This is a genomic window from Pseudogemmobacter sonorensis (genome assembly GCF_042762395.1).
GTDB lineage: Bacteria > Pseudomonadota > Alphaproteobacteria > Rhodobacterales > Rhodobacteraceae > Pseudogemmobacter > Pseudogemmobacter sonorensis.
Map to the genome: position 1 here is coordinate 109361 of NZ_JBEFZE010000006.1, position 55709 is coordinate 165069.

At 68.0% G+C, this 55709-nt stretch carries 52 protein-coding genes and 2 pseudogenes (1 of these 54 cut by a window edge); 33 read left to right on the forward strand and 21 right to left on the reverse strand.

Annotated features, from left to right (window positions below; genetic code table 11):
- Positions 1–338: the 5' portion of an ABC transporter substrate-binding protein gene (locus ABNX41_RS06915; RefSeq protein ID WP_438668988.1), read on the reverse strand. The gene continues 670 nt to the left of window position 1, outside the view; only the first 338 of its 1008 coding nucleotides appear in the window; it begins with the start codon at positions 336–338; its stop codon lies beyond the left edge, outside the window.
- Positions 339–950: 612 nt separating this feature from the next.
- On the opposite strand from ABNX41_RS06915, the gene ABNX41_RS06920 reads away from it, so the two are divergent.
- On the forward strand, positions 951–1991 hold the full coding sequence (locus tag ABNX41_RS06920) for a homocysteine S-methyltransferase family protein (RefSeq protein WP_438668989.1): 1041 nt from the start codon (positions 951–953) through the stop codon (positions 1989–1991).
- Positions 1988–4708 carry a methionine synthase gene (metH, locus tag ABNX41_RS06925; RefSeq protein ID WP_438668990.1) on the forward strand — a complete coding sequence of 907 codons (2721 nt, stop codon included), beginning with the start codon at positions 1988–1990 and terminating at the stop codon, positions 4706–4708. Before ABNX41_RS06920 ends, metH begins: the two co-directional genes overlap by 4 nt.
- A 90-nt stretch (positions 4709–4798) precedes the next feature.
- On the opposite strand, the gene ABNX41_RS06930 is transcribed toward metH, so the two are convergent.
- Entirely contained in the window at positions 4799–5269 is a 471-nt protein-coding gene (locus tag ABNX41_RS06930) for a CAP domain-containing protein (RefSeq protein ID WP_438668991.1), read from the reverse strand.
- 192 nt (positions 5270–5461) lie between these two features.
- Between ABNX41_RS06930 and ABNX41_RS06935 the strand changes: the two genes are divergently transcribed.
- Positions 5462–6061, forward strand: a complete 600-nt coding sequence (locus tag ABNX41_RS06935; protein ID WP_438668992.1) for a LolA family protein — start codon at positions 5462–5464, stop codon at positions 6059–6061.
- Between the two features lie 74 nt (positions 6062–6135).
- Here the strand turns inward: ABNX41_RS06935 and ABNX41_RS06940 are convergent, their stop codons facing one another.
- Positions 6136–6723 carry a transglycosylase SLT domain-containing protein gene (locus tag ABNX41_RS06940; protein WP_438668993.1) on the reverse strand — a complete coding sequence of 196 codons (588 nt, stop codon included), beginning with the start codon at positions 6721–6723 and terminating at the stop codon, positions 6136–6138.
- A gap of 217 nt (positions 6724–6940) precedes the next feature.
- On the opposite strand from ABNX41_RS06940, the gene hspQ reads away from it, so the two are divergent.
- From hspQ to ABNX41_RS06965, 5 genes are all read left to right on the forward strand, one after another.
- Positions 6941–7267 (forward strand): heat shock protein HspQ, encoded by a 327-nt coding sequence (gene hspQ, locus ABNX41_RS06945; protein ID WP_438669077.1) that lies wholly within the window; start codon positions 6941–6943, stop codon positions 7265–7267.
- 91 nt (positions 7268–7358) lie between these two features.
- Entirely contained in the window at positions 7359–7709 is a 351-nt protein-coding gene (locus ABNX41_RS06950) for an STAS domain-containing protein (protein WP_438668994.1), read from the forward strand.
- A gap of 18 nt (positions 7710–7727) precedes the next feature.
- Complete coding sequence (locus ABNX41_RS06955; protein ID WP_438668995.1) at positions 7728–8144, forward strand: ATP-binding protein; 417 nt, start codon at positions 7728–7730, stop codon at positions 8142–8144.
- Between the two features lie 525 nt (positions 8145–8669).
- On the forward strand, positions 8670–9122 hold the full coding sequence (locus ABNX41_RS06960; protein WP_438668996.1) for a GAF domain-containing protein: 453 nt from the start codon (positions 8670–8672) through the stop codon (positions 9120–9122).
- A gap of 154 nt (positions 9123–9276) precedes the next feature.
- Entirely contained in the window at positions 9277–9930 is a 654-nt protein-coding gene (locus tag ABNX41_RS06965; protein WP_438669078.1) for an RluA family pseudouridine synthase, read from the forward strand.
- Positions 9931–10006: 76 nt separating this feature from the next.
- On the opposite strand, the pseudogene ABNX41_RS06970 reads toward ABNX41_RS06965, so the two are convergent.
- The 3 genes and pseudogenes from ABNX41_RS06970 to ABNX41_RS06980 form a co-directional block, all read right to left on the reverse strand.
- Positions 10007–10546, reverse strand: a pseudogene (locus ABNX41_RS06970) (NADPH-dependent FMN reductase).
- 21 nt (positions 10547–10567) lie between these two features.
- Positions 10568–11275, reverse strand: a complete 708-nt coding sequence (locus ABNX41_RS06975) for an LrgB family protein (RefSeq protein WP_438668997.1) — start codon at positions 11273–11275, stop codon at positions 10568–10570.
- Positions 11272–11649, reverse strand: a complete 378-nt coding sequence (locus ABNX41_RS06980; RefSeq protein ID WP_438668998.1) for a CidA/LrgA family protein — start codon at positions 11647–11649, stop codon at positions 11272–11274. Before ABNX41_RS06980 ends, ABNX41_RS06975 begins: the two co-directional genes overlap by 4 nt.
- 232 nt (positions 11650–11881) lie before the next feature.
- Between ABNX41_RS06980 and ABNX41_RS06985 the strand changes: the two genes are divergently transcribed.
- The gene (locus tag ABNX41_RS06985; RefSeq protein ID WP_438668999.1) at positions 11882–15337 is read left to right on the forward strand and encodes a chromosome segregation SMC family protein; all 3456 of its coding nucleotides are present in this window, start codon (positions 11882–11884) and stop codon (positions 15335–15337) included.
- Positions 15334–15684: a hypothetical protein gene (locus ABNX41_RS06990; protein WP_438669000.1), complete on the forward strand. Its 351-nt coding sequence runs from the start codon at positions 15334–15336 to the stop codon at positions 15682–15684. Before ABNX41_RS06985 ends, ABNX41_RS06990 begins: the two co-directional genes overlap by 4 nt.
- A 9-nt stretch (positions 15685–15693) precedes the next feature.
- Here ABNX41_RS06990 and ABNX41_RS06995 read toward each other — a convergent pair whose 3' ends face one another.
- Both ABNX41_RS06995 and ABNX41_RS07000 read right to left on the reverse strand, forming a co-directional pair.
- The gene (locus ABNX41_RS06995) at positions 15694–16254 is read right to left on the reverse strand and encodes a hypothetical protein (protein WP_438669001.1); all 561 of its coding nucleotides are present in this window, start codon (positions 16252–16254) and stop codon (positions 15694–15696) included.
- A complete protein-coding gene (locus tag ABNX41_RS07000) occupies positions 16251–17147 on the reverse strand; it encodes a glycosyltransferase family 2 protein (protein WP_438669002.1) in 897 nt (298 codons plus the stop codon). Before ABNX41_RS07000 ends, ABNX41_RS06995 begins: the two co-directional genes overlap by 4 nt.
- 227 nt (positions 17148–17374) lie before the next feature.
- Here ABNX41_RS07000 and ABNX41_RS07005 point away from each other — a divergent pair, with 227 nt between their 5' ends.
- Complete coding sequence (locus ABNX41_RS07005) at positions 17375–17728, forward strand: hypothetical protein (protein WP_438669003.1); 354 nt, start codon at positions 17375–17377, stop codon at positions 17726–17728.
- Positions 17729–17758: 30 nt separating this feature from the next.
- Here ABNX41_RS07005 and ABNX41_RS07010 read toward each other — a convergent pair whose 3' ends face one another.
- Complete coding sequence (locus tag ABNX41_RS07010) at positions 17759–18940, reverse strand: MalY/PatB family protein (protein WP_438669004.1); 1182 nt, start codon at positions 18938–18940, stop codon at positions 17759–17761.
- A 205-nt stretch (positions 18941–19145) separates the two neighbouring features.
- Between ABNX41_RS07010 and def (ABNX41_RS07015) the strand changes: the two genes are divergently transcribed.
- The 4 genes from def (ABNX41_RS07015) (at position 19146) to fmt (ending at position 21839) form a co-directional block, all read left to right on the forward strand.
- Positions 19146–19661, forward strand: a complete 516-nt coding sequence (def, locus tag ABNX41_RS07015; RefSeq protein ID WP_438669005.1) for a peptide deformylase — start codon at positions 19146–19148, stop codon at positions 19659–19661.
- Positions 19662–19948: 287 nt separating this feature from the next.
- On the forward strand, positions 19949–20449 hold the full coding sequence (def, locus tag ABNX41_RS07020) for a peptide deformylase (protein ID WP_438669006.1): 501 nt from the start codon (positions 19949–19951) through the stop codon (positions 20447–20449).
- Positions 20446–20949 (forward strand): peptide deformylase, encoded by a 504-nt coding sequence (def, locus tag ABNX41_RS07025; RefSeq protein WP_438669007.1) that lies wholly within the window; start codon positions 20446–20448, stop codon positions 20947–20949. The genes def (ABNX41_RS07020) and def (ABNX41_RS07025) overlap by 4 nt, the downstream gene beginning before the upstream one ends.
- On the forward strand, positions 20946–21839 hold the full coding sequence (fmt, locus tag ABNX41_RS07030) for a methionyl-tRNA formyltransferase (RefSeq protein ID WP_438669008.1): 894 nt from the start codon (positions 20946–20948) through the stop codon (positions 21837–21839). The genes def (ABNX41_RS07025) and fmt overlap by 4 nt, the downstream gene beginning before the upstream one ends.
- A 112-nt stretch (positions 21840–21951) precedes the next feature.
- Here fmt and ABNX41_RS07035 read toward each other — a convergent pair whose 3' ends face one another.
- The 4 genes from ABNX41_RS07035 to miaB form a co-directional block, all read right to left on the reverse strand.
- Entirely contained in the window at positions 21952–22959 is a 1008-nt protein-coding gene (locus tag ABNX41_RS07035) for a PhoH family protein (RefSeq protein ID WP_438669009.1), read from the reverse strand.
- Between the two features lie 249 nt (positions 22960–23208).
- Positions 23209–23583, reverse strand: a complete 375-nt coding sequence (locus ABNX41_RS07040; protein ID WP_438669010.1) for a hypothetical protein — start codon at positions 23581–23583, stop codon at positions 23209–23211.
- An 11-nt stretch (positions 23584–23594) separates the two neighbouring features.
- Positions 23595–24059, reverse strand: a complete 465-nt coding sequence (locus ABNX41_RS07045; RefSeq protein ID WP_438669011.1) for an OmpA family protein — start codon at positions 24057–24059, stop codon at positions 23595–23597.
- 282 nt (positions 24060–24341) lie between these two features.
- Positions 24342–25742: a tRNA (N6-isopentenyl adenosine(37)-C2)-methylthiotransferase MiaB gene (gene miaB, locus ABNX41_RS07050; protein WP_438669012.1), complete on the reverse strand. Its 1401-nt coding sequence runs from the start codon at positions 25740–25742 to the stop codon at positions 24342–24344.
- Between the two features lie 197 nt (positions 25743–25939).
- Here miaB and ABNX41_RS07055 point away from each other — a divergent pair, with 197 nt between their 5' ends.
- Positions 25940–26809, forward strand: coding sequence for a glycosyltransferase family protein (locus tag ABNX41_RS07055; protein WP_438669013.1), 870 nt, complete (start codon positions 25940–25942; stop codon positions 26807–26809).
- Positions 26810–26851: 42 nt separating this feature from the next.
- On the opposite strand, the gene ABNX41_RS07060 is transcribed toward ABNX41_RS07055, so the two are convergent.
- A complete protein-coding gene (locus tag ABNX41_RS07060) occupies positions 26852–27418 on the reverse strand; it encodes a gamma-glutamylcyclotransferase (protein ID WP_438669014.1) in 567 nt (188 codons plus the stop codon).
- A 62-nt stretch (positions 27419–27480) separates the two neighbouring features.
- Here ABNX41_RS07060 and ABNX41_RS07065 point away from each other — a divergent pair, with 62 nt between their 5' ends.
- On the forward strand, positions 27481–28524 hold the full coding sequence (locus tag ABNX41_RS07065) for a DUF2125 domain-containing protein (protein ID WP_438669015.1): 1044 nt from the start codon (positions 27481–27483) through the stop codon (positions 28522–28524).
- Positions 28525–28648: 124 nt separating this feature from the next.
- Here the strand turns inward: ABNX41_RS07065 and ABNX41_RS07070 are convergent, their stop codons facing one another.
- From ABNX41_RS07070 to ade, 5 genes are all read right to left on the reverse strand, one after another.
- Positions 28649–30124, reverse strand: coding sequence for an extensin-like domain-containing protein (locus ABNX41_RS07070; RefSeq protein ID WP_438669016.1), 1476 nt, complete (start codon positions 30122–30124; stop codon positions 28649–28651).
- A gap of 80 nt (positions 30125–30204) precedes the next feature.
- Positions 30205–31149 (reverse strand): prephenate/arogenate dehydrogenase family protein, encoded by a 945-nt coding sequence (locus ABNX41_RS07075; protein WP_438669017.1) that lies wholly within the window; start codon positions 31147–31149, stop codon positions 30205–30207.
- On the reverse strand, positions 31146–32231 hold the full coding sequence (hisC, locus tag ABNX41_RS07080; protein ID WP_438669018.1) for a histidinol-phosphate transaminase: 1086 nt from the start codon (positions 32229–32231) through the stop codon (positions 31146–31148). The genes ABNX41_RS07075 and hisC overlap by 4 nt, the downstream gene beginning before the upstream one ends.
- A 127-nt stretch (positions 32232–32358) precedes the next feature.
- Positions 32359–32721: an arsenate reductase (glutaredoxin) gene (arsC, locus tag ABNX41_RS07085; RefSeq protein WP_438669019.1), complete on the reverse strand. Its 363-nt coding sequence runs from the start codon at positions 32719–32721 to the stop codon at positions 32359–32361.
- Complete coding sequence (ade, locus tag ABNX41_RS07090; protein ID WP_438669020.1) at positions 32718–34415, reverse strand: adenine deaminase; 1698 nt, start codon at positions 34413–34415, stop codon at positions 32718–32720. Before ade ends, arsC begins: the two co-directional genes overlap by 4 nt.
- 163 nt (positions 34416–34578) lie before the next feature.
- Here ade and ABNX41_RS07095 point away from each other — a divergent pair, with 163 nt between their 5' ends.
- The 13 genes and pseudogenes from ABNX41_RS07095 to lpdA all read left to right on the forward strand — a co-directional run bounded on the left by ABNX41_RS07095 (position 34579) and on the right by lpdA (position 50836).
- Complete coding sequence (locus ABNX41_RS07095) at positions 34579–35502, forward strand: DMT family transporter (RefSeq protein WP_438669021.1); 924 nt, start codon at positions 34579–34581, stop codon at positions 35500–35502.
- A 176-nt stretch (positions 35503–35678) separates the two neighbouring features.
- On the forward strand, positions 35679–36647 hold the full coding sequence (deoC, locus tag ABNX41_RS07100; RefSeq protein WP_438669079.1) for a deoxyribose-phosphate aldolase: 969 nt from the start codon (positions 35679–35681) through the stop codon (positions 36645–36647).
- A 49-nt stretch (positions 36648–36696) separates the two neighbouring features.
- Complete coding sequence (locus tag ABNX41_RS07105; RefSeq protein ID WP_438669022.1) at positions 36697–39051, forward strand: aldehyde dehydrogenase family protein; 2355 nt, start codon at positions 36697–36699, stop codon at positions 39049–39051.
- Positions 39052–39089: 38 nt separating this feature from the next.
- Positions 39090–40283: a hypothetical protein gene (locus ABNX41_RS07110; protein WP_438669023.1), complete on the forward strand. Its 1194-nt coding sequence runs from the start codon at positions 39090–39092 to the stop codon at positions 40281–40283.
- A 240-nt stretch (positions 40284–40523) separates the two neighbouring features.
- A complete protein-coding gene (gene sucC / locus ABNX41_RS07115; RefSeq protein WP_438669024.1) occupies positions 40524–41717 on the forward strand; it encodes an ADP-forming succinate--CoA ligase subunit beta in 1194 nt (397 codons plus the stop codon).
- A 67-nt stretch (positions 41718–41784) separates the two neighbouring features.
- Positions 41785–42321 (forward strand): hypothetical protein, encoded by a 537-nt coding sequence (locus ABNX41_RS07120; protein WP_438669025.1) that lies wholly within the window; start codon positions 41785–41787, stop codon positions 42319–42321.
- Between the two features lie 69 nt (positions 42322–42390).
- Complete coding sequence (locus ABNX41_RS07125) at positions 42391–42573, forward strand: hypothetical protein (protein WP_438669026.1); 183 nt, start codon at positions 42391–42393, stop codon at positions 42571–42573.
- 84 nt (positions 42574–42657) lie between these two features.
- The gene (sucD, locus tag ABNX41_RS07130; protein ID WP_438669027.1) at positions 42658–43542 is read left to right on the forward strand and encodes a succinate--CoA ligase subunit alpha; all 885 of its coding nucleotides are present in this window, start codon (positions 42658–42660) and stop codon (positions 43540–43542) included.
- 152 nt (positions 43543–43694) lie between these two features.
- Positions 43695–44297: a hypothetical protein gene (locus ABNX41_RS07135; protein ID WP_438669028.1), complete on the forward strand. Its 603-nt coding sequence runs from the start codon at positions 43695–43697 to the stop codon at positions 44295–44297.
- A gap of 36 nt (positions 44298–44333) precedes the next feature.
- Positions 44334–47300, forward strand: a complete 2967-nt coding sequence (locus ABNX41_RS07140; protein ID WP_438669029.1) for a 2-oxoglutarate dehydrogenase E1 component — start codon at positions 44334–44336, stop codon at positions 47298–47300.
- An 82-nt stretch (positions 47301–47382) separates the two neighbouring features.
- Positions 47383–48609 (forward strand): annotated as a pseudogene (gene odhB / locus ABNX41_RS07145) (2-oxoglutarate dehydrogenase complex dihydrolipoyllysine-residue succinyltransferase); the annotation flags it as partial.
- A gap of 16 nt (positions 48610–48625) precedes the next feature.
- Positions 48626–49171: a L,D-transpeptidase family protein gene (locus ABNX41_RS07150; protein ID WP_438669030.1), complete on the forward strand. Its 546-nt coding sequence runs from the start codon at positions 48626–48628 to the stop codon at positions 49169–49171.
- Between the two features lie 276 nt (positions 49172–49447).
- On the forward strand, positions 49448–50836 hold the full coding sequence (lpdA, locus tag ABNX41_RS07155) for a dihydrolipoyl dehydrogenase (RefSeq protein ID WP_438669031.1): 1389 nt from the start codon (positions 49448–49450) through the stop codon (positions 50834–50836).
- Between the two features lie 116 nt (positions 50837–50952).
- On the opposite strand, the gene ABNX41_RS07160 is transcribed toward lpdA, so the two are convergent.
- Complete coding sequence (locus ABNX41_RS07160) at positions 50953–51996, reverse strand: glycosyltransferase family 2 protein (protein WP_438669032.1); 1044 nt, start codon at positions 51994–51996, stop codon at positions 50953–50955.
- Between the two features lie 206 nt (positions 51997–52202).
- On the opposite strand from ABNX41_RS07160, the gene modA reads away from it, so the two are divergent.
- From modA to modC, 3 genes are read left to right on the forward strand one after another with little or no spacing between them, the layout of a single operon-like run.
- Complete coding sequence (modA, locus tag ABNX41_RS07165; RefSeq protein WP_438669033.1) at positions 52203–52964, forward strand: molybdate ABC transporter substrate-binding protein; 762 nt, start codon at positions 52203–52205, stop codon at positions 52962–52964.
- A 19-nt stretch (positions 52965–52983) separates the two neighbouring features.
- Positions 52984–53682, forward strand: coding sequence for a molybdate ABC transporter permease subunit (modB, locus tag ABNX41_RS07170; RefSeq protein ID WP_438669034.1), 699 nt, complete (start codon positions 52984–52986; stop codon positions 53680–53682).
- A complete protein-coding gene (gene modC / locus ABNX41_RS07175) occupies positions 53679–54800 on the forward strand; it encodes a molybdenum ABC transporter ATP-binding protein (protein WP_438669035.1) in 1122 nt (373 codons plus the stop codon). Before modB ends, modC begins: the two co-directional genes overlap by 4 nt.
- On the opposite strand, the gene purU is transcribed toward modC, so the two are convergent.
- Positions 54776–55660, reverse strand: coding sequence for a formyltetrahydrofolate deformylase (gene purU, locus ABNX41_RS07180; RefSeq protein WP_438669036.1), 885 nt, complete (start codon positions 55658–55660; stop codon positions 54776–54778). The genes modC and purU overlap by 25 nt on opposite strands.
- Between the last annotated feature and the right edge of the window lie 49 nt (positions 55661–55709).

Sequence of the window (55709 nt, forward strand, 5' to 3'; positions counted from 1 at the left end):
ACCATCGCGAAGGGGGGCTTGTCGTAGATCATCATCACCGCGGTCACCGGCGCGCCGGGGTTCTGATCGAGGAATTTCATCAGGCTGTTGATATCGGCGAAGCCGACGGGGAAGGCGCCGGTCGCGACTTTCGGGATGGCTTCGAGCGAGCTGGTGCCCTCGCTGATCTCGACCGTCAGGCCCTCGGCGGCGAAATAGCCCTTGTCGATGGCGACGAAATAGGGCGCGGCGGGCCCTTCGAATTTCCAGTCGAGCGCGAAGGGCATCGCGGTTTCGGCCTGGGCGGCGCCTGCGATCAGCAGCGCCGAGGCAAAGCTGGCGAATGCGTAGCGAAACATTTTTGGTTCTCCCCGGGTGGATTCTTTGCGTTTCCGGCCAATTCTGGCCGGGCGGCGGCGCGACTGCATCCCTCGGGCCGCGATATGGGCCAGGTCCTGGCGGATGCGCTTAAAAAGACGGCTATATCCCCGAAGGACGCCTGTTTTTCATGCGGGTGGCCGATATTTTTTGCCGGGGCGCGAAAGGGCCGGGATCATCTGGCCGGTTCCTGTCGGCGGGTGACGGGTTTTGTCATTGGACCCGGACCGAGACCGGGGCCATGATGGGCGCATGAAAGATCAAGGCAATATATTGAAATAATTCATTTAACAGGAAGGCTCCGGGGGCTCCGGGGGCTCCGGTCGTTCGCCCGGCCGGTTGGGCGCCTTCGCTTCGCATCCGATGCATGTCTCCCGCACCGGCTGCGAGTATCCCCGATCCGGCCCGTTCTCTCCGGGTCGGGGATCCCATTTCCGCGCCGCATCCAGAAGATATTCGAAATAGTTCATTATCTTTACGAATAACATGAATTTCACACTGGCTTCCGTCTCGGCTATACTGGGTTATCCGCCCGTGCCCGCCTTGGGGCACCGGCCCCCACCTCGGACCCCACATCCTGGAAGCCGGAAGCCATGCAAAGCCTGACCCTGCCGCGCGCGCCCGCGTTCAGTGCCCTCGAAGCCCTTGCCCGTGAGCGGATCCTGATCCTCGACGGTGCGATGGGAACGCAGATCCAGGGCCTCGGCCTTGGCGAAGAGGATTACACCGGCCATGGCTCGGGCCATGCCTGTCGCCATCATTCCGACCATCCGCAGAAGGGCAACAACGACCTTCTGATCCTGACCCAGCCCGAGGCCATCGAGGAAATCCATTTCCGCTATGCCATGGCGGGCGCCGATATCGTCGAGACCAACACCTTCTCGGCCACCACCATCGCCCAGGCCGATTACGGCATGGAGGCGGCGGTGCATGATCTGAACGCCGAGGGCGCGCGCATCGTGCGCCGCGCGCTGGACCGTGCCACCGCGATCGACGGGCGGCCGCGTTTCGTCGCGGGGGCCGTGGGGCCGACCAACCGCACCGCCTCGATCAGCCCGGATGTGAACGATCCGGGCTACCGCGCCGTCAGCTTCGACGATCTGCGGCTGGCCTATGGCCAGCAGGTCCGCGGCCTCATCGAGGGCGGCGCCGACCTTGTCCTGATCGAGACCATTTTCGACACGCTGAACGCCAAGGCGGCGATCTTCGCCTGTTTCGAGGCTTTCGCCGAGATCGGCCGACGGCTGCCGGTGATGATCTCGGGCACGATTACCGATGCCTCGGGGCGCACGCTTTCGGGCCAGACGCCGACCGCGTTCTGGCATTCGGTGCGCCATGCCCGGCCTTTCACCGTCGGGCTGAACTGTGCCCTTGGCGCCGAGGCGATGCGTCCCCATATCGCCGAGCTTGCGGGCGTGGCGGGCACCTTCATCTGCGCCTATCCCAATGCGGGCCTGCCCAATGCCTTCGGCCAGTATGACGAGGGCCCCGATGACACCGCCCGCCAGGTGGCGGGTTTCGCCGCCGAGGGGTTGGTGAATGTGGTCGGCGGCTGCTGCGGCACGACGCCCGACCACATCCGCGCCATTGCCGAGGCCGTCACCCCCTTTCGCCCGCGTGAGGTCCGCGCATGAGCCGTTACCTGCGTCTTTCTGGTCTTGAGCCCTTCATCCTGACCCCCGACATTCCCTTCGTGAATGTGGGCGAGCGCACCAATGTCACCGGCTCGGCCCGGTTCAGGAAGCTGATCACCAACCGCGATTATGCCGCCGCGCTCGAGGTCGCCCGCGACCAGGTCGAGAACGGCGCCCAGATCATCGACATCAACATGGACGAGGGCCTGATCGATTCGAAGGCCGCCATGGTCGAGTTCCTCAACCTGGTGGCGGCCGAGCCCGATATCGCCCGCGTGCCGGTGATGATCGATTCCTCGAAATGGGAGGTGATCGAGGCCGGGCTGAAATGCGTCCAGGGCAAGCCCGTGGTCAATTCCATCAGCCTCAAGGAAGGCGAAGAGGCCTTCCGCCATCATGCCGGGCTTTGCCTGGCTTATGGCGCGGCGGTGGTCGTGATGGCCTTCGACGAAACCGGTCAGGCCGACAGCTACCAGCGCAAGATCGAGATCTGCCGACGCGCCTACGACATACTCGTGCAGGAGCTGGATTTCCCGCCCGAGGACATCATCTTCGACCCCAATATCTTCGCCGTCGCGACCGGGATCGAGGAACACAACAACTATGGCGTCGATTTCATCGAGGCCACGCGCTGGATCCGCCAGAACCTTCCCCATGCCCATGTCTCGGGCGGGGTGTCGAACCTGTCGTTTTCCTTCCGGGGCAACGAGCCGGTGCGCGAGGCGATGCATGCCGTCTTCCTCTACCACGCCATCCAGGCCGGTATGGACATGGGCATCGTCAATGCCGGGCAGCTTGCGGTCTACGACCAGATCGAGCCGGAACTGCGCGAGGCCTGCGAGGATGTCGTCCTCAACCGCCGCCCGGACGCGACCGAGCGGATGCTCGACGTGGCCGAACGCTTTCGCGGCGGCGCGCGCGAGGAAAAGGCCCGCGATCTGGGATGGCGCGAATGGCCGGTGGAAAAGCGGCTGGAACATGCGCTGGTAAACGGGATCACCGAATTCATCGAGGCCGATACCGACGAGGCCCGCCTGGCCGCCGCCCGCCCGCTGCATGTGATCGAGGGCCCGCTGATGGCGGGGATGAACGTGGTGGGCGACCTCTTTGGCGCGGGCAAGATGTTCCTGCCGCAGGTGGTGAAATCGGCGCGGGTCATGAAACAGGCCGTCGCCGTCCTGCTGCCGCATATGGAGGCCGAAAAGCTGGCCGCCGGCGGCTCGGGCGGGCGCGAAAGTGCGGGCAAGGTGCTGATGGCGACCGTGAAGGGCGACGTCCACGACATCGGCAAGAACATCGTCGGCGTTGTGCTGGCCTGCAACAATTACGAGATCATCGACCTGGGCGTCATGGTGCCGCCGCAGAAGATCCTTGAGGTGGCGCGGGCCGAGAAGGTCGATGTGATCGGGCTTTCGGGGCTGATCACGCCCTCGCTCGACGAGATGGTCCATATGGCCGCCGAAATGGAGCGCGAGGGGTTCGACATTCCGCTCTTGATCGGCGGGGCGACGACCTCGAAGGTGCATACGGCGGTGAAGATCCACCCCCGCTATGCCCGCAGCCAGGCGGTCTATGTGACGGATGCCAGCCGGGCGGTCGGCGTCGTCGGCCAGCTTCTCTCGCCCAGTCAGAAGCTGCCCTATATCGAGCAGATCCGCGCCGAATACCGCGAGGTGGCCGAGCGGCACGAGCGCGCCGAGCTGGCCAAGCGTCGCCTGCCCCTGGCCGAGGCGCGGGCCAATGCCTTCCGCGCGGGATGGCAGGACCACACGCCGCCCGAGCCGCAATTCCTCGGCGCGCGCCAGATCGCGGATTGGGATCTGGCCGAGATCGCGGAATATATCGACTGGACCCCCTTCTTCCAGACATGGGAGCTGAAGGGCGTCTATCCGAAGATCCTGGAGGACGAAAAGCAGGGCGAGGCCGCACGCCAGCTTTTCGCCGACGCGCAGGAGATGCTGGGCCGAATCATCGCCGAGGGCTGGTTCCGCCCCCGCGCCGTGGTCGGCTTCTGGCCCGCCAATGCCGTGGGCGACGACATCGTCCTGTTCGAGGGCGAGGATCGGGCCCATCCGATGGCCACGCTCCACACGCTCCGCCAGCAGACCACCAAGCGCGAGGGGCGGCCCAATGTGGCCCTGGCCGATTTCGTGGCGCCGCATGGGGTGGCGCGCGACTGGGTCGGCGCCTTCGTGGTGACCGCAGGCCCCGAAGAGAACGAGATCGCCGCCCGCTATGAGCGCGCGAACGACGATTACGGCGCGATCATGGTCAAGGCCCTCGCCGACCGCTATGCCGAGGCCATGGCCGAGATGCTGCACGAGCGGGTGCGCAAGGAGCTCTGGGGCTATGCGCCGGATGAGGCTTTCGCGCCCCGCGACCTGATCGGCGAACCCTATCGCGGCATTCGTCCCGCGCCGGGCTATCCGGCCCAGCCCGACCATACCGAAAAGCTGACGCTCTTCCGCCTGCTGGATGCCGAGGCCACGACCGGCGTCACCCTGACCGAAAGCATGGCGATGTGGCCGGGCTCCTCGGTCTCGGGGATCTATATCGGCCATCCGCAGGCCTATTACTTCGGCGTGGCGCGGGTGGAGCGCGATCAGGTCGAGGATTACGCGCGAAGGAAAGGCATCTCTCTGGACGAGGCCGAACGCTGGCTGGCGCCGATCCTGAACTATACCCCGCGCGGCGAGACGGTGGTGGCGGCGGAATAGGCCGCCTTGCCGTCCTCTGCCGGGGTGCGTGGCGTGGCGGGGCCCTGCTATCTGGGGCCGCAGTCTTTCCCCGGGGGCTTGCTTTGGGGCCTACCTCGGGGCCGCGCCGACGAAGACGTAATAGGTCCGGGTGCCGTCGGTCGCGATCGCGATCCCGGCCTCGGTGATCTGCGGGTTGAGCAGATTGGCCCAGTGGCCCGCGCTTTCCCGCCAGAGCCGCATCGCGGGCGCGGCGCCGCCCTGGCTGCTGGAGGCGATATTCTCGACCGCCGTGCGCAGCCGGTAGCCCACGCCGCGCAGCCGCCCGCGCAGGTCCGATCCGTTCTTGCCCGAATGGGTCAGCCTGCCCATGTCGGCCAGGTCGCAGGCCTGACCCTGCGCGGCCTGGGTCAGCGACTGGCTGGGCGCCAGCCGGGGCAGACTGCGCGCCGCCCGCTCGGCGTTGGCCCAGCTCAGGATTTCCCGCGTGTGGGCGGCCGCCCCCGGCGGCAGGGTGCAGGCCAGGGCGGGAAGGGTCATCAGCATCAGCCCCAACCCGGCCATTCCAGCTTTTCCGAACATGCGCGCGCCTTTCCATTGCTTCGGGCCGGTTTCTAACGGCCCATGCGCAGAGTGGAAAGCCGAAGGGCCCCCTTCGTCCCCAGAGGGTGCCGCCGTCGGCGGTTTCCCGGGCCATCTCACGCGGCGGCACAAAGCCGCGAGCGATGTTACAGGGGGATTCCCGACGCCCCGGCCCAAGGCTATATTCGCCCCATGAACCGTCGCATCGCGCTTTTCGCCCCGTTCGCCCTTCTCGCGCTGGCCCGTCCGGCGCTGGCCCGGAAGCTGTCGCTTGGCACCCTGTCGAACTATCTCAACGGGCTGGCGACGGTCGAGGCCGATTTCACCCAGATCAACGGCGACGGCACGGTTTCGACCGGGCGGATCTATATCCGGCGCCCGGGCCGGGTGCGGTTCGAATATGCCCCGCCCGACCGCTCGCTGGTGCTGGCAAGCGGCGGGCAGGTCGCGATCTTCGACGCGAAATCGAACCAGCCGCCCCAGCAATATCCGCTGTCGCGCACGCCGCTGAACCTGATTCTATCCGCCAATATCGACCTGGCGCGGGCGCGCATGGTCGTGGGGCACCGCGAGGACGGCACCTCGACCCGGGTGGTGGCGCAGGATCCCGCGCATCCCGAATACGGCACGATCGAACTGGTCTTCACCGCCGGGCCCGTCGAATTGCGCCAATGGATCATCACCGACGATCTCGGGCAGCAGACGACGGTGATCCTGGGCGAGATGACCAAGGGCAAGGACTATCCGGCCAGCCTCTTCTCGATCCCCAGCGAGATCGAGCGCAGGGGCTGAGTGTCTCGACCCGGCTTTCCGACATGAATGGGCCCCCGCGGATGGCGGGGGCCTTCGTCTTCGGGCGCGGCGGCTCAGATCCGGCAGCCGCGCAACTGGTCGCGATACATCTCGGACCGCCGCCCGACGCGGGCCGCCACGTCCACAAGCCACGGCTTGGCCAGATAGCTTTGATTGCGATAGCCGGTCCGGCCTTCGTGATAGGCAAGATACTGGTTCGTCGCATCCTGCTTGGAGATGCCGAGGCGGGCTTCGGTCTCATGCATGTACCAGCCCATGAAATCTGTCGCATCCTCGATCCGGTCGCGGCGCGCGTTGCGCTTGCCGGTGGCTTCGACATATTCCTCCCAGGTGCCGTCGAGCGCCTGGCTGTAGCCGAAGGCCGAGCTTTGACGCCCGGTTGGGATCACGCCCAGGACATAGCGGTGCGGCGTCTGCGCATCGCCGATGAACTTCGATTCCTGATGGATCGTGGCCATCTGGACATGCACCGGAACGCCCCATTTGCGTTCGGTTGTCTGCATCGCCCTCAGGTAATGCGGACGTTCGCGGACGATTGCGCAGGCGTCGTCAAGCTGGCGAGGCGCGGAGTAGCGGCCCGCGCCGCCCCCACAGGAGGCCAGCAACACCAAAAGCAACGCCGCACGGAGAAACCTGCTCATCTGCCCCTCGTGCATTTTTTTGTCATGATAGCGCAAAGCGGCCGACTGGAAAACAGCGATCCGATCAGATCTGCGCGAGCGGTCCGGGCGCGCGAAATGTGGCAAGACTGTGACGCGCGGCGCCACAGACTGTTTCCCGCCTCTGCGCCCGCAAAGGTGGACAGGCGGCGCTTCACGCTCTAGTAACCCTGAGCAGGAGAAGATCGGCGTGAGCACAATGTTCAAGGCGCAAGCCAAATATCACATTGGTCAGGTGCTGCGCCATCGCAAGCACACCTTTCGGGGTGTGGTCTTCGATGTCGATGCGATGTTTTCCAATACCGAGGAATGGTATCAGAACATCCCCGAGGAAAGCCGCCCCTCGAAGGATCAGCCCTTCTACCACCTTCTGGCCGAGAACGACCAAAGCTATTACGTCGCCTATGTCTCGGAGCAGAACCTGATTCCCGACGAGACCGGAGAGCCGGTCGACCACCCCGATCTGTGCGACCTTTTCGGCGATTTCGAAGACGGGCGCTATCCGCTTCAGTTCCAGTTGAACTGACCTCGCCGCCGGGCCCGGGGAGGGGCGGCGGTTACTTCTTGATAACGCTTTGCCGTTAGCCTCGCTCGCGTGGAAACGAGGGAATCGGGCGATGCCGCTGAATGCCGCCATGCAGGGAAATGTGCTTGTCATCCAGGCGCGGATGGAGCGGATCGACGCCGCCGGGGCCATCCAGTTCAAGGAGATGATGCGCGATCTGACCGCCCGGGCGTCAGATCGGGTGGTGCTTGACCTTTCGCAGGTGGGGTTTCTGGATTCCTCGGGGCTGGGCGCGGTGGTCTCGGTGATGAAGATGCTTTCCCCCGCGCGACGGCTGGAGCTTGCGGGCCTGACCCCGCCGGTGGAAAAGGTGTTTCGCCTGACCCGGATGGATACGGTCTTCACCATTCACCCCGTGCTCGATGCGGCGCTGGCGTCCGGCGGGCTGCGGAATGCGGGCTAGCGTGCGATGATGCAGGGGATGAGCTTTGCCGAATTCCGCATGCAAAGCGACAGCGTTTCCGTGCGCGAGGGGCTGATCCAGGCCTTCGAGACGCCACCGCTGAGCCGACTCGGCCCCGAGGCCCGCGCCGTCGCCGAGCTGGTTCTGGCCGAGGTGCTGAACAACATCGTCGAACACGCCTATCGCGACGGTCACGGTCCGATCGTTCTGGGGTTCCAGCGGGCGGCGGATGCCCTGAACTGCCGCATCGTAGATTTCGGGGAACGGATGCCGGAAGGCCGCCTGCCCGAGGGGCAGCCCCCCTTTCCCAGAGACCTGGCCGAGGGCGGCTATGGCTGGCACCTGATTCGCAGCCTTGCGCGGGATCTGCGCTACGAATGGGTGGGAGAGGGTAACTGGCTGACCTTCGCCCTGCCGCTGGATCAATCCGCCTGAATGCGCCGAATTGTTTCGAGATTGCGGAAGTTGACGCAATCTTGTCCGATTTCCCCCGTAAATTCGCCCTCTGGTATCACCATATTCATCCTTGTAGCTGCATAAGGCTTCACCTCGGCGTCGGGATCAACAGCCCCCACCCAGTTCCGGCGCCGGGGTTCTTACGCTTGGTGGGGCGCGTTCTTCCCCCCGCATAGGCGCGCACCTCTGGCAGAGAGCCATGTTTCGGCTCAGGATGCCGGGCCGAAACGGGTGCTTTGCACAAAACCCCTCTTCTCTGGATGCGATGGCGGCGGCTGGTTGGCGATTTGTCTCACCGGACCTCCACGGTGTCAGGCAAGAGCCTGGGCGCGCGGACCGGCCGTCTTGGACGAGCAGGGGCAGCCATGGCCATATGCGGCAACGCTGGATCCGGGCCCTTGACCGCAAGGTCCCGGAGCCGATAGGCCGGGATCGGAGGGGCCGTCCGCTCAGGGCAGTTCGCCCGATGGGGCCATCGCACATCCGCCAGAAGGAGAAAAACCGATGGATTATCCGGCGGTGACCGAGCGGATCCTGGCCCTGACCCATGGCGAGACCGACGGCGTTGCGCTGATGGCGACCCTGGCCTGCGAGATTCACAGCGCCCACCCGCTTGCCGACTGGACCGGCTTTTACCGGGTCGTGGCGCCCGATCTGCTGAAGATCGGCCCCTATCAGGGCGGCCATGGCTGCCTTGTCATACCGTTTTCGCGCGGTGTCTGCGGTGCGGCGGCGCGCAGCGGCAAGGTGCAGAACATCCCCGATGTCGAGGCTTTCGCCGATCATATCGCCTGTTCCTCCTCCACCCGGTCGGAACTGGTGATTCCGGTCTGGAACGGGCAGGGGCGGCTTCTTGGGGTGCTGGATCTCGACAGCGACACGCCCGCGGCCTTCACCCGGGCGGATGAGGATTGGCTGGTGCCGCTGCTCGCCCATGTGTTCGAGGGGGCGGAATAGCCCCGGCGAACGGCGTCGCGGCCCTTGCGCCCCCGGCCGCCCCGGCCTAACTGCGCAGCATGGCCGAGGTGGAAATGACAGGCAGGACCCTTCTGGATCAAGCGATTCGCGCGGGCGCGCGGCGGCGGCGGCCATTGACGGGGCCTTGCCGCGCATGATCCCGGATTTCGTCTATGACCCGCCTGACGTGCCGCTGAGCATCCTGCATGAGGATCGCCATGTCATCGTGCTCGACAAGCCGCCGGGCCTGCTGTCGGTCCCCGGCAAGCTGGAGGGGCGGCAGGACTGCCTGCTCTCCCGCCTGGTCGCGGCGCGGTGGGATGCGCTTCTGGTCCACCGGCTGGATTGCGACACTTCGGGCGTGATGATCTTTGCCCGGAACAAGCCCGCGCAGGGTTTTCTGGGCCAGGAGTTCGAAAAGCGTCGGGCGAGGAAGACCTATATCGCCCGTGTCGCCGGAGAGATCGCGCAGGACAGCGGCCGCATCGACCTGCCGCTTTGCGCCGATTGGCCGAACCGCCCGCGCCAGATGGTCAGCCACGAACATGGCCGTCCCGCCGTGACGGATTGGGAGGTGATCGCGCGCGCGCCCGGAGAGACCCGTGTCCGCCTCTCGCCCCTGACCGGGCGCAGCCATCAATTGCGCGTCCATATGCTGGAACTGGGCCATCCGATCCTGGGGGATCCGATCTATGCCGACGGCGCGGCCCGGGCGCATCCGAGGCTGATGCTGCATGCCGCGACGCTTGGCCTGCACCATCCCGGAACGCAGGAGTGGCACTCCTTTTCCGCGCCCGATCCGTTCTGAGCCTTCGGCGGCGGGGATTTCCCGGCGGGCCCGACGGCGCAAGCGCAATCCCGACCGCGCCGCTGGGGCCGCGGTGTCAGGCCCGCTCCGCCTCGCGCCGCAGGCCCGCCATCAACTGGTCCAGCGCGCGCTGGTAGCGTGGCTCGACCAGCCGACCTTCGGTGTCGAAGGCATTGCCGCTGTCCGCGACCAGCACCTCGGGTCCGGTCAGCAGGCGCGGCTGGAACGGCGTCAGCATCAGCCGCAACGCGAATTGCGTGCGCTCGCCCCCGGCCCGGCCGCCGGTGGCCGAGAGGATGGCGACGGGTTTCCCGGCCCAGGGGTTGCCCTTGATCCGCGACACCCAGTCGAGCGCGTTCTTCAACACGCCCGGCGGGGCCTTGTTGTATTCCGCTCAGGCGATCACCACCGCATCGGCCCCGGCGATCAGTGCGTGCAGGGCCTGGGCCTGTGGCGGGACGCCCTCGGCGGTCTCAAGGTCGCCGTCGTAAAGCGGCATGCGCAGATCGGCCTCGGTCTGCGTCGCCGGGCCGAAGGCTAGCCTTGCCTGCGCCAGCAAGAGCCGGTTGGTCGATGCGGCGCGCAGCGCGCCTGAAATGCCGAGAAGCGTGGCCATGAGGTCTCCGTTCGATCGGGGTCAGAGGAACCAGTGCAGGATGATGGGCGCAAGGATCGCGGTCATCATCGCGTTCAGCCCCATGCCCAGCCCGGCGAAGGCCCCGGCGGTGGGGTTGACCTGAAAGGCCCGGGCGGTGCCGAAGCCATGGGCGGCGACGCCAACGGCGAAGCCGCGCGCGCGCCAGTCGCGGATGCGAAGCGCGTTCATCAAGGGCGTCACCACCAGGGCGCCGCTCAGCCCCGCCATCATCACCATCATGGCCGTCATGGTTGGCGATCCGCCCAGCCCCTCGGACACGCCGATCGCCACCGCCGCCGTCGCGGATTTCGGCGCGGCGGATGCCAGGATCACCGGGCCCGCGCCCATCGCCCAGGCTATGGCGACCGTTCCCAGGATCGCCACCGTCGATCCGACCAGCAGCGCCGCCAGCAGGGGCAATGCGGCGCGGCGCACCCGCGCGAGATTGTCGTAAAGCGGCAGCGCGAGGCAGACCGTCGCGGGGCCGAGCAGGAAATGCACGAATTGCGCGCCCTCGAAATAGGTCGCGAAATCGGTCCCCGTCAGGTAAAGCAGCACCGCCAGCAGAACCATCGCGATCAGCGACGGGTTGGCCAGCGGCCTCTGCCCCACGGCCCGGAAGAGGGCGAGGCCGATCAGATAGGCCGCCAGCGTCGCCGTCAGCCACAACAGGGGATCGTGCGACAGATAGGACCAGATCTCGGTCATCGCGCATCCTCCCCTTCGGCGCTCTGCTCGACATTGCCGGTCAGCCGCGCCACGGCGGCAAAGGTCGCGGCCCCGGCGACGATCGAGAGCACGGTCGAGATCAGGACCGCCAGCACGACCGCCCAGGTGTTCGGCCCCAGCGAGACCAGATGCCCCGCGGCCCCTACGCCCGCAGGAACGAACAGCAAGAGAAGGTTGCGCAGGATGCTCTCGGCCACCGGGCGGACCAGGGCGCGCAGCCGCGCCGAGGCGCCAAGCCCGGCAAGCATCAAGGCCATGCCCAGGACCGGGCCGGGAATGGGCAGGGCAAGGCTGCGCGCCACGGCCTCTCCGGCAAGTTGGCACAGCAATATGGCAAGCAGGGCTGGGATCATCGACGGGTCCGGGGCTTTGGGTTTGCGCCGCCATGGTGATGCGGCGGCGCGGCGATGAAAAGCCCCATTGCGCGCGGGGGCAGTCCCATCCGCGTTTTATCCGGTCCGGTCTTCCAAGATCTTGGGGATAACGCCGGTTTCCTACGCCAGATGCGGGGCGGGGCGGCGGCGGGCGGTTGACTCGCGCCTTCGGGCGAAGGACGATCCCGGGCCAACGACTCGTGAGGGGCGCGTGCGGTTTTCCAGGCTGAGGCTGAACGGCTTCAAGAGCTTTGTCGATCCGACGGATCTGGTGATCCATGAAGGGCTGACCGGCGTGGTCGGCCCGAACGGCTGCGGCAAGTCCAACCTGCTTGAAGCGTTGCGCTGGGTCATGGGCGAGAACCGCCCCACCGCCATGCGCGGCGGTGGCATGGAGGATGTGATCTTCAACGGCGCCGCCACCCGCGGCGCGCGCAATTTCGCCGAAGTCGCGCTGGTGATGGACAATGCCGAAAGGCTGGCGCCCTCGGGTTTCAACGATGCCGATGTGATCGAGATCGTGCGGCGGATCACCCGCGACGCGGGTTCGGCCTACAAGGCGAACGGCAAGGATGTGCGGGCGCGCGACGTGCAGATGCTGTTCGCCGATGCCTCGACGGGCAGCCATTCGCCCGCGCTTGTGCGGCAGGGCCAGATTTCCGAACTGATCAACGCCAAGCCCAAGGCGCGCCGCCGCGTGCTTGAGGAAGCCGCAGGGATCTCGGGCCTTTATGCCCGTCGGCATGAGGCCGAGCTGAAGCTTTCGGGAACCGAGCAGAACCTCAACCGCGTCGATGACGTGCTGGAGCAACTGGCGCAGCAGCTTTCCGTCCTGACCCGGCAGGCGCGCCAGGCCGCGCGCTACCGCGAGATTTCCGAGGAATTGCGCAAGGCCGAGGGCAGCCTGCTTTACCGTCGCTGGCGCGAGGCCGACGAGGCGCGCAATGCCGCCGAGGCGGGCCTGCGCGAGACGTTGATCGCCGCCGGTCGGGCCGATCAGGCGGCGCGGGCCGCCGCGCAGACCCGCGAAGAGGCCGAGGCGGCGCTTCCCCCCCGGCGCGAGGAAGAGGCGATCGCCAGCGCCATCGAGCAGCGGCTGGTGCTTCAGCGCGAATCGCTTGGCGATCAGGAGACCGGGGCGCTGGCTCTGATCGAGACGCTGCGCGCCCGGATCGCTCAGCTTGGCGCCGATATCGAGCGCGAGGCCGGGCTGAACCGCGATGCGGGCGAGGTGATCGAACGGCTGGAGTGGGAGATCGCCCAGGTCCTGCGCGCGCATGAGGGCCATGACGAGCGTCTGGCCGAGGCGGCCGAGGCCGCGCGCGAGGCCTCGGCCGTGCTGACCGACCGCGAGGGCCTGCTCTCGGAGGCGACCGAGGATGCCGCCCGGCTGGCCGCCCGGCATCAATCGGCCGTGCGCGTGGTGCAGGAAGGCCAGGCCAGCGCCGCCCGCGCCGAAGCCGAGGCTTTGCGCGCGCGCGCGGCGGTGGAAAGCGCCGAGGAGGCGCTGCTGCAGGCCGGGGAGGCGCATGAGATCGCCCAGGAGGCGCGCGAGGCCGCCGCCGAACTCGCCGAACGCAGCGAGGAGGCGCTTGACGCCGCCGAGATCGCCCGGGCCGAGGCGCAGGACCGCGAATCCGTCGCCCGCGCCGCCCGCAGCGCCGCCGAGGGCGAGGCCGGGGCGCTGCGCGCCGAAATGGCCGCGCTTTCGCGTCTGGTGGAGCGTGAGGCGCAGGCCGGGCACCAGATCATCGACCGGCTGGTGGTGGAACCGGGCTATGAAAAGGCGCTCGGAGCCGCGCTGGCCGACGATCTGCGCGCGCCCGAGGCCGGGGCGGGCGATGCCTCGGGCTGGGGCCTGCTCGCGCCCTATGACACGCCGCAGCCCCTGCCCGAAGGGGCCGCCCCCCTGGCCGCGCAGGTCGAGGCACCGGGGGTTCTGGCGCGCAGGCTCGCGCAGATCGGGGTCGTGGCGCAGGCCGATGGTCTGCGGCTGCAAGCCGATCTGCGGCCCGGGCAGCGGCTGGTCAGTCTTGAGGGCGATCTGTGGCGGTGGGACGGGTTCCGCACCGGCGCCGACGATGCGCCCTCGGCCGCGGCGCTGCGGCTTCAGCAATTGAACCGCCTGCAACGGCTCAAGCAGGATCTGGTCGAGGCCTCGGCCACGGCCGAAGGCGCGCGCGCGGCGCATGAGGCGCTGCAGGCCCGGCTCTCGGACCTTGCCCGCGCCGACCAGATGGCGCGCGAGGCCCGCCGTGCCGCCGATCAGCGCCGAACCGAGGCCGACCGCGCCCTGACCCGTGCCGAGGGCGAGCGCACTCTTGCCGCCGGGCGGCTTGAGGCGGCGCGGCATGCCGTGACGCGGTTCGAGGAAGAGGCGATGGCCGTCCGCGCCCGCCTGCGCGAGGCCGAGGCGGCGGCGGGCGGCCTCCCTGATCTGGACGGCGCCCGCGCGGCGGTGGAAACCGCGCGCAACACGGTCGAGGGTGCGCGGATCGCGATGATGTCGCGCCGTTCGGCCCATGACGAGCTGCGCCGCGAGGGCGAGGCCCGCATCCGTCGCCGTCAGGAGGCGGCGAAGGAGCTTTCGGGCTGGAAGCACCGCCTGGAGACCGCCGAGAAGCGCGCGCAGGAACTGGCCACGCGCCGGGTCGAGGCCGAGGAGGAACTCGCCGAGGCCGGCGAGGCGCCCGAGGAGATCGCGGCGCGGCGCGAGGAACTCACCGAGGCCATCGAGGCCGCCGAGACCCGTCGCCGCCTGGCCTCGGAGGCCCTTGTCCTGGCCGAGACCGCGCTGCGCGAGGCCCAGATCGCCGAACGCGACCTGGAACGCGCCTCGGGCGAGGCGCGCGAGGCCAAGGCCCGGGCCGAAACCCGGCTGGACGCCGCCCGGGATGCCGTGGCCCAGTCGGCCGACCGCATCGCCGAAGAGGCCGACCGCACCCCGCAGGAGCTTCTGGTCTCGCTGCGCCTCGATCCCGACCGCATGCCCGATGCCGAGGCGCTGGAACAGGATGTCTCGCGGCTGAAACGCCAGCGCGAGGCGCTTGGTGCGGTCAACCTGCGCGCCGAGGAAGATGCCCGGACCGTGGATGAGGAATACCAGACCCTCGTGCGCGAGAAGGTCGATCTGGAAGAGGCCGTGCGCAAGCTGCGCGCCGGGATCGCGGGCCTGAACCGCGAGGGGCGCGAGCGGCTGCTGACGGCCTTCGAGCAGGTGAATGCCAATTTCGGCACGCTTTTCACCCATCTTTTCGGCGGCGGCGAGGCGCGGCTGGTGCTGGTCGAATCCGACGATCCGCTGGAGGCGGGGCTGGAAATCATGTGCCAGCCGCCGGGCAAGCGCCTGGCGACGCTGTCGCTTTTGTCGGGGGGCGAGCAGACGCTGACGGCGCTGGCGCTGATCTTCGGCGTCTTCCTGGTCAATCCGGCGCCGATCTGTGTCCTGGACGAGGTGGATGCGCCCCTGGACGACGCCAATGTCACCCGGTTCTGCGATCTTCTCGACGAGATGACGCGCCGCACCGAAACCCGCTTCCTGATCATCACCCACCATGCGGTGACCATGGCGCGGATGGACCGGCTGTTCGGCGTGACCATGCAGGAACAGGGCGTGAGCCAGTTGGTCAGCGTCGACCTCAAGCGTGCCGAGGCCCTGGTCGCGTGATCGGCGAATCGCTTTCCACAGCCGGTTTCGCCGGGATCGAGGAAGCCGGTGGCGTGGTCCATGCCCGGCTGCCGTCCTCGGGCGCCGAGTTCCGGGCCGAGCCGGATGGCGCGCTCTGGCGCCTGACGCTGGTCTGGCCGATGCGCGCGCCCGAGGACGGGCTTCGGGCGTGGAACCGGCGCCACCCCGAGGCGCCGGTCGAGATCTGGCAGGGCGAGACGCAGCTTTCCATGCGGGTCAGCGGCACGGTGCCCGAGGTCACCCGCTGGGGCGCGCTGGCGGAAGAGGCGGTGGCGCAGTTCCTGCGCTGGCGCCGCGAACAGCGCGCCCCCGGCGAGGGGATGTGAGCCGGTTCCTCAGCCCCGCGAGACGACGGTGATCGGATCGCCGGTCCTGACCTCGCCATCGGCGGTGATGGCGCAAAGGATGCCGCGCAGACGCAGTTCCGGGTGGCCCGGCCGTTCGATCCAGGCCCGGGCGTCGGCACCGTAGCGGGCTTTCCATTTCACGCAGCCTTCGTTGAACACGCCCGAAGCCCGCAGCCGCGCGCCACCGACCTGAAGGATGCTGCCCTCGGGCAGATTGGCGAGCGACATGTCCAGATCGGCAATGATCGTATCGCCCGGATGGGGCTGTTCGGGATGGCGCCGCACCAGATCATGCACCCGCGCGGGCAGGATCGAGACCTGGATCGACGGATCGGGCGCGCCATTCGCCAGCCGCAACCAGGGGGCGGTCAGCCACCGTTCGCCCGGGATGCCTTCGGCGCGGGTCAGCGTCAGGCGCTCGGGGTGGCGGCGCTGGTTGTAGCCGGGGCGGAAGGTGAGCTGGCGCAGGATGCTGCGCTCTTTCGGCGCGGCGAGGATATGCGGCAGCGCGGCCATCAACTCGGCCATCGAGACCATGCCGGGGCTCATGTCCCGGCCCCTCCGGGCAGCGCCGCGACCTTGTCGCGCAGCCGCAGGTCGGCCTCGGCCAGCCGGTTCGCGCTGCGCAGCATTCGTTCCTGATCCGCGTTCAGCATCTGCGTCTTTCTGTAGAAATCGTCCACTTGCCCGGGCGTTGCCGCCATCAGGAAGGATTGCAGCGCAGGCGCGTATTGATAGGCGCCGCGCGTCAGCCGGTAGGGCAGGGCCGCCTGCCATGCCGCGCGGTCCTGGGCGTGGAAATGCAAGAGCCGAAGATCGGGATGGAAGGGCGGTCCGGGCAGGCGGGTGCCGTTCACGAAAGCGCCGTGCAGGCGCGGCGACAGCGCCTTGATTCCGGTGCGAAAGAAGGCCTTGCCGACATGATGCGACATCAGCCCGTTGGGCAGCACATCGGCATATCCGCCGATCACCTGGGACAGCAGCGGCGCGTGGCCCCCTTTCAGCGCGGCGCGAAACAGCCGGGCGGTGAAGATCTCGTCCGGGAGCGCGGGGTCGTGCACGGCCTCATGCGGTTCGGCCCGGACCATGATCTGTTCGGGCGGAATTTCGGCAAGGATCTCATCCACCGGCCGGAGCGGCGCCAGGAATTCGTCGCAGTCCAGATGCGCGATCCAGGGCAGGCGGCAGGCCAGATAGGCCTGGCGGGCGTTCTTCACCTGGCGGTTCTGGTGCCGCTCGGGCCGCGCGCCACGGGCCTGCCACCAGGCGGCGTCGCAGCGGGTCGCGGTGACTTTGGGCAGCCGCTTCACGGCCTCATGCGCCGGATCCTCGGGGTCGTCGAAATAGATCCAGACATGGCCCGCGCCAAGCGACAGGTGATGGGCGACGAAGGCCAGCACCTTTTCGACCGGCGCCTTGACCGTCGCGACCACCCCCCACATCAGCGGGAACCCTTCGGCAGGCCGATGAGATATAATGGGGCGGGGCAGGCGGGGGCGGACATGCGCGTCAGGCTAGACCAGCGGGGGCCGCGCGGCAATCCGTGCCGGATCGGGCGCGACTTTCATGAAACGGAAACCGGATCCGGTTCATGCTCGGAGGGCCTGATTCTGAAACGCCCTCTTGATTTTGAAACGCCTTGGGGCAGACTGAGGCAGAGGAGCCCGCCATGCTGGAATATCTGCCCAAGGAATTGCGCGACGGATTCGAGGCCGCCCGCAAACGTGCGCTCAGGCGCCATTCCCGGCTGCATATCGAACTGGGCGGCGTGGTCTTTCCGGTGTTGCGCTACTGGGAGAATGGATTCGCCCTGCGCGCCGATGTCAGCCCGCGCGCGCTGCGTGGCCTTGTCGATCTTTTCGACGGGCCGCGCCATATCTTCCAGTGCCTCATCATCGCCTCCGAGATCGAGGGCGATGAATTGACCTGCATCTTCAAGCGCGCGACCCCCGTGGTCGACCGCGCCGCGCTGGACTACTGGCACGGCGAGGATGAGCCGAGGATCCGCCTGCCGCGGATGTGAGGGCGCGGCCCGCTGCCCCTGCGAATCCCGCTATTGCAGATCCGCGAAGGCGCGCTGCAGCCGCTCCACCGCCTCGGCCACCCGCGCGCGCGGCGTGGCGATGTTGAAGCGCAGGAAGGATTCGCCCCCGGTGCCGAAGGCCGCGCCGTGGTTGGTGGCGATCTTCGCCGCTTTCTCGACCCGGCGGATGGCCTCGGGGCCCTCCATCCCGGTCCCCGAGAAATCGACCCAGGCGAGATAGGTCGCCTCAAGCGACATCGAGCGCAGGCCCGGGATCGCCGCGATCCCGTCGTCGAACAGGCGACGGTTGCCGTCGAGATAGGCCATCAGCCCGTCGACCCATTCCGCGCCCTCGGGCGAATAGGCGGCGGGGACCATGTTCATCCCGAAGGCATTGGGCGAAATCCCGAGCGCCATCAGCCGCGCCGAGAACCGCTGGCGCAGATCGGGGTCGGGGATGATCACATTGCCGGTGTGGCAGCCGGCGATGTTGAAGGTCTTGGTGGTGGCGGTCATCATCACCAGCCGCCCGGCGATCCCGGGCGCGGCATTGGCCATGACGGTATGACGCTGGCCTGGGAAGACCAGATCGTGATGGATCTCGTCCGATACCAGGATCAGGTCGTGGCGCTGGCAGAAATCCGCGACGCCGCGCAGCTCCGCGCCGGTCCAGACCCGGCCGCCCGGGTTGTGGGGCGAGCAAAAGACCATCATCCGCACCCGGCCGGGAAAGGCGGCGATCCGCGCGTCCCAGGCGTCGAAATCCATCTCATACCGGCCTGCCACCAGCTTGAGCGGGCATTCCACCACCTCGCGCCCGGCGGCGCGGATGGTGCGGGCGAAAGCGTGATAGACCGGCGTCATCAGGACCACGCCCTCGCCCGGGGCGGTGAACGTGTCCACCACCAGCCCGGTGCCGTTCACAAGCCCATGGGTGGTCAGGATCTGCTCGGGCTCGATCCGCCAGCCGTGGCGGGTCTCCATCCACCACTGGATCGAGGAAAGGTAATCCCGGTCGTCGCCGAAATAGCCATAGACCCCGTGCGAGGCCATGCGCTCCACCGTGCGCTGCACGCTGGCGGGCGGGGCGAAATCCATGTCGGCCACCCACATCGCAAGGCCCTCGTCGGCGGGCAGGCCGTAAAGGCTTTCCATCATGTCCCATTTGACGCAATGGGTGCCGATGCGGTCGATAGGGGTGTCGAAGCTCATCTGGGGCGGGTGTCCTGCGGTGTGGGTGGGCGCGCGGGCGTGCCGGTCGCGGGGCCGGGCGCTGCCTTCCTGACTAGCGGCAACCCCGCTTGGTTTCAATCGGCCCGGTTTCGATTGTTCGGTGCCGCAACCCGGCCATCGCATCGGGCGCCTGCGCGGGCCCGGGCCCCTTGCACCGGGGCCGGTCAATCCGTAAATCCGGGATATGATCCGCCCCATCCTCATCCATCCCGACCCCCGTCTGAAAAAGGTCTGCGATCCCGTCGCCGAGGTCACGCCCGAATTGCGCGCGCTGGCCGAGGACATGCTTGAGACCATGTATGACGCGCCGGGCGTCGGGCTGGCCGCGCCACAGGTCGGCGTGACGAAACGCCTTCTGGTGATGGATTGCGTCAAGGAGGGCACGCCCGAGCCGATGGTGCTGATCAACCCGCGCTTGATCTGGGCCTCGGAGGATCTGTCCAGCTATGAAGAGGGCTGTCTGTCGATCCCCGACCAATATGCCGAGGTGAAGCGCCCGGCGCTGGTGCGGGTCGAATGGACCGATCTGGACGGCGCGCTGCAGGAACGCGAGTTCGAGGGCCTCTGGGCCACCTGCGTCCAGCATGAGATGGACCACCTCGACGGCAGGCTGTTCATCGACCATCTGGGGCTGATGAAGCGCCAGATGATCACCCGCAAGATGGAAAAGCTGAAACGCGAGCGCGCGCGTCAGGCCTGATCCGCGTTCCGATCCGTGATGGCGCAAGCTGGCTTCGACCCCGAAGGGCGGCATCCGAGGGGAGCGTAGCGGGGGCGCCGCCGCATCCCCGGGGTCCTGGGCTGGCAGGGGGAACATAGGATGCGGCGCGCGGCTTTGCATCCCCCGGGTGCGCGAATCTTGCGCGGTCCCGGATTGGAGAGATGACTTTTCCGCCCTTTCGTCCTATCCCCCTTTCCGTTCCGATGTTCTGATCTGTTCGGCCCCCGAAAAAAACCTCGGCCCCCCAAACCGCAAAGGCCCCGACGATGATCCTGCCGATCCTGCGCTGGCCCGACCCGCGTCTCTCCACCCCCTGCGCCGAGGCGGTGCTGTCCGAGGATCTGCGCCGCCTTGCCGCCGACCTGCTGGAGACGATGTATGACGCGCCGGGCCGGGGCCTTGCCGCGCCGCAGACCGGGCATCTGCTGCGGCTTTTCGTGATGGACACCGGATGGAAAGAGGGCGCGCCCGCGCCCGTGGTCATGGTGAACCCGCAGATCCTGTGGGCCTCGGACCGCCGCGTCCCGGGGCCCGAGGGCTGCCTCTCCCTTCCCGGCCCGACCACGATGATCGAACGCGCGGCCGAGGTGCGGGTGCGCTGGCTGGATCTGGAGGGCGTGGTGCAGGAGCGGGTCCTGACCGGGATGGAGGCGATCTGCGCCCAGCATGAATACGACCATCTGGACGGTATCCTGACGCTGGACCGCCTTTCGCCCGACGCCCGCGCCCGCGCCGAGGCCGAAATCACCCAAGGCATGACGGCATGAGCCCGCGCCCCTGCCTGCAATACCCGCATCCGATGCTCAGGACCCCCGCGGGCGATGTCGCGGCCATCACCGACGATATCCGTGCGATCTGGCGCGACATGGTCGATACGATGGAGGCGATGCCGGGCTATGGCCTGGCCGCCGTGCAGATCGGCGTGCCGCTGCGCCTTGCCGTGGTCGATTGCTCGGAAGAGCGCGGGCAGGCGGTGCTGATGGCCAACCCCGAGGTACTGCATGAAAGCGTGCAGCCGCGCGTGCATGAAGAGGCCTCGCCCAATCTGCCCGGGGTCTCGGCCCCGGTCTCGCGCCCGCGCGCGGTGACGGTGCGGTTCCTGAACGCGGCGGGCGAGGTCGAGGCGCGCGATTTCGTCGGCCTCTGGGCCACCAGCGTCCAGCACCAGATCGACCATCTGGCGGGGCGGATGTATTTCGACCGGCTCTCGCCCCTCAAGCGCCGGATGCTGCTGGCAAAGGCCGAAAAGCAAAGGAAGCGCGGATGAAGGTGGTTTTCATGGGCACGCCGGAGTTCTCGGTCCCGGTGCTTGAGGCGCTTCATGCCCGGCATGAGGTGGTCTGCGTCTATTCCCAGCCCCCCCGCCCGGCGGGGCGCGGCAAGGATCTGCGCAAGACGCCGGTTCATGCCCGGGCCGAGGCGCTTGGCCTGCCGGTCCGCACGCCCCTGCGGCTGCGCGATCCGGCGGATCAGGCGGAATTCGCGGCACTTGGCGCCGATGTGGCGGTGGTGGTGGCCTATGGGCTGATCCTGCCGCCCGCGGTTCTGGCGGCGCCGCGCCTTGGTTGCCTGAACATCCATGCCTCTCTGCTGCCGCGCTGGCGCGGCGCGGCGCCGATCCATCGCGCGATCATGGCGGGGGATGCGGAGACCGGCGTCTGCATCATGCAGATGGAGGCCGGGCTGGACACCGGCCCGGTGCTGTTGCGGGCGCCGACGCCGATCGGGCCCGAGGAGACCACCGCCGAGTTGCATGACCGGCTGAGCGCGATGGGGGCGGAAGCGATCGTCGAGGCGCTGGCGCGCCTGCCCGATCTGGAGCCCGTGCCGCAGCCCGAGGTCGGCGTGACCTATGCCGCCAAGATCAACAAGGCCGAGGCGCGGGTGGACTGGCGCCGTCCGGCCGATGAGGTCGCGCGGCTGATCCGGGGCCTTTCGCCCTTTCCGGGCGCCTGGACGATGGCGGGGGCCGAGCGGGTCAAGCTTCTGCGCGCGAGGCCGGTGCCGGGGCAGGGCGCGCCGGGGCAGGTTCTGTCGGGCTTCACCATCGCCTGCGGTGCGGGCGCGGTCGAAATCACCGAGGCGCAGCGCGAGGGCAAGCGCCCGATGCGGGCCGAGGACATCCTCAAGGGCCTCGCGCTGCCCGACCGGCTTTGAGCCAGAACGGCCTTTAACCAAGGAAACGGCCCCGGAGATCGCCCCGGGGCCGCTGGTCCTGCGCCTGTTTCCGCCTGTCGTCCGGGCGGGCCTGCCAATCCTTTGCTGTCCCTCAGCCCTGGGCTTCGTCGGCCTCATAGGCCTCGATGATCCGCGCGACCATCGGGTGGCGCACGACATCCTTGGCGGTGAAGTAGTTGAAGCTCGCCCCCTTGACGCCCTTTAGGATCCGCTCGGCCTCGGCCAGGCCCGAGGCGGTGCCGCGCGGCAGGTCGACCTGGGTGCGGTCCCCGGTGATCACCATGCGCGACCCCTCGCCCAACCGGGTCAGGAACATCTTCATCTGCATCGAGGTGGCGTTCTGCGCCTCGTCCAGCACGACGAAGGCGTTCGAGAGCGTCCGCCCGCGCATGAAGGCCAGGGGCGCGATCTCGATCCGCTTCTCGGCGATCAGCTTCTCGACCTGCTTGGCGGGCAGGAAATCGTTCAGCGCATCGTAGAGCGGCTGCATATAGGGATCGACCTTTTCCTTCATGTCGCCGGGAAGGAAGCCCAGCCGTTCCCCGGCCTCGACCGCCGGGCGCGACAGGACGATCTTCTCGACCGCGCCCGAGATGAACATGGTCACCCCGACCGCCACCGCCAGATAGGTCTTGCCGGTGCCCGCAGGCCCGATGCCGAAGCCAAGCTCATGCTGGAACAGGTTGGCGACATAGGCCTTCTGCGCCTCGGTCCGGGGTTCGATCGGCTTCTTGCGGGTCCGCAGCTCCATCCCTGGCGAGAAAAGCTCGATCTGCTCGCCCTCGGGGCCCGAGCCGGTGGGGCGGCCCATCCGCAGCGCGCCGTCCACATCGCCGGGGCCGATGTTGCGGCCGGATTCGATCCGGGCGTAAAGCGAGCGCAGCACGGCCGCCGCCTGTTCCCGCGCGCCTTTCTCGCCCACCACCGCAAGACGGTTGCCCCGTCTGAGCACATGCACCCCCAACTGGTGTTCGATCTGCGCGAGATTGCGGTCGAATTCGCCGCAAAGTTCGATCAGAAGCCGGTTGTCGGGAAATTCGAGGAGCGTCTCGACGATATCCTCGGGCTTGGTCGGGGGGGTCAGCGCGCTGATGCCCAATCAGGGTCTCCTTCTGCTTCGTGCCAAGGGCCTCAAGGTAATGCTGCGGCGGTCATCGTGATCTGGCAAGCATTTTCCTCCGTGCCACTATATCTTGCGCATCGACGTAAGGCAGATGTGACGAAAAACGCCCGCTTTCACGGCAAATGGGGCGTGGCGGGCTTCGGGGCAAGGGACGGGGCCGGGATCGCGCGAAAGAAAAGGGCCACGGCGGAACCGTGGCCCTTCGGAAAACTCCGGGTTTCGGGGTCAGCGCTTGACGACGACGGTCTTGCGCCCGGGGCCCGAAATGCGGTCGCGAATGCCCTCGGTTCCGGTCTGGTAATCGTGGATGACCGTGCCCGGCGGATAGAGATTGTTGCAGACCGGCAGGCCCGAGACCGGATCGTAGCGCGGGGTCGAATAGCCTTCCAGGCCATCGTCCATGATCCAGTTCTGGCACCCGTCGGGATCATAGGCGATGGCGGCGCGGCCATTGAGCAGCACGCCCGAGTCGCGGCCCTTGTCGAGGCCGGTGGCGATCACCGAATCGGGTCCGTGATAGCGGCTGGTGCCCTCGAACCCTTCGCCGCAGCCCGCAAGCAGCCCGGCGGCAAGCATCAACCCCGTGAATTTCATCATCATTGCCATGTCATTCACCACCGGTAGCAGACGATTTCGACGCGGCGGTTCTTCGCCATTCCGGCGGAGGTCGCGTTCGAGGCGATCGGGTTGCGCTCGCCATAGCCGATCTGGCGCTCGACCGAGGCGCCGACCGAGCGGGCGACATCGCCGACGGCCTTGGCCCGGCGCTCGGACAGGCGCATGTTGTATTCATCCGAGGCGCGGCTGTCGGTATGGCCGTAGATCGCATAGCCGAAGGCGCCGGCCGAGCGGAAGAAATCCTCAAGCCGCTTGCGGCCCGATGCCGTCAGCTTGGCGCTGTCGGTGGCAAAGAGCGTGTCCGTATTCTCGGTCAGGCAAAGGTTCTGGCGCAGGCAGACCGGCTTGCCGGTCTTCGGGTCGCGGCGCGGCACCATGTAACCTTCAAGGCCGCCATCGGCCCACCAGTGCATGCAGCCATCCGCGTCGATCCACACGCCCCATTCAATCACGCCCACGACTTCCTGGGCCTGTGCCCCGGATGCCGCGGACATACCCGCAGCAAGGGCCGCCGCCCCTACCATCATACGCACTGCGCGTGAAAACCGGTTCACAGCCAGAGCCCCCCAACAAATTCTTGTGACAGCAGGGGCAGGATTGACGGTGAAAACCGCTCAAGTAAAGGGGATTCTGCGCAGTTTCGGGCATTTATGTGGCGCTGCCCCTTCATTCATCCACAATATCCTGTGGATAACCGGGTATTGTGCAACCTGGGGCAACAATGGCGGCGCCGGATGCGCTCAGGACGAAATCCTCACGGCCGCCAATGAGTTGGGCGCCGCGGCGGTGACGCGGGCGCGGATCAGTTCCCCGACCCGGCCGGTGGCATCCTCGACATGGACCGCCATGAGATGCTGCGACTTGCCGACCATCTGGCCCGGGAGGCGGCCGGGCTTTTCGTAAAGCACGCTGACCTCCTGCCCGACCATGGCGCGCTGCGCTGCGCGCTGCTGATCGAGGAGCAGGCCCTGCAGCGCCTGCAGCCGCGCATCGGCGACCGCGGCCTCGACGGCGGGCTTCTCGGCGGCGGGGGTGCCGGGGCGGGCGGAATATTTGAAGGAGAACGCCGCGCCGTAGCCCACCGCCCGGATCAGATCCATCGTGGCCTCGAAATCGGCATCGGTCTCGCCGGGGAAGCCGACGATGAAATCCGAGGTCAGCAGGATGTCGGGCCGGGCGGCGCGTATCCGCTCGATCAGCCGCAGATAGGCCTCGGCGGTGTGCTTGCGGTTCATTCCCTTCAGGATCCGGTCCGAGCCCGATTGCACCGGCAGATGCAGATAGGGCATCAGCTTGGCCACCTCGCCATGGGCGGCGATGAGGTCGTCGTCCATGTCGTTGGGATGGCTGGTGGTGTAGCGTATCCGGTCGAGCCCGTCGATCGCGGCCAGTTCGCGGATCAACCGGCCGAGCGTCCAGTCCCCGCCTTCGCCCGCGCCGTGATAGGCATTCACGTTCTGGCCCAGCAGCGTGATCTCGCGCACGCCGCGCTCGACCAGGCCGTGCGCCTCGCGCAAGAGGCGGGCGGCGGGGCGCGAGACCTCGGCGCCCCGCGTATAGGGCACGACGCAGAAGGCGCAGAACTTGTCGCAGCCTTCCTGCACGGTCAGAAAGGCGGTCGGGCCGCGATAGGCCTTGCGCTCGGGCAGGTGGTCGAACTTGTCCTCGGGTGGGAAGTCGGTATCGACGACGCGCCCATTGGCGCGCGCCATGGCGGGCAGGCGGTGATAGGCCTGCGGCCCCACCACCAGATCGACCAGCGGCATCCGCCGCAGGATTTCGTCGCCCTCGGCCTGCGCCACGCAGCCCGCCACGCCGACCTTGAGGTCGGGCCGTTCAAGCTTCAGCGGTTTCAGCCGTCCCAGGTCGGAATACAGCTTTTCCGAGGCTTTTTCCCGGATATGGCAGGTGTTCAGAAGCACCATGTCGGCCTCTTCCAGCACCTCGGTCGTGACATAGCCCTCGGCGCCCATGGCCTCGGCCATGCGCTCGCTGTCATAGACGTTCATCTGGCAGCCATAGGTCTTGATGAACAGCTTTTTGGGCGCGGCGCCGCCGGGTCCGGCCAGGGGACGGCCGGAAAGAAGGGGCGGTCGGGTCTCGGTCGGGGTCCGGGCTTGATCGGCGTCGGTATCGGGCATCTGGGCCTCCTGAGCCCCCGGCTTTTACACCGGCGGGCCGCAGGGGGCAATGTCGGGGGGCAATGTCGGCGGGGGCGCGCGGGCGGGTGGGGCACGATCCCCCTTGCCACCGGCGTGCGGCTGCGGGATTCTGCGCGGGCCCGCGCGCCCCCGGCCCCGTTCGGCGGCAGGCGCGAGGCCGAGCCGGAGAGAAGACGATGCGCCACGACAGCCTTTGGGGATATCTCTCGCGCCATGCCGGGGCGCTGGTCCCCGGCCCGGTCGCGCTGGTGATGGCCGAGGACGAGGTGGAGGTCGCCTCGACCCTGCGGCACCATCTTGCCGCGGGCTTTCGCCATCTGCTGCTGCTCGCCCCGCCCGAGATCGCGCTCGACCCCGGCGTCGAGGCCCAGGTCGAGCGGATCGACCACGACGTCTTCGCCGACGACGCGCTCAGCCGGGCGGTGAACATGGTGAACGAGGCCGTCCCCGGGGCCTGGATCTTCTACTGCTACAACGCCGAATATCTGTTCTTCCCGTTCTGCGAGACCCGGAACTTCCGCGACCTGATCGCCTTTCATGCCGAGGAGCGGCGCGAGGCGCTGCTGACCTATGTGATCGACCTCTATGCCCCGGACCTGGAGCGGCACGGCAATGCCGTCTCGCTGGAAGAGGCGCATCTCGACCGGTCGGGCTATTACGCGCTGGCGCGCAAGGATGCCGAGCGGGACTGGGCCCCCAAGGAGCGCCAACTGGATTTCTTCGGCGGCCTGCGCTGGCGGTTCGAAGAGCATGTGCCCTGGACCCGGCGGAAGATCGACCGGGTGTCGATCTTCCGGGCCCGGCGGGGGCTGCGGCTCTCGTCGGATTTCACCTTCTCGGACGAGGAGATGAACACCTATGCCTGCCCCTGGCACAACAACATCACCGCTGCGGTCTGTTCCTTCCGCACCGCAAAGGCCTTGCGCGCCAATCCCGGCAGCCGCTACGACATCAAGAGCTTCCACTGGCACAATTCGGTGCCCTTCGCCTGGCACAGCCAGCAGTTGATGGACCTGGGCCTGATGGAGCCGGGGCAGTGGTTCTGACCCCCTTGTGCGCAGGGGCCGCCGTGTTCGCAGGGGGCGCCGTCAGCCGCCGGTCCGGGCCTGGTCACCGTCCTTGATCAGTTCGCGCACCCGCGACGACAGCCAGTCGAGTTCGGGATCGGCGATGCCGAGCTCGTGCAGATGGGCATTGGTCGACCACAGGTAATCGCGGTTCGGGCCGCGCCCGCCGCTGGCCCCGGCGATGATCCGGGCCTGATCCTCCAGCGCCAGCCCGCCGCAATATTGCTCATGGTCGGGGTCGATCACATAGGCCAGGGCGTCCAGCCGACCGGCCTTGCTCTCCAGCGCCATGGTGACTTCGAGATAGGCCGAAGAGATCAGTTCGCGCTCGCGCAGCCCGGCCAGCGTCTCGGCCTCGGTCCCCGGCGCGACGCGGAAGGCGACACCGTCGCAATAGGCCTGCCCCCCCGCACGGTCGAGCGCGAGGACAAGCCCCGGCACGGCCTCGGTCCCGCGATGGTGGATCGAGCGCATGCAGAAGCTGCGCCGCCAGCCGCTGGCGCGGGCAAGGCGCCGCTCGGCCACCTCGAAACCGGGGTTCCAGATCAGCGATCCATAGCCAAAGACCCAGAGCGGGGGATGTTGCACGGCTGGTTCTCCCTTCTTCCGCCCTGTAAACACTGCCGGACGGTCGGGGAAAAGGGGGCGTCATGCGCGGACTTCTGTCATTCGCGGCAATCTTGCTGCTGCTGTGGAGCGGATACTGGCTTGCGGGCAAGCTGGCGATCGAGCATGTGGCCGAGGGTTTCCTGGAAAGCCCCGAGGCCCGGGGCCGGGTCACGGTCTCGGGCGGGCTTTCGGTCCGGGGCTGGCCCAACCGTTTCGACCTGACCGCCGAGGGGGTCGAGTTACGCGATCCCGAAACCGGCATCGGCTATCGCGCGCCCTTCGTGCAGGTCTTCGCGATGACCTGGAAGCCTTGGCATGTGATCGCCGCCCTCCCCGAGCGCCAGCAAATCCTTCTGCTGGAGGGGGGGCTGACGCTCAGCGGTTCGGGGCTGATGGCAAGCCTGCGGGTCCGTCCCGGATCCGCGCTGCCCCTGGCCGAGGCGCGGCTGGCGGGCCGGGCGGTCGGGCTGGCCCTGACGCAGCCGGGTGGGGCGCAGGCGGATGGGGGGGGATGGCATGTCTCGCTCGACGATCTCGCGCTCGCGCTCAGGGCGGCGGAGGGGCCTGCGAGCTACGACCTCGGGCTGCGTGTCACCGGGCTGGTGCCTGATCCGGCCCTGACCGCATTGCTGTCGCGCGCGGCGGTGCCGGGCTGGCCCGTCGCCGACCTGCCGGCGCAGGTCGAGACGTTGCGCGCCGATGCGCGGCTGGTCCTTTCGGCCCCGCTCGACCGTCATGCGGGCGAAAGCCGCCCGCGCCTGATCGGCATCAGCCTGCGCGACCTGGGTTTCGACTGGGGCGCCCTGTCGGTCAGCGCGCGCGGCGAGATCGGCCCGGATGCCGCAGGCTATGCCAGCGGGCGGGTCGAACTGAGCGCGCGGGGATGGGACCGCCTGCCCGCGCTGCTGGTCGCATCGGGGCTGTTGCGCGAGGATCTGGGCCCGACCGTGGGATCGGCCTTGCGCGCGGCCGCAGAGGCGGGCGAAAGCCCCGAGACGCTGGTGCTGCCTTTGGTGCTGGAAGAGGGCTGGATCCGCTTCGGTTTCCTGCCCCTCGGCCCCGCCCCCAGGCTGACGGCGCCCTGACCGGGCGGCCCCGGCTGACGCTTCCCCCGGATGGGCCGGGCCCTGACCGAAGGCGCTTTGGCGACGGGTCGCGCCCGGATCCGTCCCGGGCAGGACGGCCCCGGCCCCTCCGGACGGGGCGCCTTCAGCGGCAGTAGGACCCGCTGCGATGGCTTGCGGTGTCGAAATGCAGGTGATCCTCGTGATAGCCGTCCGATCCGGGGCCGAGCGTGGTGCCGAAGATCCCGCAGGCGCCCTTGTGGGCCTTGCGCATGGTGACGTCGTAGTTCTTCAACACCGATTGGGTCTTGCCGCTGGCAAGCGTGATGCCCGAGATGTCGATGGCCTTGCCCCGGCCATGTTCGCTGACCTTCGCGCCCGCCTTGTGGTTGCGGGTGCGGCAGACGTAATGGCCCGCGATCTTCAACTCGGTCACCTGGCCGCCATAGGCGGGCTGCAGCACGCCCTCGACCCAGGTGTTGAGCGCCTTGGCGGTGGCGCAGTCGATGGTGGCGGGCATCGAAAGCCGGACGCCCGAGACCGAGGTGACCCTGACCCCTTCCTTCAGGCCGCAGCCCGCCACCTTGCTGGTGATGGGGGCGATGGTCTCGCCCTTGATCGCGGCCACGCCGCAGACCGAGCCCTTGGCCGAGACCGGCGCCTTGGCCTGCTTGCCCCCCTTGGGCGCGGGGTCTGCCTTGGGTGCGGGAGCGGGTGCGGCGGTTGCGGTCCGGGCGGCGGCTTTCACCACCTTTTCGGGGCGCGCGCGCGGTCGCAGGCTGGCGGCGATGGTGGCGGCCCTGGCCGCCTCGGCTTCGGCCACCTGGGCTTCTTTCGCCGCCGCTTCGGCGGCTTCGCGCTCGGCGGCCAGCGTCCTGGCCCGGGCCTCGACCTCGGGCGGGCGGAGCCTGGGGCGCAGCACCGGGGCGGTCGGGACGGTCTCGGCGGTTTGTGTCGCTTCGGGGCCCTCGGGGGCGGGCGCCTCGGCCGGGACGGCGGTGGCGGCGGCCTTCGCCGCCTCTTCCGCCGCCGGGGGCATGGGCGCGGGCGCGATGGCGGGGGCCGCGGCGGGCATCGCGGCCAGGGTCACCTCGGGCGCGGGGGGCGTGGCGCGGGCCAGGGCCTCGGCCTCGGCGAAGCTGGCGGGCAGCATCTCGACCGGGATCCTCGGCGGCAGGTCGGCCAGGGGCAGCCCCGAAGCAGCCTGATCCAGAGGTTCCTCGCGCGCGGCGGGGATATTGGAGCTTGATCTGGTGATGCGGTCCGCGCCGGGTGCCTCGCCGAGGGGCGCCTCGCCAAGCGGCCGGGCGGCGGCTGGCGGGGCAGGCGCCGCCGCCATGGCGAAGGCGAAGGGCGCGTCGGCCGTCTCGCTCGCGCTGCGCGTGAGGGGCTCAGGGCGCGCGGGTTCCTCAGGGCGGGCGGGAGCGGCGGCGGTCCGGCCGGGCGCGGCGGGCGGGATGGGCGAACGCTCCATCGTCTCGGCACCCGCCGGAGAGGTCCAGAGCGGTGCCGCCCCCAGCAGAAGCAGCGCGGCCAGGGTGCGGATCATTCCCGGGCCGCGATCCGTCCTGATCCGTGCCGCCTCGTCCCCGCCTTTCGCGGTGCCGTCCTGTCCAGCCATGTTCCGACCCGTCCCGTCCCGCAAGCCTTATCCGACAGGCTTCATCCGAACCCGGGCCGCATGCGGCGCGCCGGGGCCCGTCATTCCCCCTTTGCCCCGGTCGTGCGACCGAAGTTGGGGACAGAGGTATCCTGACCGGCCTCGATGATGCCACGACGGATTTGTCGGGTGCGGGTGAAATAGGCGTGAAGCTGCTCACCATCCTCCATGCGGATGGCGCGTTGCAGCATGAACAGCTCTTCGGTGAAGCGGCCGAGGATGTCGAGCACCGCTTCCTTGTTGGTCAGGAAGACGTCGCGCCACATCGTCGCGTCCGAAGCCGCGATCCGGGTGAAATCGCGAAAGCCCGAGGCGGAATATTTGATCACCTCTTCCTGGGTCACCCGGCGCAGGTGGTCGGCCACGCCCACCATCGTATAGGCGATCAGGTGCGGCGCATGCGAGACCACGGCAAGGACGAGATCGTGCCGCTTCGCCTCCATCTCGTCGACATTGGCACCCATGGCTTCCAGAAGGCGCCGCAGCCGCGCGACGGCGGCGGGGTCGGTCCCGTCCTCGGGGGTGAGCAGCCACCAGCGGTTCTCGAACAGCGTGGCGAAACCGGCGCGCGGGCCGGAATATTCGGTGCCCGCCAGCGGATGGCCGGGGATGAAATGCACGCCTTGCGGCAGATGCGGCCCGACCGCCGCGATCACCGCCTGCTTGACCGAGCCGACATCGCTGACCGTCGCCCCCGGGGCCAGATGCGGGCCGATTTCGGCCGCGACCCCGGCCATGGCGCCCACCGGCACGCAAAGCACCACCAGATCGGCGCCGCGCACGGCTTCGGCGGCGGTCTCGGTCACCCGGTCGCAGAACAGCTCTTGCGCCACGGCGCGCGTCTCGGCCGAGCGGGCATGGCCGACGATCTCGCCCGCAAGGCCGTGGGCGCGCATGGCATGCGCCATCGAGCCCGCGATCAGCCCCAGCCCGATCAGCGCCACCCGGTCGTAGACGGGGGCGGCCGGGGAAGGCGCCGCGCTCACCGCGTTCCCTTGAACTGCGCGACCGCATGGGCGATGCGGCGGCAGCCGGCCTCGTCCCCGATGGTGATGCGCAGGCAATGGGGCAGGTTGTAGCTGGCCACGCGGCGCACGATCAGCCCCTGGGCCTGAAGGAATTCGTCGCAGGCCCCCGCCTCGTCGGCGCTGGCAAAGCGCGCGAGGATGAAATTCCCCGAGGACACGTCCGAGGGCACGCCGGATTCGGCCAGCGCCCCGGCCAGCCAGTTGCGCATGCGCGCGTTGTCGTGGCGGCATTTCACCACCCAGTCCTGATCGCGCACGGCGGCCTCGGCAGCCTCAAGCTGCGCGGTCGACAGGTTGAAGGGCTGGCGGATGCGGTTCAGCACCTCGATGATCGCCTGCGGCCCGTAGCCCCAGCCGATCCGCAGCCCGCCAAGGCCGTAGATCTTCGAAAACGTCCGCGTCATCACGACATTCGTGCGGCTTTCGATCAGCGCGAGGCCCGCGTCGAAATCCTCGACATATTCGGCATAGGCGCCGTCGAGCACCAGAAGCGCCTGGCGCGGCAGGCCGTCGGCCAGGCGCGCGACCTCGGCGGGCGAGATCATCGTGCCGGTGGGGTTGTTGGGATTGGCGATGAACACCAGCCTGGTGCGGGTGTTGCAGGCGCGCAGGATGGCGTCGACATCGGTCACCCGCTCGCGCTCGGGCACCTGGACCGGGGTGGCGCCGACGGCATGGGCAAGCAGGCGATACATGAGGAAGCCGTGTTCTGTGAACACCACCTCGTCGCGCGGCCCGGCATAGGCCTGGGCAAGGAATTGCAGGATCTCGTCCGAGCCGACGCCGCAGATCACCCGCTCGGCGTCAAGGCCGTGGACCTCGGCGATGGCCTGGCGCAGCGCGGCGTGATCGGTCGAGGGATAGCGGTTGAGCGAATGCACCGCGCGCTGGAACGCCTCCTTGGCACGGTCGGACGCGCCGAACGGGTTCTCGTTCGACGAAAGCTTCACCGCATTGGCCACGCCCGCGACATGGCTCTTGCCGCCCTGGTAAAGGGCGATGTCGAGAATGCCGGGCTGCGGCCGGATCGCGTCGGACATGAAAGCCTCCTGCTGTCGCCGGGGGGGTTCTAGCGCCGGGGCCGGGACAAGGCCAGAGGCGTGATTGCCTATTTGCGACCCTGTGGCCGGGTTGCGCGGCCGACAAGGCGCGGCCCGTTCCGCGCGTTCAGGCCGCAGCGGCGTCCAGAAGGTCGCGCAACCGCTCGATGGGGCGGCAGAGCGCGGCCCTGTCCCCGATCCGCACGAACGGCCGCTCGACCAGGACCGGATGCGCCACCATGGCAAGAAGCAGGGCTTCGTCGCTCGTCTCCGGTGCGGTCAGGCCGAGGGCTTCGGCAGGCGTGCCCCGCAGCCGCAGCGCCTGGCGCGGCGTCAGGCCCGCATCCGACAGAAGCGCGCGCAACCCGGCCGGATCCCAGCCGGTTTTCAGATATTCGACCACTTCGGGCGCATATCCGGCCGCGCGCAGGGCGGCGAGCGCGCTGCGCGAGGTGCCGCAGCCGGGATTGTGCCAGATCACCGCCTTCACGGGATCACCTCGAAACGGTCCACATCGACCAGCCCGTGGTCGGTGATCTTCAGATGCGGGATCACCGGCAGCGCGAGGAAGGCCAGTTGCAGGAACGGCTCTTCCAGCGTGACCCCGAGCGCGCGGGCGGCGGCGCGCAACGCCACCAGGTCTTCGCGCACCTGTTCGAAGGGATCGAGGCTCATCAGTCCCGCCACCGGCAGCGCGAGTTCGGCCAGGATGCGCCCCCCCTCGGCCACGACGAAACCGCCCTCGATCTCGGCCAGACGATTCGCGGCCAGTGCCATGTCGTCGTAATCGGCGCCGACGGTGACGATATTGTGATGATCGTGGCAGACGGTCGAGGCGATGGCGCCGCGCTTCAGCCCGAAGCCCTTGACGAAGCCGGTGGCGCGGTTGCCGTTCTTGCCGTGGCGCTCGATCACCGCGATCTTCACCAGGTCGCGCGCCAGGTCGGGGCGTTTGTCGCCGCCCTCGGGCGGGATGTCGAAGCTCAGGTGCTCGGTGATGATCTTGCCGGGCAGGATGCCGATCACCGGGGTCTGGCTGCGGTTTCCGGCGGTGCGGAAATCCGAGGCGGCGACGCGTGGCGCCCTGACCGAGCGGCGCGCGACCGGCTCCACGTTGCCGCGCGCGGCAAAGGCCCGGTCGGTCAGCTCCACCCCGCCCGCGAAGACCCGCTCCACCCGGCAGCTTTCCAGCCCGTCGATCACCGCGATATCGGCGCGTTTCCCGGGGGCGATCAACCCGCGGTCCTTCAGCCCGAAGGCCTCGGCCGCTGAAAGCGAGGCGGCGCGATAGACCGCCAGCGGCGGCGCGCCAAGCGCGATCGCGGTGCGGATCATGTAGTCGAGATGGCCGTGTTCGGCGATGTCGAGCGGATTGCGGTCGTCGGTGCAAAGGCACAGCCAGGGCGAATGCCGCTCGGTCAGCAAGGGCGCCAGCGCATGCAGGTCCTTCGAGACCGAGCCCTCGCGGATCAGGACCCGCATGCCCTTGCGCAGCTTTTCCAGCCCCTCTTCGGCGCTGGTCGCCTCATGCTCGGTGCGGATGCCCGCGCTGATGTAGCCGTTCAGGTCCAGCCCGCGCAAGAGTGGCGCATGGCCGTCGATATGGCGCGTGCGGAAGGCCTCGAGCTTTGCCAGGCAGCCGGGGTCCTTCATCAGCACGCCCGGGAAATTCATGAATTCCGCCAGCCCGATCACCTTGGGATGGTCCATCAGCGGGATGAGGTCTTCCGCCTCCAGCCGCGCGCCCGCCGTCTCCATATGGGTCGAGGGCACGCAGGACGAAAGCTGGACGCGGATGTCCATCAGCGTATGGGCCGCCGCCTCCAGGAAATAGCGGATGCCGGGCAGGCCGCAGACATTGGCGATCTCATGGGGGTCGCAGATCGCGGTGGTGACGCCATGGGGGCCGACGCAGCGGTCGAACTCGAAGGGCGTGACCAGCGAGCTTTCGATATGCAGATGGGTGTCGATGAATCCCGGCACCAGCACCTTGCCCTGCAGGTCGATCTCCTGCCGACCCCGGTAGCGGCCGAAAGTGCCGACGATGGTGTCGCCCGCGATGGCCACGTCGGTCTCGACCAGATCGCCGGTGACCAGGTCGAAGACCCGCGCGCCCCTGAGCACGATATCGGCGGGGACGAGGCCCCGGCCCTGGTCGATCAGATCCCCGAGCGCAACCGCCATACCGTCTCTCCTTACGTTCCATACCGTCTTGCCGCCGGACGACGCCCGGCCCCGCCCGGTCATCCAGCCCCCTCACACACAGCGCCCAAAGGGGATTGCGCCCGGGCGCGCTTGGTGGTTGATCTCGGGGCGCGTGCCCCGAGCAGGCTGAAGGACCTTTATCATGCGCCCGCTGCGCGGAATCTGCTACAAACTCACGGCCGTCCTGATCTTCACCGCGATGTCGGCAATGATCAAGGCCACCGCAGATCATGTGCCGGGCTGGCAGGCGGTGTTCTTCCGGTCCTTCTTCGCCATTCCGGTGATCATCCTGTGGATGGCCTACCGCCGCGAACTGGCGGGCGGTTTCCGTACCGCGAACCCCATGGGCCATGTCTGGCGCGGGCTGGCCGGCACGGTGGCGATGGGGCTGATGTTTTCCGGGCTGGCCTTCCTGCCCTTTCCCGAAGTGACCGCCATCGGCTATGCGACGCCGCTGCTGACCGTGGCCTTCGCCGCGTTTCTTCTGGGCGAGAAGGTGCGCGCCTTCCGCGCCATGACGGTGCTTCTGGGGCTGGTGGGGGTGCTGATCGTGCTCTGGCCCCGGCTTTCGGTGCTGCGCGGCGGCGAGGCGGGCCAGGCCGAGGCTTTCGGCGCGATGCTGGTCCTGGGCGGCTCGGTCTGCTCGGCGCTGGCCTATGTCTTCGTGCGCAAGCTGACCGCGACCGAGAAGACCCCCGCTATCGTGTTCTATTTCTCGCTGACCGCGACGGTGCTGTCGCTGTTCACCATCCCGCTGGGCTGGGTCCGGCCGACGCCGGTCGAATTCGCGCTGCTGGTTGGCGCTGGGCTTGTCGGGGGCGTGGCGCAGATCTTCCTGACATCGAGCTACCGCGAGGCCGATGCCTCGGTGGTGGCGCCATTCGACTATGCCTCGATGCTGTTCGCCTTGGCGATCGGCTGGTTCGTCTTTGCCGAGGCGCCGACCTGGACCATGCTGGGCGGGGCCTCGATCGTGATCTTGGCCGGGCTTCTGATCATCTGGCGCGAGCGTCAGCTCGGCATCCGGCGCGAGCGTCAGCGCAAGGCCTCGACCCCGCAGGGGTGAAGGCCCCGCCTTGCAACCCCGCGCCCGGCCGTGGCATCTTCGGGCCCGTGGCCGCAGGCGAGAGCGTTCCGGCACGACCTGCAAGGGAGGGCGACATGCATTCAGCCGACGAGGCCCGCCAGGAGGTCCCCCAGCCACCGGGACGGCCCCCCGCCGTCCGGCCCGGATCCGCGCTCTTGCCGCCGCCCGGGCCCGCGCATGGCCATCCGAGGAACCCGGGCATGGCGCTGGATCTCGACTGGGTGGCGGGCGCGGCGGTCAACCGCTCCGCCGTCGAGCGGCGGGTGGAAAGCCTGCCCGGGCGCCGCTCGGTCAAGGGAGCGCATCAGGCGGCCTGGCTGCTGAAGGCGGTCAGCCTGATCGACCTGACCACGCTTTCGGGCGACGACACGTCCGCGCGGGTGGCCCGGCTTTGCGCCAAGGCGCGCGCTCCGCTGCGGGCGGATCTGCTGGAGGCCGTCGGCATGGCGGGGCTGACCGCCGGCGCGGTCTGCGTCTATCACGACATGATCGAACCCGCCCTGCGCGCGCTGGAAGGCTCGGGCATCCCGGTCGCCGCCGTTTCCACCGGCTTTCCGGCGGGCCTTTCGCCCTGGGCGCTGCGGTTGGCCGAGATCGAGGCCAGCGTGAAGGCCGGGGCGGCCGAGATCGACATCGTGATCTCTCGCCGTCATGTGCTGACGGGCGACTGGCAGGCGCTCTACCAGGAAACGCGCGAGATGCGCGCGGCCTGCGGCGCCGCGCATATGAAGGCGATCCTGGCCACCGGCGAGTTGCAGACCCTGGGCAATATCCGCAAGGCCAGCCTTGTGTGCATGATGGCGGGGGCGGATTTCATCAAGACCTCGACCGGGAAAGAACCGGTGAACGCGACGCTGCCGGTCGGGCTGACCATGGTCCGGGCGATCCGCGACTATGAGGCGCGCACTGGGTTCAAGGTGGGGTTCAAGCCCGCGGGCGGGATCTCGAAGGCCAAGGACGCGCTGGTCTGGCTTTCGCTGATGAAGGACGAGTTGGGCCAGGACTGGCTTCAACCCGACCTTTTCCGCTTCGGCGCCTCCAGCTTGCTGGGCGATATCGAGCGCCAGATCGAGCATTTCGTGACCGGGGCCTATTCGGCGGGCCATCGTCACGCGATGGGGTAGGGGGGCCTTGCGGCCTGGACCCGAAGAATTTTCGCCAAAAGGACAGGGCATGACGGTCAAGGAGATCTTCGAGGCGATGGATTACGGCGCGGCGCCTGAAAGCCCGGTTCCCGCGCTGGACTGGATCGCGGCGCATGGCGGGGTGTTCGGCGCCTTCGTGGACGGCGGGTTCGAGCCGCCGCAGGACCTGTTCGAGACCCGCAACCCCGCAAGCGGCGCGGTGCTGGCGCAGGTCTCGGCAGGCGGTGCCCAGACGGTCGCGCGCGCGGTCGGGGCGGCGCGGCGGGCACAGCGGAAATGGGCCGCGCTGCCGGGCCATCGCCGGGCGCGGGTTCTTTACGCGCTGGCGCGGCTGGTGCAGAAACACGCCCGCCTTTTCGCGGTGCTGGAAAGCCTGGATACCGGCAAGCCGATCCGGGAAAGCCGGGATGTGGATGTCGCGCTGGTGGCGCGGCATTTCTACTATCATGCCGGTCTCGCGCAGCTTCTGGAAAGCGAGCGGCCGGGGCTTGCCGCCCTTGGCGTCTGCGCGGCGGTGATCCCGTGGAACTTCCCGCTTCTGATGCTGGCCTGGAAGGTGGCCCCGGCGCTGGCGGCGGGGAATGCCGTGGTGGTGAAGCCCGCCGAACAGACTCCGCTGACCGCGCTTCTCTTCGCCGAAATCTCGCGTGAGGCCGGTCTGCCGAAGGGGGTCCTGAACGTCGTCACCGGCGACGGCGCGACCGGGGCGGCGCTGGTCGCCCATGCGGGGGTCGCGAAGATCGCGTTCACCGGCTCGACCGAGGTGGGGCGCGAGATCCGGCGCGCCACGGCGGGCAGCGGCAAGGCGCTTTCGCTGGAACTGGGCGGCAAATCGCCCTTCCTCGTCTTCGAGGATGCCGATCTCGATTCCGCGGTCGAGGGCGTGGTCGATGCGATCTGGTTCAACCAGGGCCAGGTCTGCTGCGCCGGTTCGCGGCTTTTGCTGCAAGAGGCGATCGCCGAGGATTTCATCCATCGGCTGAAGCGGCGGATGGCCGGGCTGCGGCTTGGCGATCCGCTGGACAAATGCATCGACATGGGCGCGATCATCGACCGCGATCAGCTTGCGCGGATCGAGACGATGGTGGCGCGCGCCGGGGCCGAGGGGGGCGAGGTCCATCGCGCGCCCGGGGCCCTGCCCGACGGCTGCTTCCATCCGCCGACCCTGATCACCGGGCTTTCGCCCGCTTCCAGCCTGATGCAGGAAGAGATCTTCGGCCCGGTCCTGGTCTCGACCCGTTTCCGCACCCCGGCCGAGGCGGTGGAGTTGGCCAACAACAGTCGTTACGGCCTGGCCGCCTCGATCTGGAGCGAGAGGCTCGCCCTTGCCCTCGACGTGGCGCGCCAGTTGCGGGCGGGTGTGGTCTGGGTCAACGGCACCAACCAGTTCGACGCGGCGGCGGCCTTCGGCGGGGTGCGCGAGAGCGGCTTCGGCCGTGAGGGCGGATGGGAGGGGCTGATGGAATGGCTCGCCCCCGCCCCGCCCGCGAAGGCCCTGCGCCCGCTGTCGCCGGTGGCGGCGCCCGCGCGGATCGAGGTCGCGCCCGACGGGATCGACCGCACCGCCAAGTTGTTCGTCGGCGGCAAGCAGGCGCGGCCCGATGGCGGCGCCTCGCGCGCGGTATGGTCGCCGAAGGGGCGGCTTTTGGGCCATGTCGGCCTGGGCGGGCGCAAGGACATCCGCAACGCGGTCGAGGCCGCCCGCGCGGCCCGGGGCTGGGCCGCGACCACCGCGCATAACCGCGCCCAGGTGATCTATTACATCGCCGAGAACCTTTCTGCCCGGGCGGACGAATTCGCCAGCCGGATCAGGGAAATGACCGGATCGGACGGCACGGCCGAGGTCGAGGCGGCGCTCGCCCGCCTGTTCCTCTACGCCGCCTGGGCCGACAAATACGAAGGCGCGGTGAAGCCGGTGCCGTTCCGGGGCCTGACGCTTGCGCTGAACGAGCCCCTGGGCGTGATCGGGGCGCTTTGCCCGGACGAGGCGCCGCTTCTGGGGCTGGTCTCGGTCCTGGCGCCTGCGATCGCGATGGGGAATGCGGTGGTGCTGGTCCCTTCGGCGGCCTATCCGCTGGTGGCGACCGATTTCTGCCAGGTGCTGGAAACCTCGGACCTGCCCGGGGGCGTCGTCAACCTGGTGACCGGCGCGCCCGGGGATCTGGCGAAGGCGCTGGCGGGGCATATGGATGTGGATGCGGTCTGGTCGTTTTCCTCGGCCCCGGTTTCGGCGCTGATCGAGGCGGAATCGGCGGGCAATCTCAAACGGACCTGGGTCAACCACGGCCGCGCGCGCGACTGGTCGGGCCCGGAGGGCGAGGGGCGGGTGTTCCTTGCGCAATCGGTGGCGGTGAAGACGGTCTGGCTGCCGCAGGGGGCGTGAGGTCCCGGTGGCGTGTTGAAGGGTTGAAGGAGGGCGCGATGCGCAGAATTTTCATGATTGTCCTGGCCGCGCTGATGCCGGTCGGCCTGCTGCGGGCCGAGCCCGCGCCGATCTCGGCCGAGATCGCGGAAAACGGGATCGCGGCGGTCGAGGCGCGGCTTTCCGCGCTGGAAAACCCCGCCGCGCCCGAGCTTTTCGCCCTGGCGGGGCTGCGCTTCCTCTCGGGGGTCGAAAGCGCGCTGCAACTGCGCTGGCAGACCGGGGCGGCGGCGGATTGGTCGGAACTGCCGATCCTGCGCCTGCCGATCCCGGCCAATCCCGCGCCGCGCGCGCTTGAGGGCGCCGATATCGAGCGGCTTCTGTCCGGCCTCGGCGCCGACATGGAGGCGGCGCGGGTGGCGCTGGAGGCATTGGGGGAGCGCGATTTCGCGCTTGAGATCGCGCTGTCAGACCTGTGGTTCGACATCGACATGAACGGCATCCGTGACCCGGGCGAGAGCGTCGGCGAGGTCGCCGGGCTGACGCTGGGCGGCGGGCGTATGGTCGATGTGACCGATCCGGTGATCCGCTTCGATACTGCCGATGCGGCCTGGCTTCTGGCCTATACCCACTTCCTGTCGGGCTTTTCCGAACTGGCCCTGGCCTATGATCCTGCGCCCGCAGTGGATCTTGTCCTGGATTCCAGCCGCGAGATCTATGCGCTTTGGGGCGACACCCCGCCCGCGAATGCCTGGGACTTCATGTTCGGCAAGCAGGTGGACCGGGTGGCGATGATCCTGAACGCGCTGGCGCAGGAACCCGATGCGGCCCGGACCGCCAGGGCGCATGGCCATCTGCTGTCGATGATCGCCGAAAACCGCCGCTTCTGGACGCTGGTCGAGGCCGAGACCGACAACGACCGCGAATGGGTGCCGAACGAGCGCCAGGTCTCGGGCCTCGGCATCGTGATGCCGCCGGGGACCGGCGCGCGCTGGCTGGACGTTCTGGCCGAGGGCGAAAGCGTGCTGACCGGCGCCGCGCTGATGCCGCATTGGCGCTATGGCGCCGAGGCCGGGATCAATCTGGCGCGGATGTTCGAGGACCCGCCCCGCGTCGATCTGGTGGGGATGATCCAGGGCGCGTCGCTGCTGCCCTATGCCGAAAAGGGCGCGCTGGCCGATGGCGCGGCATGGGCGGAATTCGAGCGGCTGGTGCGCGGCGACGCGCTGCTGTTCGCGGTTTTCCTGAACTGATCCGGGGGCCTTCGGGGGTGGTTTCTGCAAGGCGGCGAATCAGTCGGAAATCGCTGCAACGCAGCGGTTTGCGCAACCGGCGAAGGCTTTGAATCAAAACTGTGATCACACTTTTTCCAAGTGTGATCACAAAGTGCGGAAATCCGCGCGGAATGCCGCCGGGCCTGCGATTGCATTTGCCCGCGCGGGCCAATCCATGCCAGAAACCGGCAAATTCATCACCGAAGACGGGACGCACCCATGAATATCCATGAATATCAGGCCAAGGCTCTGCTCCGCTCCTACGGCATTCCGGTCTCGGACGGCCGGATCGTGCTGAAGGCGGACGAGGCGAAGACGGCGGCGGGTGAGATGGACGGGCCGCTCTGGGTGGTGAAGTCGCAGATCCATGCCGGCGGCCGCGGCAAGGGCAAGTTCGTCGAGCCCGAGGCGGGCGAGAAGGGCGGCGTGCGCCTGGCCCGCTCGGTCGAGGAGGCCGCCGAATATGCCCAGCAGATGCTGGGCCGCACGCTGGTCACCATCCAGACCGGCCCGGCCGGGAAGCAGGTCAACCGCATCTATATCGAGGACGGCACCGATATCGACCGCGAGCTTTACCTGGCGCTGCTGATCGACCGGAAGACCTCGCGCATCTCGATCGTGGCCTCGACCGAGGGCGGGATGGATATCGAAGAGGTCGCCCATTCGACCCCGGAAAAGATCCTGACCATCACCATCGACCCCGCCACCGGGCTCCAGGACTTCCACGGCCGCCGCGTCGCCTTCGCGCTTGGCCTGAAGGGCGCGCAGATCAAGCAATGCGTCTCGATCGTCAAGGGGCTCTACAAGCTGTTCACCGACAAGGACATGGACATGCTTGAGATCAACCCGCTCTGCGTCACCACCGAAGGCAACCTGAAGCTTCTGGATGCCAAGATGGGCTTTGACGGCAATGCGCTTTACCGCCATCCCGACATCGCCAACCTGCGCGACGAGACCGAGGAAGATCCCAAGGAGCTTGCCGCCTCGAAGTTCGACCTGAACTACATCGCGCTGGATGGCGAGATCGGCTGCATGGTCAATGGTGCGGGCCTCGCGATGGCCACCATGGACATCATCAAGCTTTACGGCGCGGAACCGGCGAACTTCCTCGACGTCGGCGGCGGCGCCACCAAGGAAAAGGTGACCGAGGCCTTCAAGATCATCACCTCGGATCCGAACGTCAAAGGCATCCTGGTGAACATCTTCGGCGGCATCATGCGCTGCGACATCATCGCCGAGGGGGTGCTCGCGGCGGTGAAAGAGGTCGGTCTGGCGGTTCCGCTGGTCGTCCGTCTTGAGGGCACCAATGTCGAACTGGGCAAGAAGATCATCAACGAAAGCGGTCTGAACGTGATCGCCGCCGACGACCTGTCGGATGCGGCGCAGAAGATCGTGAAGGCCGTCAAGGGCTGACCCGGGGGCCGGGCACAAGGCCCGGCCTGCCATCCCCGCCCGAACCCGCAACCGCAACGGACCCCTCATGTCGCCGCGCCTTCTTCCAGCCCTCGGCCTTGCCGCCCTGACCTTCGCGTCGGGGCTGCCTGCGTGGGCGGGTGCGCTGGAAGATCTGGCGGCGGACCTCGGCGCGGCTTCGGGCGAGGCGCGGCTGCGCGCGGCCTATGCCACCTGCCTTTTGCACGGCGGCGGTGCGCAGGGGGCGACCCCGGCCTTTGCCGCCGCGGGCTGGCAGGTCTGGGAGGACGCCGACGGCGGTTTTGCCGAATTCGGCGTTGAGGGCGAGGATCACTACGGCATGGCCTGGCTCGACGGCGGCTTCTGCATGGTCGCGACCGGCGAGAACGGCACCGGCAGCGCCCGCGCCGAGGAATTGCTGCGCGAGGTTCTGGCCCGGACCGGCGCGCCGTTCGAACTCCGCAAGACCGCGGAGCAGTGCCGGACGCTTGTGATCGGCGAGATCGAGGCCGAGATCACTGGTGACGGCAACGACCCGGCCTGCCAGGCCGACGACAGCAGCGCGATCCGTTTCTACTGGCCCGCCCGGGCCGGGGGCGAGTGACGGCGGGGCCTGCGATGGATTATGTGGATTACCCAGTTCTATGTCTCCGAAGGGAAGGAAATTAACCTGATGCGCATGACACTCGCCGCTTCGGCCCTTGTTCTGGTCACGGCTCTGGCCGGTTGCACCGCGGGGCTTATCCCCGCGCAATCGGGCAATGTTCCGCTGATCCCCGCCGTCTGTGCCGAACAGGCCGCGCTGGCGACCCAGGGCCGCACCGACGGGCGCGACATCACCATCACCTGCCCGTAAGGGCGGATGGGCCGGTTCTGAACACGACGGCGCCCCGATCCCTCGGACGCCGGACAACGAAGCTGTATCTGCAAGGAGGCCCGCATGGCCGTTCTCGTCAACAAGAATACCAAGGTCATCTGCCAGGGCATCACCGGCAGCCAGGGCACCTTCCACACCGAACAGGCCATCGCCTATGGCACGCAGATGGTCGGCGGCGTGACGCCGGGCAAGGGCGGCACCAGCCACCTTGGCCTGCCGGTGTTCGATTCCGTCCATGACGCGGTGGAAAAGACCGGGGCGGATGCCTCGGTGATCTATGTGCCGCCGCCCTTCGCCGCCGATTCCATCCTGGAGGCGATCGACGCCGAGATCCCGCTGATCGTTGCTATCACCGAAGGCATCCCGGTCCTGGACATGATGCGCGTCAAGCGCGCGCTGGCCAATTCCCGGTCGCGCCTGATCGGGCCGAACTGCCCCGGCGTGATGACGCCCGACCAGTGCAAGATCGGCATCATGCCGGGCTCGATCTTCTCGCCCGGCTCGGTCGGCGTGGTGTCGCGTTCGGGCACGCTGACCTATGAGGCGGTGAAGCAGACCACGGATGTCGGCCTGGGCCAATCCTCGGCCGTGGGCATCGGCGGCGACCCGATCAAGGGGACCGAGCATATCGACGTGCTGGAGATGTTCCTGGCCGACCCGGAAACCACCTCGATCATCATGATCGGCGAGATCGGCGGCTCGGCCGAGGAAGAGGCGGCGGAATTCCTTGCCTCGGAAAAGAAGAAGGGCCGCTGGAAGCCGACCGCGGGCTTCATCGCCGGGCGCACCGCCCCTCCGGGCCGCCGTATGGGCCATGCCGGCGCCATCGTGGCGGGCGGCAAGGGCGATGCGGGCTCGAAGATCGAGGCGATGAAATCGGCCGGGATCGTCGTGGCCGACAGCCCGGCGGGCCTGGGCGAGGCCGTTCTGAAAGCGATCAAGGGCTGATCATGCGAGTGGCGCAAGCCATAGGGGCCGGGTTGCACCGCCCCTCGCGATCCGCGCCCGCCCCCGTCCGGGGCGGGTGGCGGTCGTTTCTCGCGGGGGGCACGTCGCTCGCGGCCTTTGGCTTTGCGTTCTCTGCGACTGCGGAGGTTTCCTTGACGGCGATTCCCGAAGATGTGCTGAACGCGACCATCGAAATCTGCACCGACGATCCCCTGTTGGTCAGCGCCGCAGCGACCGCGCCCTCGGATCGACTGACTGCGCTTGGCTGGCGCCCCATGGCGGAAACCGATAGGGCGCTGTTCGTCGATTTTGTTTCCTTGACCGAAGCCGCGATCGGGCTTCATGGCGAGGGCACGACGGAAGTCGGCGATGAGGCGATCGCGTTCTTCGAGGATACCAGCAGCTTCGCCGAGAACACCTTCCAGAGCGAATTCCGCAACGGGCGCGTCTACTTTCACGGCACCGACAGCATGCTGAAAATCGTCGCTTCTGACCGCGAATGCCAGATCGTGACCGGGCCCGGACCGGCGGCTGAGCGGCTGTTCACCTCCATCCCGCAGGGGAGTTGGAAAACCGCCAGCTTTCCCATCCTGGAATACCGTATGAAGCCGGAGGCCCGCCAGACTGGCGGCATTCATGAGGCGGCTTACATCTATGGTGACAATGCCGCGCAAATCCTCGAACGAGAAGTTCCGCCTGCCTTTCGCTTTCTGGTCGCCGCGCGCGCCCCGAATAGCACGCCGCGCGCTATCTGAACCCAAACACCGTCCGCACCCCGAGAGGTGATCCGAATGACCGACCAAACCCCCAATGCGCAGTTCCAGGCCTCGTCCTTCATGGACGGGGCGAATGCCGATTACATCGATCAGCTTCAGGCGCGCTATGCCTCGGATCCCAACAGCGTCGATGCGCAATGGGCCGAGTTCTTCCGCGCGCTTGGCGAAAGCGAGGCCGATGCCAGGAAGGCGGCCTCGGGCCCGTCCTGGGCGCGGGCCGACTGGCCGCCGCAGCCGGTGGACGACCTGACCGGCGCGCTGACCGGGGAATGGCCGGTCGCCCTGCCCGCCAAGGAAGCCAAGGCGGCCGGGCAGAAGATCGCCGCCAAGGCCTCGGAACAGGCGGTGAACCTGACCGATGCGCAGCTTCAGCGCGCCGTCCTTGATTCGATCCGCGCGCTGATGGTGATCCGCGCCTATCGGATCCGGGGCCATCTGGCGGCCGATCTGGACCCGCTGGGGATGCAGGAAAAGACCGAACACCCCGAACTGGACCCGGCCTCCTACGGCTTCACCGAGGCCGACCTGGACCGGCCGATCTTCATCGACAACGTGCTGGGGCTGACCCATGCCTCGATGCGCCAGATCATCGACATCCTCAAGCGCACCTATTGCGGCACCTTCGCGCTGCAATACATGCATATCTCGAACCCCGAGGAGGCCGCCTGGCTGAAGGAGCGGATCGAGGGCTACGGCAAGGAGATCGCCTTCACCCGCGAGGGGCGCAAGGCCATCCTCAACAAGCTGGTCGAGGCCGAGGGCTACGAGAAATTCCTCCATGTCAAATACATGGGCACCAAGCGCTTCGGCCTTGACGGCGGCGAGGCGCTGATCCCTGCGATGGAGCAGATCATCAAGCGCGGCGGCGCGCTTGGCGTGAAGGAGATCGTGATCGGCATGCCCCACCGCGGGCGGCTGAACATCCTCGCCAATGTGATGGCGAAACCCTACAAGGCGATCTTCAACGAATTCCAGGGCGGCAGCTACAAACCCGACGAGGTCGAGGGGTCGGGCGATGTGAAATATCACCTGGGCGCGTCCTCGGACCGCACCTTCGACGGCAATACCATCCACCTGTCGCTGACCGCCAACCCCTCGCACCTCGAGGCGGTGAACCCGGTGGTTCTGGGCAAGGTGCGCGCCAAGCAGGACCAGCTCAACGACACCAACGACCGGATCGCGGTGCTGCCGATCCTGTTGCATGGCGATGCGGCCTTCGCGGGCCAGGGCGTGGTCGCCGAATGCCTTCAGCTTTCGGGGATCAAGGGCCATCGCACCGGCGGCTGCATTCATATCATCGTGAACAACCAGATCGGCTTCACCACGGCGCCGCATTTCTCGCGCACCTCGCCCTATCCGACCGACATCGCCCTGATGGTCGAGGCGCCGATCTTCCACGTCAACGGCGACGATCCCGAGGCCGTGGTCCATGCCGCGCGCGTCGCGACCGAGTTCCGCCAGAAGTTCCACAAGGATGTGGTGATCGACATCTTCTGCTACCGCCGCTTCGGTCACAACGAAGGCGACGAGCCGATGTTCACCAATCCGGTGATGTATGCCCATATCCGCAAGCAGAAGACCACGCTGCAGCTTTATACCGAGCGGCTGGTCAAGGACGGCCTGATCCCCGAGGGCGAGATCGAGGATATGAAGGCCGCCTTCCAGGCCAAGCTGAACGAGGAATTCGAGGCCGGGAAGGAATACCGCCCCAACAAGGCCGACTGGCTGGACGGGCGGTGGAAGACGCTGCAGCCGCAGGATACCGCGAATTACCAGCGTGGCGAGACCTGGATCAAGCCCGAGACCCTGGCCGAGATCGGCGCCGCGCTGACCCGCGCGCCCGATGGCTTCAACCTGCACAAGACCGTCGCCCGCCAGTTGGAGGGCAAGCGCAAGATGTTCGAAAGCGGCAAGGGCTTCGACTGGGCCACGGCCGAGGCGCTCGCCTTCGGCTCGTTGCAGGTCGAGGGCTTCCCGGTGCGGCTTTCGGGCCAGGACTGCACCCGCGGCACCTTCAGCCAGCGCCATTCCGCCTTCGTCGACCAGCAGACCGAGGAACGCTACTACCCGCTGAACCATATCCGCGCCGGTCAGGCGCGGTATGAGGTCATCGATTCGATGCTGTCGGAATATGCGGTCCTGGGCTTCGAATACGGCTATTCGCTGTCCGAGCCGAATGCGCTGACGCTGTGGGAAGGCCAGTTCGGCGATTTCGCCAATGGCGCGCAGATCATGTTCGACCAGTTCGTCAACTCGGCCGAATCGAAATGGCTGCGGATGTCGGGCCTCGTGGTGCTGCTGCCGCATGGTTTCGAGGGCCAGGGACCCGAGCACAGCTCGGCCCGGCTGGAGCGGTTCCTGCAACTCTCGGCCGAGGAGAACTGGACGGTGGCGAATTGCTCGACCCCGGCCAACTATTTCCACATCCTGCGCCGCCAGCTCCACCGCGATTTCCGAAAGCCGCTGATCCTGATGACGCCGAAGTCGCTGCTGCGCCATCCGATGTGCGTGTCCGAGGCCGGGGACTTCTGCACCGGATCGACCTTCCATCGCGTGCTGTGGGACGATGCGCAAAAAGGCAATTCCGAGCTGAAGCTGAAATCCGACGACCAGATCCGCCGCGTCGTCATGTGCTCGGGCAAGGTCTATTACGACCTTCTGGCCGAGCGCGATGCGCGCGGGCTGGACGATGTCTATCTCTTGCGCGTCGAACAGCTTTATCCGGTGCCGACCGTCTCGCTTTCGGTCGAACTCGCGCGCTTCCCGGGCGCCGATTTCGTCTGGTGCCAGGAAGAGCCGAAGAACCAGGGCGCCTGGTCCTTCATCGAGCCCGAGCTTGAGGCGCTCTTGACCAAGACGCGCGGCACCACCATCCGCGCGCGCTATGCGGGCCGCGTGGCTTCGGCCTCGCCCGCGACGGGCCTGGCCTCGCGCCACAAGGCCGAACAGACCGCACTGGTCAATGACGCGCTGACGATCTGAACCGAATCCGGCCCGCCTGTCCCTTGGGGCGGGCGGGGAAATCTGCGAATTCCGACTGATGCCCTTGGGGCTTAGGAGTAAGAAAATGACTGACGTGATGGTCCCCGCCCTTGGCGAATCCGTGTCCGAGGCCACCGTCTCCACCTGGTTCAAGAAGGTGGGTGACGCCGTGGCGCAGGATGAGATGCTGTGCGAGCTGGAGACCGACAAGGTCTCGGTCGAGGTGCCCTCGCCGGTGGCGGGCGTGCTGGCCGAGATCCTCGTGCCCGAGGGCGAGACGGTTTCCGCCAATGCCCGCCTCGCCATCGTGACCGAGGGCGCCACGGCGGGCGCCGCGCCTGCCGCCGCCGCGCCCAAGGCCGAAGCCGCGCCTGCCCCCGCCGCCGCGCCCGCAGGCAAGGATGTCGAGGACGCGCCCTCGGCCAAGAAGGCCATGGCCGAGGCGGGCCTGTCGCGCGATCAGGTCCAGGGCACCGGCAAGGATGGCCGGGTGATGAAGGAAGACGTGGCACGCGCCGTTTCGGGGGCCGCCGGCGCGGTCGCCGCCGCCGTCGTCGCCGCGCCCGCCCCGGCCGCGATCCCGCGCGCGCCGGTTCCGGCCGATGACGCCGCCCGCGAAGAGCGGGTCAAGATGACCCGCCTGCGCCAGACCATCGCGCGCCGCCTGAAGGATGCGCAGAACACCGCCGCCATGCTGACCACCTACAACGAGGTGGACATGTCCGGCATCATGGAATTGCGCAATGCCTACAAGGACCAGTTCGAGAAGAAGCACGGCGTCAAGCTGGGTTTCATGTCCTTCTTCGTGAAGGCTTGCGTCCATGCGCTGAAGGAAGTGCCCGAAGTCAATGCCGAGATCGACGGCACCGACGTCGTCTACAAGAACTACGTCCATATGGGCGTGGCGGTCGGCACGCCGAACGGCCTTGTGGTGCCGGTGGTGCGCGATGCCGATCAGCTCGGCTTTGCCGCGATCGAGAAGAAGATCGGCGAATACGGCCTGCGCGCCCGCGACGGCAAGCTGACCATGCAAGAGATGCAGGGCGGCTCCTTCACCATCTCGAACGGCGGCGTCTATGGTTCGCTGATGTCGTCCCCGATCCTGAACCCGCCGCAATCCGGGATCCTCGGCATGCACAAGATCCAGGAGCGTCCGGTGGTGGTGAAGGGCCAGATCGTCATCCGTCCGATGATGTATCTGGCGCTGTCCTACGATCACCGCATCGTCGACGGCAAGGGGGCGGTGACCTTCCTCGTCCGCGTCAAGGAGGCGCTGGAAGATCCCCGTCGCCTGCTGATGGACCTGTGATCCCGCGCCGCCCGTGATGTGGAAGCCGCTCCGCCTGATCCTGATCGTTCTGGCCATCCCGCTTGCCGGGGTGGCTTACGGCCAGGTGATGAAGCGGATCGGCTCGGGCGTGCCGCCCGCCATGGCGACCGAGGCGCTGCGCGCCGATGCGGTGCGGGTGTTCAAATCCGAACGCCGGATGGAACTCTTGCGCGATGATGAGGTGATCCGCAGCTACCGGATCGCGCTCGGCCGCGCGCCCAAGGGCCATAAAAGCTTCGAAGGCGACCAGCGCACCCCCGAGGGCCATTACCTGATCGACTGGCGCAATCCGCAGTCCGTCGCGCATCTGAGCCTGCATATCTCATATCCGAACGCCGAGGACCGCGCCCGCGCCGAGGCCGAGGGCCGCAGCCCCGGCGGCTTCATCATGATCCACGGCCTGCCGAACGGCTGGGGTTTCCTGGGCCCGCTCCATCATCTGGTGGACTGGACCGACGGCTGCATCGCCGTCACCAATGCCGAGATGCGCGAGATCTGGTCGCTGGCGCCCGACGGCACACCGATCGAGATAAGGGCCTGAGATGGGCGCCGAACCATATCCGTCGACCGGCCCGGCCCGGGTCGATCCCGTCCCTGGAATGCGTTTGCCTGCCGCCTCGACCTGCCCGCTCGCGACCCAGGAGAGGACCGGAACCCTTGCCCCGGCCTTTGCCCCTCGTGTCCCGGCCCAGGCGGTCGCTTTCGCAGCACAGCTTCTTCGGGGCGCGACACCGCCCCGCCCCTTCTTCTTTGCAAAAATATCCCGGGGGTCCGGGGGCAGCGCCCCCGGCTCCCAGTCACCACAAGGAGACCACCCATGGCTGATTTCGACGTGATCGTGATTGGCGGCGGCCCCGGCGGCTATGTGGCCGCGATCCATGCCGCCCAACTCGGCCTGAAAACCGCCTGCGTCGAAGGGCGCGAGACCCTCGGCGGCACTTGCCTCAACATCGGCTGCATCCCCTCGAAGGCGCTCTTGAACGCCACTCATCACCTCCATGAGGTGCACGAGAATTTCGAGAAGATGGGCCTGATGGGCGCCAGCCCCAAGGTCGATTGGGAGCGGATGCTGCGCTACAAGGACGATGTCGTCTCCGGTAATACCAAGGGCATTGAATTCCTGTTCAAGAAGAACAAGGTGACCTGGCTGAAGGGCTGGGGCTCGATCCCGGCGGTCGGCCAGGTGAAGGTCGGGGACGAGGTCCATGGCGCGAAGAACATCATCATCGCCACCGGCTCCACCGCGTCGGTCCTGCCCGGGATCACCGTGGATGAAGAAGTGATCATCACCTCGACCGGCGCACTCTCGCTGGGCAAGATCCCGAAATCGCTGGTGGTGATCGGCGCGGGCGTGATCGGACTTGAGATGGGATCGGTCTATGCCCGCCTCGGCGCCGAGGTGACCGTGGTCGAATATCTCGACGCGATCACCCCCGGCATGGATGGCGAGGTCGCCAAGAGCTTCCAGAAGATCCTGACGAAACAGGGTTTCAAGTTCGTCCTGGGCGCGGCGGTGCAGACCATCGAGCGCAAGGGCAAGGGCGCCAGGGTCACCTGGAAGCTGAGGAAGGACGACAGCGCGGGCGAGATCGAGGCGGATGCAGTTCTGGTCGCCACCGGCCGCAAGCCCTTCACCGAGGGGCTGGGGCTAGAGGCGCTTGGCGTCGAACTGCTGCCGCGTGGCCAGATCAAGGTCGACGACCACTGGCGGACCAATGTGCCTGGCATCCATGCCATCGGCGATGCGGTGCCCGGCCCGATGCTGGCGCATAAGGCCGAGGACGAGGGCATGGCCGTGGCCGAGGTGATCGCCGGAAAGCACGGCCATGTGAATTACGGCGTGATCCCCGGGGTGGTCTATACCACGCCCGAGGTGGCCTCGGTCGGCAAGACCGAGGAGCAGCTCAAGGAAGAGGGCAGGGCCTACAAGGTCGGGAAATTTCCCTTCATGGGCAATGCCCGGGCCAAGGCCGTCTTCCAGGCCGATGGTTTCGTGAAACTGCTGGCCGACAAGGAAACCGACCGGATCCTTGGCGCCCATATCATCGGGCCCGGCGCGGGTGATCTGATCCATGAGGTTTGCGTCGCGATGGAGTTCGGCGCCTCGGCCCAGGATCTGGCGCTGACCTGCCATGCGCATCCGACCTATTCGGAAGCGGTGCGCGAGGCCGCGCTGGCCTGTGGCCTGGGCGCGATCCACGCCTGAGCCCGCGCGGGGGCGCCATGGTCGCGCCGGTGCGGCTGCGGGAGCCTCCGGCGGGGATATTTTTGCCAAGATGAAGGGGCTGGGGCGTTTCCCGGCCCCTTCACGTTTCGTTGGGGTCAGGCCCCGGTGCTGTCGATGTCCTGATAGAGCGCCAGCAGCGAGGCGGCGAGCCGGTCGGGCAGGGCGGCGGAATTCGAGGCATGCAGGCAGGCGCAGTAGAGCCGGTAGAATTCGATCTGGCGCAGCAGCGCGCGGGCCTGGGCATGGTGCCAGTCGCAGGCGGCGCGATGCGCGGCCTCGACCCCCGGCAGGGTTCTGAGCCGGGCGATCTCGGCCGCCAGCGGCTGGGCGAGCGCCAGGGCGGCCTTGTTCTCGACGGTGTTGAAATTGCGCTCCACCCAGTAGTGCAGGTCGATCCCCTTGGTGCGGCGATTGGCGAGGCCGCGATCGGCCTTGACCAGAAAGCTTTGCACCGAGCGCAGCGAGTAATGGTGCAGCTCCACCAGCCGCCGATGGTCGCTCAGGGGCAGGAGCGACAGCCTTTTGTCCCTGGCCGCGAGGGCCTCGGGCAGGGGGCGACCGCTGCCGTCGACCCAGGCCGCCGCAGCCTGGTCCTTGCCGCGTGCCGGTCGGTGGACGCCGGGCTGCGCGAAGGCTTCGGGGCGAAACAGCGTCTTGAAATAACTCGCCCCCACCGGATGCAGCATCTCGGGCGGGGCGGAGCGCAGGAATTGCCCGGTGACCGGCCGGTCCTGGAACGCCACCACGCCCGAGGCGCCGAAGAGCCGCCAGGCCATCGCCACCGCCTGGGTTTCGCCGGGCAGGGCGGCGAGAAGATCCGCGAAGCGGTGTTCGCCCGCATGGATCATCGGAAATTCGTCGACATCGGAAAACAGCATCCAGTCCGCCGCCTTGCGCGCGGGATGGCGCCAGGCGGTCTTGAGCGCCTGCCACTGGATGCTTTTACCTTCGGGCGGGCGGTTGGGCAGGTGTGTCAGCACGCCTTCCTGTGCCAGCGCGTCGAGGAGGCGGTCGGTGCCGTCGCGGCAGTCGTTGGTGAGTATCAGGAAATCCGTCACCCCCAGCAGGCGGTGCCAGGCCAGCCATTCCAGCACGAAGGGGCCTTCGTCGCGCATGGCGGTGACCGACAGGATCCGCATGGTTCCGCTTTCCTTTCCAGATCGTTCCCGCCCGGGATGGGGCGGGTGGAGCATGCCCCGTTTTGCCCGGCATGCTCCAGAGCCAATCTTGTCCGGGCCCGCTTGCGGGCGGGTTCTTCCGATATGTCCGTCGGAAAATAGCCCTTGCGCAGGCCGGGGTCTTCCCCTGATATGTTGCGCGAAACATATCGAACCGGAGACCCGCCATGTTCCGCAATACCGCGCTTGCCAGCCTTGCCCTCAGCCTCGCCCTGCCGCTTTCGGCCCAGGCCGAGGAGGTGGTCGTCTTCGCCGCCGCCTCGATGAAGAACGCGCTTGACGCGGTGGCTGCGGATTTCCAGGCCGAGACCGGGCATGAGGTGGTGATCTCCTACGCCGGTTCCAACGCGCTGGCCAAGCAGATCATCGAGGGCGCCCCGGCCGATATCTTCATCTCGGCCGCCGTGAACTGGATGGACGAGGTCGAGAAGGAGGGCCTGGTCGTCGAGGGCACCCGTGCCGATCTTCTGGGCAATACGCTGGTTCTGGTGGCCTCGGGCACCGGGGTCGAGCCGGTCGCGATCGATGCGAATCTGGATCTGGAGGGGCTTCTGGGCGAGGAGAAGCTGGCGATGGCCCTGGTCGATTCCGTGCCGGCGGGGCAATACGGCAAGGCCGCGCTTGAGAGCCTTGGCCTGTGGGAAGGGGTGGCGCCCTCGGTCGCGCAGGCCGACAACGTGCGCGCGGCGCTGGCGCTGGTGGCCAGCGGCGAGGCGCCCTATGGCATCGTCTACGCCACCGATGCGGCGGCGGATGACAATGTGACCGTGGTCGGCACCTTCCCCGAGGGCAGCCATGACGCGATCCTCTATCCGGCGGCGCTGCTGACCGGCGCGGCGGATGACGCCGACCGGGCCTTTTTCGAGGCGCTTTCGGGCGCGCAGGCGGCGGGGCATTTCCTGGCCGAAGGCTTTTCGGTCCTGAACTGACGCGCGGGACCGCAAGGCGGTGACGGACTGGCTGACCCCCGAGGAATGGCGCGCGATGGCATTGTCGCTGCGCGTCTCGTTCTGGGCGACCCTGTGCAGCCTGCCGCTTGGGCTTTTGGTCGCCCATGCGCTGGCGCGGTGGAATTTCCCGGGCAAGCAGATCCTGAACGGGATCGTCCACCTGCCGCTGATCCTGCCGCCGGTGGTCACCGGCTATCTGCTGCTCTTGACCTTCGGGCGCCGGGGCTGGGTCGGGCAATATCTGGACCAGTGGTTCGGAATCGTCTTCGCCTTCCGCTGGACCGGCGCCGCCCTGGCCGCCGCGGTCATGGCCTTTCCGCTGATGGTTCGCGCGATCCGGCTGGCGATCGAGGCGGTGGATCCGAAGCTGGAGCAGGCCTCGGCCACGCTGGGGGCCTCGCGGCCCTGGGTCTTCGCGACGGTGACGCTGCCCTTGATCCTGCCCGGGATCATCGCGGGGGCGATCCTTGCCTTCGCCAAGGCGATGGGAGAGTTCGGCGCGACGATCACCTTCGTCTCGAACATCCCGGGCCAGACCCAGACCCTGCCCTCGGCGATCTACGCCTTTCTTCAGGTTCCGGGGGGCGAGCCGCAGGCGGCGCGGCTGGTCATGGTGGCGATCGCCATCGCGATGACGGCGCTTTTGCTGTCGGAATGGGTGTCGCGCATCGTGGCCAGAAGGATTTCGGGCCGATGACGCTTTCGGTTTCGCTTCGTCACCGTTTTCCCGGCCTTGCGCTTGAGGTCGATTTCGAAGCCCCGCCCGGCGTCACGGCGCTGTTCGGGCGGTCGGGCTCGGGCAAGACCACGGTGGTCAATGCGGTGGCGGGGCTTTTGCGCCCGGACCGGGGGCGGATCGCGCTGGACGGGCGGGTGCTTCTGGACAGCCAGGCCCGCATCTGGCTGCCGCCGCATCGCCGCCGCATCGGCTATGTGTTCCAGGACGCGCGGCTTTTCCCGCATCTGAGCGTGCACCAGAACCTGCTTTACGGCGGCTGGTTCGCGCCGAAATCCGCGCCGCGCGCCGATTTCGACCGCATCACCGAGATGCTGGGTATCGGTGCGCTGCTGGCGCGGCGCCCCGGCACGTTGTCGGGGGGCGAGAAAAGCCGGGTCGCGCTTGGCCGGGCCATCCTCTCCGCCCCCGGCATGCTTTTGATGGACGAGCCGCTGGCGGCGCTGGACGAGGCCCGCAAGGCCGAGATCCTGCCCTATCTTGAGCGGCTGCGCGACGAATTGCACCTGCCGATCCTTTACGTCAGCCATTCCCTGGCCGAGGTGGCGCGGCTGGCGACGACGACCGTCCTGATGACGGCGGGAAAGGTGACGGTGGCGGGGCCGACGGCGGATGTGCTGGGCGATCCGGCCTCGGCCCCCGCGCTTGGGCCCCGCGAGGCGGGCGCGCTGATCGAGGCGCGGGTCGAGGCCGAGGAGGACGGGCTGACCCGGCTTTCGACCGCCGCCGGGCCGATCTGGCTGCCCGGGGCGGTGAAGGGGGGGCGGATCCGGCTGCGGATCCTTGCCCAGGACGTGATGCTGGCGCTGGAGGCGCCGCGCGGCATCTCGGCGCTGAACATCCTGCCCGCGACCGTGATCGACCTGCACGAGGAGGGCGCATCCGTGCTGGTGCGGCTGTCGCTCGCGGGGGGCGAGGTGCTGCTGTCGCGGGTCACGCGGCGCTCGGCCCGGGCGCTGGGGCTGGCCGGGGGGCTGCGGCTGAACGCGGTGGTGAAAAGCATGGCCATCGCGCAGGGCGAGGCCGCGGGCGCCGGGGCGGAGGGGGCGGCCCCTCAGCCCATCCGTTCCGAGGCGTAGGAGCCGGGCGAGGCGGGAAAGACCACGGTCTTGTTGCCGTTCACGAAGACGCGGCCATTGACATGGGCATGGATCGCGCGTGCCAGTACCGAGGCCTCGACATCGCGGCCGAGGCTGACGTAATCCTCGGCACTCTGGGCATGGGTGATGCGGACGATGTCCTGCTCGATGATCGGGCCTTCGTCCAGGTCGGCGGTGACGTAATGCGAGGTCGCGCCGATCAGTTTCACCCCGCGCTCGAACGCCTGCTTGTAGGGATTGGCGCCCTTGAAACTGGGCAGGAAGGAATGGTGGATGTTGATGATCCGCCCCGACATTTCGCGGCACATCTGATCCGACAGCACCTGCATGTAACGCGCCAGCACCACCAGTTCGGCCCCGCTTTCGCGCAGGACGCGCATCTGTTCGGCCTCGGCCTGGGGCTTGTTCTCCTTGGTGACCTTGATGCAGTGGAAGGGGATGTCGTGGTTCACCACCACCTTCTGGTAGTCCATGTGGTTCGAGATCACCGCCACGATGTCGATCGGCAGCGCGCCGATGCGCCAGCGGTAGAGCAGGTCGTTCAGGCAATGCCCGAAGCGCGAGACCATGATGACGACGCGGCGCTTGCGGGCCTCGTCCGAGAAATCGGCCTCCATGCCGAATTCCTGCGCCACCGGCGCGAATTCCTCGCGCAGCGCGTCAAGGCTGCGGCCCTCTTCGCTGAGGAAGCTGACCCGCATGAAGAAGCGCCCGGTGCCCGCATCGTCGAACTGGGCGCTGTCGGTGATGTTGCAGCCCTTGGCGGCAAGGAAGCTGGAGATCGCGGCGACGATCCCCCGGGTGGACTGGCAGGTGACGCGCAGGGCGAAGCGGGACATGGGCGGTCTTTCGGATCAGGGGCGGGGGCAGGGCGCCCCCGGATGTTGC

Bases quoted from the DNA above. Each gene is read 5' to 3' on its own strand.
- ABNX41_RS06920 (WP_438668989.1), top strand. From the start codon at position 951: ATGCAAAGCCTGACCCTGCCGCGCGCGCCCGCGTTCAGTGCCCTCGAA.
- metH (WP_438668990.1), top strand. From the start codon at position 1,988: ATGAGCCGTTACCTGCGTCTTTCTGGTCTTGAGCCCTTCATCCTGACC.
- ABNX41_RS06930 (WP_438668991.1), bottom strand. From the start codon at position 5,269: ATGTTCGGAAAAGCTGGAATGGCCGGGTTGGGGCTGATGCTGATGACC.
- ABNX41_RS06935 (WP_438668992.1), top strand. From the start codon at position 5,462: ATGAACCGTCGCATCGCGCTTTTCGCCCCGTTCGCCCTTCTCGCGCTG.
- ABNX41_RS06940 (WP_438668993.1), bottom strand. From the start codon at position 6,723: ATGAGCAGGTTTCTCCGTGCGGCGTTGCTTTTGGTGTTGCTGGCCTCC.
- hspQ (WP_438669077.1), top strand. From the start codon at position 6,941: ATGTTCAAGGCGCAAGCCAAATATCACATTGGTCAGGTGCTGCGCCAT.
- ABNX41_RS06950 (WP_438668994.1), top strand. From the start codon at position 7,359: ATGCCGCTGAATGCCGCCATGCAGGGAAATGTGCTTGTCATCCAGGCG.
- ABNX41_RS06955 (WP_438668995.1), top strand. From the start codon at position 7,728: ATGAGCTTTGCCGAATTCCGCATGCAAAGCGACAGCGTTTCCGTGCGC.
- ABNX41_RS06960 (WP_438668996.1), top strand. From the start codon at position 8,670: ATGGATTATCCGGCGGTGACCGAGCGGATCCTGGCCCTGACCCATGGC.
- ABNX41_RS06965 (WP_438669078.1), top strand. From the start codon at position 9,277: ATGATCCCGGATTTCGTCTATGACCCGCCTGACGTGCCGCTGAGCATC.
- ABNX41_RS06975 (WP_438668997.1), bottom strand. From the start codon at position 11,275: ATGACCGAGATCTGGTCCTATCTGTCGCACGATCCCCTGTTGTGGCTG.
- ABNX41_RS06980 (WP_438668998.1), bottom strand. From the start codon at position 11,649: ATGATCCCAGCCCTGCTTGCCATATTGCTGTGCCAACTTGCCGGAGAG.
- ABNX41_RS06995 (WP_438669001.1), bottom strand. From the start codon at position 16,254: ATGAGCCCCGGCATGGTCTCGATGGCCGAGTTGATGGCCGCGCTGCCG.
- ABNX41_RS07000 (WP_438669002.1), bottom strand. From the start codon at position 17,147: ATGTGGGGGGTGGTCGCGACGGTCAAGGCGCCGGTCGAAAAGGTGCTG.
- ABNX41_RS07005 (WP_438669003.1), top strand. From the start codon at position 17,375: ATGCTGGAATATCTGCCCAAGGAATTGCGCGACGGATTCGAGGCCGCC.
- ABNX41_RS07010 (WP_438669004.1), bottom strand. From the start codon at position 18,940: ATGAGCTTCGACACCCCTATCGACCGCATCGGCACCCATTGCGTCAAA.
- def (WP_438669005.1), top strand. From the start codon at position 19,146: ATGATCCGCCCCATCCTCATCCATCCCGACCCCCGTCTGAAAAAGGTC.
- def (WP_438669006.1), top strand. From the start codon at position 19,949: ATGATCCTGCCGATCCTGCGCTGGCCCGACCCGCGTCTCTCCACCCCC.
- def (WP_438669007.1), top strand. From the start codon at position 20,446: ATGAGCCCGCGCCCCTGCCTGCAATACCCGCATCCGATGCTCAGGACC.
- fmt (WP_438669008.1), top strand. From the start codon at position 20,946: ATGAAGGTGGTTTTCATGGGCACGCCGGAGTTCTCGGTCCCGGTGCTT.
- ABNX41_RS07040 (WP_438669010.1), bottom strand. From the start codon at position 23,583: ATGATGATGAAATTCACGGGGTTGATGCTTGCCGCCGGGCTGCTTGCG.
- miaB (WP_438669012.1), bottom strand. From the start codon at position 25,742: ATGCCCGATACCGACGCCGATCAAGCCCGGACCCCGACCGAGACCCGA.
- ABNX41_RS07055 (WP_438669013.1), top strand. From the start codon at position 25,940: ATGCGCCACGACAGCCTTTGGGGATATCTCTCGCGCCATGCCGGGGCG.
- ABNX41_RS07065 (WP_438669015.1), top strand. From the start codon at position 27,481: ATGCGCGGACTTCTGTCATTCGCGGCAATCTTGCTGCTGCTGTGGAGC.
- ABNX41_RS07070 (WP_438669016.1), bottom strand. From the start codon at position 30,124: ATGGCTGGACAGGACGGCACCGCGAAAGGCGGGGACGAGGCGGCACGG.
- hisC (WP_438669018.1), bottom strand. From the start codon at position 32,231: ATGTCCGACGCGATCCGGCCGCAGCCCGGCATTCTCGACATCGCCCTT.
- ade (WP_438669020.1), bottom strand. From the start codon at position 34,415: ATGGCGGTTGCGCTCGGGGATCTGATCGACCAGGGCCGGGGCCTCGTC.
- ABNX41_RS07095 (WP_438669021.1), top strand. From the start codon at position 34,579: ATGCGCCCGCTGCGCGGAATCTGCTACAAACTCACGGCCGTCCTGATC.
- ABNX41_RS07105 (WP_438669022.1), top strand. From the start codon at position 36,697: ATGACGGTCAAGGAGATCTTCGAGGCGATGGATTACGGCGCGGCGCCT.
- ABNX41_RS07110 (WP_438669023.1), top strand. From the start codon at position 39,090: ATGCGCAGAATTTTCATGATTGTCCTGGCCGCGCTGATGCCGGTCGGC.
- sucC (WP_438669024.1), top strand. From the start codon at position 40,524: ATGAATATCCATGAATATCAGGCCAAGGCTCTGCTCCGCTCCTACGGC.
- ABNX41_RS07120 (WP_438669025.1), top strand. From the start codon at position 41,785: ATGTCGCCGCGCCTTCTTCCAGCCCTCGGCCTTGCCGCCCTGACCTTC.
- ABNX41_RS07125 (WP_438669026.1), top strand. From the start codon at position 42,391: ATGCGCATGACACTCGCCGCTTCGGCCCTTGTTCTGGTCACGGCTCTG.
- sucD (WP_438669027.1), top strand. From the start codon at position 42,658: ATGGCCGTTCTCGTCAACAAGAATACCAAGGTCATCTGCCAGGGCATC.
- ABNX41_RS07140 (WP_438669029.1), top strand. From the start codon at position 44,334: ATGACCGACCAAACCCCCAATGCGCAGTTCCAGGCCTCGTCCTTCATG.
- ABNX41_RS07150 (WP_438669030.1), top strand. From the start codon at position 48,626: ATGTGGAAGCCGCTCCGCCTGATCCTGATCGTTCTGGCCATCCCGCTT.
- lpdA (WP_438669031.1), top strand. From the start codon at position 49,448: ATGGCTGATTTCGACGTGATCGTGATTGGCGGCGGCCCCGGCGGCTAT.
- ABNX41_RS07160 (WP_438669032.1), bottom strand. From the start codon at position 51,996: ATGCGGATCCTGTCGGTCACCGCCATGCGCGACGAAGGCCCCTTCGTG.
- modA (WP_438669033.1), top strand. From the start codon at position 52,203: ATGTTCCGCAATACCGCGCTTGCCAGCCTTGCCCTCAGCCTCGCCCTG.
- modC (WP_438669035.1), top strand. From the start codon at position 53,679: ATGACGCTTTCGGTTTCGCTTCGTCACCGTTTTCCCGGCCTTGCGCTT.
- purU (WP_438669036.1), bottom strand. From the start codon at position 55,660: ATGTCCCGCTTCGCCCTGCGCGTCACCTGCCAGTCCACCCGGGGGATC.